Origin of the sequence: Streptococcus criceti HS-6, assembly GCF_000187975.2 — a bacterium.
GTDB classification, from domain to species: Bacteria; Bacillota; Bacilli; order Lactobacillales; family Streptococcaceae; genus Streptococcus; species Streptococcus criceti.
Genome location: NZ_AEUV02000002.1, coordinates 1,268,450 through 1,326,120, shown reverse-complemented (window position 1 = coordinate 1,326,120; position 57,671 = coordinate 1,268,450). Strand labels below are relative to the sequence as shown.

Here is a 57,671-nt window from a genome sequence, read left to right as displayed (position 1 = left end):
CAGCCATAACCTGTCGACAGGCCCCGCAAGGGGAAATCGGCTGATTGGTTTGACCATAAATTACAATACTAGAAAAATCTCGCTGCCCCTCCGAAACCGCCTTAAAGATTGCTGTCCGCTCTGCACAGTTAGTCAGACCAAAACTGGCATTTTCAATATTACAGCCCTGAAAAACTTGACCAGACTTCGTTAGAACAGCCGCACCAACCGGAAAGTGCGAATAAGGGACATAGGAATACAGACTGGCTTTTCTAGCCAATTCGACTAGATTGGAATCAGTTAGCACCACTGGCCTTTTCCCCTTCAACAATAGCAACGCCTGCTGAAGCACCGATTCGACTGGCCCCTGCCTCAACGAAAGCCTTGGCATCTTGGTAGGTGCGAGCACCACCAGATGCCTTGACACCAACTGTATCACCAACAGTTTGGCGCATCAACTTCACATCAGGAACATTTGCACCGCCGGTTGAGAAGCCTGTAGAAGTCTTGACATAATCTGCACCAGCTGAAACAGCCAACTGACAAGCCTTTACCTTCTCTTCATCTGTCAAGAGGCAGGTTTCGATAATGACCTTGAGTAGAGTTTTGCCTGTCGCCTCAACTAAGGCCTGAATATCTTCTTTGACAGCTTCATAATTACCAGCTTTTAACTGACCGATATTGATGACCATATCCACTTCTTCGGCACCGTTTGCAATGGCATCCTTAGCCTCAAAAACCTTAACAGCGGTGGTATTGGCACCCAGAGGAAAACCGATAACCGTACAAACCTTGACATCTGAGTCTTTCAAAGCTTCTGCACAGTAGGCAACCCAGTATGGATTAACACAGACAGAGGCAAAATCATAATCTTTAGCTTCTGCCAACAATTGGTCTATCTGATCCTTAGTCGCATTCGGCTTCAGTAAAGTATGATCAATGTACTTATTAATAGACATAACTCTCTCCTAATTAATGATTTTTAATATTTCACTTATGGACACTTTTTCGTTACTTATTGTAACATTTTTTGCGAATTCTGTAATCTTTTTTTGAGGAATTTTTCGATTTGAGTAGATTTTTGCCAACAAATCTCCAGCTGAAATCGCATCCCCAACTTTTTTGTCGAACATAATTCCGGCATCATAGTCTAATCGATCGGTTTTTACTGCGCGACCAGCTCCTATTTCCATGGCAAAGCGACCAAAGTAGAGGGCCGGAAGGGAGGAGATATAGCCTGAGCTTTCCGCCCTTACTTCATAGATAAAATCAGTCTGAACCGGCCGATAGATATCTTGGACTTCACCGCCTTGAGCAGCTACTAGGTCTTCAAATTTTTTTAGAGCGTGACCTTGTGTCAAGTGGTTCTTGATTTTCTCTAGTTCTACTTCTTGTCCACCTAATTTCAACATAATCTGTGCTAGCTGGCAGATGAAATCGGTAATATCTGACCGTCCTTCTCCCTTCATAATTTGAACAGCTTCAAGAACCTCCAGCCGGTTACCGATAGCTTGACCCAAAGGTTGGCCCATATTAGTAATGACAGCAACAGTCTGGCGTCCAACTTCTTTACCAAGGTTGACCATGGTTCGAGACAGCTCTTCCGCATCATCAAGGGTCTTCATAAAAGCACCGTCACCAACAGTAACATCCAGCATAATAGCATCCGAGCCAGCAGCAATTTTCTTAGACATTACCGAACTGGCGATCAAGGGCATAATATCAACTGTTGCCGTCACATCCCGCAAGGCATAGAGCAATTTATCAGCCTTAACAATCTGCTCTGACTGGCCAATAACCGCAATACCTATGTCTTTCACCTGCTGAATAAAGTCTTCTTCTGCAACCTCGATTTGGTAACCTTTGATGGATTCTAGTTTATCCAAGGTTCCGCCAGTATGCCCCAGCCCTCTTCCACTCATTTTAGCAACGGGTACGCCAAAACTGGCTACCAAAGGAGCCAAAATTAATGTTACCTTATCACCAACGCCACCGGTCGAGTGCTTATCAACCTTAATACCAGAAATGGCCGATAAATCAAGCTGATCGCCCGAAGCAACCATAGCCATGGTCAAATCGCGAGTCTCTCGCATGGTCATCCCCTTGAAAAAGATAGCCATAGCAAAAGCTGACATTTGGTAATCAGGCACCGCCCCCGCTACATAGTTCGCAATTAACCACTGAATTTCCGCTGTAGTTAATTCGCCGCCATCACGTTTTTTCTGAATTAAATCAACCGCTCTCATTCCTTTATACTCCTTAAAACATAGTAACCCTTATCTTTTTTGACCAGTTCAACATTGCCAAAGACTTGCTCCATCTTAGCCTTTGCGCTAGGAGCGCCTTGCTTCTTTTGGATAACTACAGTTAAGCTACCAGTCGGATTGAGATGGTCATAAGCACCTTGCAAAATTTCATGCACCACCTGTTTTCCTGCCCGTATGGGAGGATTGCTGACGATGTGATCAAAACACCCCTTGACCTGCTCATAGATATGCGACTGGTAAATGTCAGCCTGAACACCATTACGTTGAGCATTTCTCCTAGCTAGATCCAAAGCTCGCTGATTAATATCAACCATGCTAACAGCTAAGCCATAGACTTTAGCACAACTAATCCCCAGAGGACCATAGCCACAGCCAACATCAAGGAGACTGTCCCCAGCCGAAAAATTTAGGGCAGACAAAAGGACCTGACTACCATAATCAATCATCTTTTTTGAAAAGACACCAGCATCCGTATAAAAACGAAAAGTTTCACCTAATAGCTGAACTGTCAAATCATGAACATCATGCTCAGCATCAGGCCTTTCAGCATAGTACATCTTAGCCACTTCTTCATTTGCTCCCTTTATTCAGTCACTTCATTTTATCATATTTTGTGCTACAATAAACCTATGTCTCATGAATTTATTAATTTCGAAGAAATCAGTCGGAAAACTTGGCAGGGCCTGCATCAAGCTGAACAAGCACCCTTAAGTCAAGAAGAACTAGATTCTATTAAAAGTCTCAACGATAAGATTGATATTCAGGATGTGACAGATGTTTATCTTCCGCTCATTAGCCTGATTCAAATTTATAAAAACGCTCAGGAAAATCTCAGCTTTGCTAAGGGAATCTTCTTACAGAAGCAAGCTAAAAAGCGCCCCTTTATCATTGGTATCTCTGGTTCGGTAGCTGTTGGTAAGTCCACTACCAGTCGACTTTTGCAGCTTCTTCTAGCCCGAACCTTTAAAAATAGCCGAGTTGAAATGGTAACAACCGATGGCTTTCTCTACCCTAACCATATCCTAATCGATAAGGGAATTTTGGATAAAAAAGGCTTTCCTGAAAGTTATAACATGGAACGTCTGATTAATTTCTTAGATGGCATGAAAAATGGTCAGACCATGTCTATTCCTGTATACTCTCATGAGATTTATGATATTATTCCCCAAGCCGAGGAAACCATTCAGTCACCTGATTTTCTTATCATTGAAGGTATCAATGTTTTTCAAAATCAGCAGAATCACCGACTGTATATGAATGACTACTATGACTTCTCCATCTATATTGATGCAGAAATATCCCATATTGAAAAATGGTATCTTGAACGTTTTCAAAGTTTACTCCAGTTAGCTAAAACAGACAGTAAAAACTATTATTACTCCTTGACAAAGCTGGATTTAAAAGAGGCCTTAGCCATCTCCAAAAAGACCTGGCAGAGGGTCAATTTAGTTAATCTGGAGAATTATATAGAACCGACTCGCAACCGAGCTGAGCTCATCTTGCATAAATCACAGAATCACAAGATTGATAAAATTTACCTGAAAAAGTGATTAGGACTTGTCAAAGCCAGCTATTTCCTATATAATGGAATGGTTAGTAAAAATGGAGGTGAAAACTGTGGCAAATATTAAATCAGCTATCAAACGTGCTGAGCTTAACGTTAAGCAAAACGAAAAGAATTCAGCTCAAAAATCAGCTTTGCGTACTACTATCAAAGCTTTTGAAGCAAACCCATCTGAAGAACTTTTCCGTGCTGCCAGCTCAGCAATCGATAAAGCTCAATCTAAAGGGTTAATTCACAAAAATAAAGCAAGCCGTGATAAAGCTCGTCTTGCAGCTAAACTTGGATAAAATTGACCTCCGTTTGGAGGTTTTTTTGTAGCTCAAAATCACGATTCAGCTCCAGCCTAACCAAACCGATATTAATGCTCCAAGAAAATCAAATATAAATAAGATCACAAAGTGCAGACAGCTCAAAAGTTGTGGAAGGCTTTTTAAAGCTTCGAAAATGGAGAAAAAAGTTGTGGCCAGCGGAAATCAGCGAGGTGTAGTTTTAGTTTTCAAGGAACATAAACCCAAATAACTGCTTCTCTTCTCCTTCCACCTCAAGTCCCATAAAAAAGAGTGGGAATGTGAGCCAAAATTGAAAATTTTGGTTCACATTCCCACCCCCACATAGTTGGCTAATTTTTTTCGCTTGGGCCTTGTGGCAACAGGAAAACCAGCCAGCGGTGGTTCATTGGTGCTAAAGCACCTAATGAACTGTGCAGGCATAAGGCTTCTTAGCCCAGCCAACAGGTCTTACTCCCAACCACTGCGTCAAGAGTTTATTTCAAAACAGAAATACTGAACGAGTTTTTGCCCAGTCCCTTTTTAAGCACTTAATTTAATTTCAAAAATAGTTCCTGTCGGTTCATTATCGCGGACAGAAATAGTTCCTTTCAAGGCATCCACAATCTGCTTAGCCAAAGATAACCCTAAGCCAAAACCACCGGTCTGACGATTGCGAGCTTTATCAATCCGGTAAAAGCGGTCAAAAATCTTTATCTTATCTTCTTCGCTGATACCAGCCCCATTATCTGCTACTGAAATAAGCAATTTGCCAGCTTCACTGGTAACGCTAATATCAATAGCACCATCTTCTCCTGTGTACTTAACAGCATTATCAAAGAGAATGGTCATGACTTGCTTGATTAATGTCTTATCAGATTTCATCGGTAAATCCAGACGGTTACGACAGGTTAAGCTTTTGCCATTTTCTTCAGCAATCATTTGGTAGTTCTCAAAAATACTGTCAAAGAAAGCTGGCTCAATTTCCTCAATCTTAGGATTAAGATGATCATCTCGTCTAGCCAAATTCAACAGATTGGTGGTTAAAATCCGCATATTTCGGACTTCTTCTAAGCTAGAAGCAATGGTTTCATAATTGTCCAAAATCGTTTGGTCTGGCTTACGAAAAAGGCTCTCTAAGCGGTTTTGCAAAACCGTCAAAGGTGTCCGCAATTCATGGCTGGCATCTTCAACAAAATTCTTTTGCCTTTCATAACTTTCCAAAATTGGTTTACGTGACCAATTAGCCAGATAAACGCTAGCAAAAACTGACAATAGCCAGAAGGTCACCATCACCGATATAATGATAATTTGATAACGAGAATTAACACTATCCAGCTGATTGACACTAATGGCAATAGTGACATAAGCAACCTTAGGAAATTGCTTGTCTGATACTGCAATGGTCTTATAGCGGTAGTGTTCCTTCTCACGAAAACTACCATCAATACTAACCTCGTTGACCTCGCCCAGTTCATCCCGATTCATTTTCAGTTTGTTCAGTCCGGAAAAAATTTCTGAGCTATTAAGTACCTTGCCATTTTTATCATACATGACTGTTTCAATCGTAGCATTCAATTCTACATGGGATTTGTTCTGTTCTGGACTGCCTGAAGCATTAGCATCGGCAGGAAGGGTCGTCCCATTTCCCAAAAAATCATCCCCATCAGTAAAGATGGAGAGATCTGAATCATCATTACCGTCAAAGGCTGAGTACAGACTCGCCTTATACATATTCATATAGATATAGGAATTAACACTTTCAGCTGCCTTATCGAGGTTGTCGTCAACTGATGAATAAATCCCAATCCGCATGATTTGCAAAATCAAAATAGTCATCACCAAGAAAATTACGGTGAAGACAGATAGGAAGTGAAGAAAAGTCGAGAATCCTTCAGAAAAGAGACCCTTCTTTAACTTATTGAACATCCTTTAAGATATACCCCACACTACGTAGTGTTTGCAAGTTTTGTTCGAAATCTGTTCCTTTGAGTTTTTTACGAATCTTGGAAACATAAACTTCGACAACCGAGACAGTTGTATCGCTATCAAACCCCCAAATTCGATCAAAAATTTGTGTCTTAGGTAGAATAACATTTTGGTTTTGAAGGAAGTAAACCAAGAGATCAAATTCTTTACCCAGAAGTTCAACAACTTTACCGTCAACGGTTACCGTATTAGTTGATGTATCACAATCTAAGTTTCCATAAGTAAGAAGCTTATCATTGATTTTACCAGAACGCTTCAAAAGTGCTTGAATCCGCATCTTCAATTCTTCCAAATAGAATGGCTTGGTCAAATAGTCATCGGCACCAAGTTCAAAACCATGCCCCTTATCATCCAAAGCTTCTTTAGCAGTTGTAATCAAGACAGGGGTTGGGATACCTTTGTCACGCAGCTCTTTCAAGACAGTAAAACCATCTTTTTCCGGCAACATCAAATCAAGCAGAATCAAATCATAAACACCAGTTTCTGCTTCAAAGAGGCCTTTCTCTCCATCGAAAACTTGGGTAACTTCAGCAAAGTCATCCAAAAAATCGAAAACAGAATTTGAAAGGCTAAGGTCATCTTCTACTAATAAAATTTTAATCATATATCTGTACTCCAATCTTTCCTATATCTTATCATAAATCCAGCACCTTGTCGCCGAAAACTTAATCTGGCAATAAGAATTTTTTACCGAGTAATTCCTATCCAGAATGCGCGAACTAATAACTAATACTCAGAGAAAATCAAAAAATAAAATCGGGCGACGAAGTCTAGGCAGTATTTGATCTTGACAAGATGAGGTCAACAACGTGCGGTTTTGATTTTCAACAAGTTAAAATAAGTCGTTCGACTGACACCAGTCTAGCAAGACTTGCTGAAAAGCGACTGAACCTGTCTAAGCAAAAAGGCCTAGAAAAAACTTCTAGACCTTAGGCTCTTATTTAGCAGCGGCTAGGTCGATAGCTACTTCAACCGCAGCCTTGTCTTTTTTAATCAAGTCAATGCGAGCAGAGATTTCCTTGATCCCCATTGTTATATTTCTAGCGATAGCTTTATCACCAAGTTGAGGTTCAAAGAAGGCCTTATAATCAGCTAGACGTGCGTCTGTCTTAAAGTTATTAGAAGGGTAAATCACAAACTTATCAAAGCTCATGTCACCACCTAAGGTCGTCTTTATCCACTCCCAATTTTCCTTAGCCCAATTCCAAACCTTACCTTGAGTGAAGTCTTGCTGCAAGAAATAAGCATACCAAGTTGCCAAGTCCTGAGGTTTCACAACATCTTTATTTTTCCACTGAGTTAGAATATGAATCAAAGTTGCAGAATCCTTGGTATAGGAAAGCGCATTGGAGAGCTGACGCTTAAAGATACCGTCTGTGCTTGCCACATAGGCAGAAAGATACTGATTAACTAAAGCCGGCGTCTCGGAATGCTTCATTTCATTAACCAAAACGGACGAACGAATTGGAGCCGGAATAGCTTCGATATTAGCTTGATAGTCTTGGAAAATAGCATGCACTTGCGCAATGGCACTCTCATCATCAGCTTTGAGCATGAGATAAATAGCTGATTGGCGAACCATTTCATCTTCATCAGCCTCTCCATCAATTTTTTCAAAACCTAGACGATTAAAATTGTTTTCCGCAACCCGCTTAATCAAGTTCTTGAAGTTAACCTCGGTGCTTGTTCCCTCATCAACAAAGCTATCCAAGCCTGAAATAATTTGTTGACCAGCTGCCGCGACCAGATAGGAGCTTTCCTCTGGCAGCTTATTAAGCAAGGGCACGAGATCAGCGTAAGACACTTCACCACTTTCAGCCAACAGACGGCGTTCCTGCAAGACCTGCAATTTGGCTGTCTTATCCAAGTTAACAAAATCAGCTAGGACTTCATCCAAAAGTCTGCCTTGATAGTTAGTAATATAATGGGCTGTATTGTCTGTATTCAAGCGCAGGGCTCCAGCCCCCTCATTCTGAGCAGCCAGACTTGAGTAATTAGGGATGGTCAAACTAGTCTCAGACAAAGTATCCGGGAGACCAGACCAATTACTATTTAATGGAATCTGCCAAGAGCGATTCTTATCCTCATGTTCTCCAATAAAGAACTGCTTTTGACTGAGAATCAGATTATCATCAAGGACTTGAGCAGTCACAACTGGATAGCCTGGTTGTTCCAACCAAGCATCCATGAAGCTAGCGACGTCCTTTTCAGCACTTGCTGAAAGAGCATTCCACAGATCACGACCGACCGTATTACGATACTGATGCTTTTCGAAATAAACCTTGAGCCCTGCTGCAAAGTCCTCATCTCCTAGCCAGCGGCGGAGCATGTGCATAAGGCGGCTTCCCTTAGCATAAACAATAGCTGGATCAAAGAGAGTATTGATCTCATCAGGATGATTGACCGCTACATGAACAGACTGTACTCCATCGGTAGCGTCCCGTTTTAGAGCTAGAGGGACACCTGTTGTTTGAAAATCTTCAAAGATATTCCAGCTTGGCTCAATGGCATCAACTGAAACGTATTCCATCATATTGGCAAAAGATTCATTAAGCCAAAGGTCATCCCACCATTTCATAGTAACCAGATTACCAAACCACTGATGGGCCAACTCATGGGCAATCACTAAAGCAACCTGCTGACGAGTGCCAACAGTCGAATTTTCATCAACAACCAAATAAACTTCACGATAGGTTACTAAGCCCCAGTTTTCCATAGCCCCTGCCGAAAAATCAGGCAGAGCCAAATGGTAAGAATGGGGAATTGGATAAGCGACACCGTAATAATCTTCATAAAAATCAATGACACGGACAGCAATATCCAAAGCAAAATCTAAGGATGAAGCCTTGTGGGCCTTAGTGGCAAAAACACCAACCTCAGTACCATTCTTAGTCTGAGCCTTCTTAGCCTGCAAATCACCCAGAGCAAAAGCTAAAAGGTAGGAAGACATTCTTGGTGTTGTCGCAAAGGTCCAAATGCCTGTTTCCTGCCGTAATTCAATATTGGTCTCAGGCATATTTGAGATAACCACTTCACCATCTTCCTGGTCAAACTTAATAGCCAAATCAAAGGTAGCCTTAGCTTCTGGTTCATCGATAGACGGGAAGGCTTCTCGAGCAAAATGACTTTCAAACTGTGTGGCAATCACTTCTTTTTTGATACCATCAACTGTATAATAAGACGGATAAATCCCCGTCATATTATCTGTAATTTTTCCTGAGAATTCCAATACTAGGGTCATGTTCCCTGTCTCAGGTAAGTCGAGATGAACGGCTTCTTTTTCAGGATCCAGATTAAAGTTCACCTCCTGATTATCTAGGAGGACCGAAGTAACTATCAAATCCTTCTGATGGAAGGAAACCTGATTATCTAAGGCCTCACCACTGATAGCAACATTCCCAGAGAAGGTCTTTTCCTTTCGGTTAAGATCCAGAAAAATATTGTAATTTTCAGGTACAAATTTTTCAATAAAATGTTCTACTGAATTCATAAAACTCCTCAATTTTTTATAAATTTTACAAGTTTTTATCCTGCTTCTCAGACCAAAAAAAGATTGGTCAAAACCAATCTCAATTATAACATATTCATTATTAAAGTTCGATAATTTTTCCTGTCTTGAGATAGACAACCCATTCACAGAGATTGCGAGCATAATCCCCAATACGTTCCAAGTACATTAAGACTTGGAAATATTCCTTAGCCGCAAAAGCGGCATCTGGATTAGCCTTGATAGCCTCCACTGTCATATTTTGTGTTTCAATAAAAAGATTATCAATATGCTCATCATGAGCTGCTACCGCATAGGCAGCCGCTTCATCAGCCTTGATATAGACATTCATGGCTTCCTCAACCATATCTCGGACAGCACGCCCCATTTTATTAATGGCCTCTTCAACCGATGTAATTCGCTCTTCGCCTTTCATCCGAATAGTAGCCTTAGCAATAGCTGAAGCATGATCTCCCATACGCTCAACATCGCTGGACGCCTTGAGCACAGTAATGACTGAACGTAAATCAGTCGATACAGGCTGTTGCAGGGCAATGATTTCCAAGGATTTTTTTTCTAATTTCGTTTCATAGTTATTGACAATCTCGTCTGACTCAATAACTTCCTTGGCCAACTGCCGATCGTGGCTGATAAAAGCGCGAACTGTCTTACTGATTTGGGAACTGACTTCAGTCCCCATAGCATAAAACTGATTATGCAATTTATCTAATTCGTCTTCAAATTGTGTACGTAACATAAAATCATTTCTTTCTATCTATTTAGTCGTCGAGACTAACCAAATTTACCACTGATATAATCTTCAGTCTCTTCATGGGCAGGATTGAGGAACATTTCCTTGGTTGAATTAAATTCAATTAAGTCACCATCCAAGAAAAAACCTGTCTTATCGGAGATCCGAGACGCTTGCTGCATAGAGCGTGTCACAATGAGCATGGTGTATTGATCTTTCAGACCATAGAGGGTTTCTTCAATCTTCCCCGAAGAAATCGGATCAAGAGCAGATGTCGGCTCGTCCATTAAAATAATTTTGGGACTGGTTGCTAATACACGAGCAATACAAACCCGCTGCTGCTGCCCACCAGACAAGCCCAGGGCTGAATCGTGTAGACGGTCTTTAACCTCATCCCAGATGGAAGCTCCAATCAAGGACGTCTCTACTGCTTCATCCAAAACAGCCTTATCTTTAATTCCTTTGATACGAAGACCATAGGTGACATTTTCATAAATGGTCATAGGAAATGGGTTGGGCTGCTGAAAGACCATACCAATTTCCTTACGTAATTCTACCGTATCAGTCCTTGGTCCGTAGATATTATGACCGTTGTAAGTGATGGCCCCTGTCAAGGTTACTTCAGGATTAAGGTCTCCCATACGGTTGATAGCCCTCAGCAGAGTTGACTTACCTGAACCAGAAGGTCCAATCAAGGTAGTAATCTCATTAGGCATAAAATCCATAGTAATATTATTCAGAGCTTTTTTTTGATTATAGTAGACCGACAGGTCTTTCACCCGCAAAATAGGTTCTGTCATAAGATTCCTTTCTATCCGAAACGGCCAGAAACATAATCGCTGGTCGATTGACACTGCGCATTTTGGAAAATCTTAGCCGTCTTGTCATACTCAATCAAATCCCCTAAATAAAAGAAGGCTGTATAGTCGCTGACACGGGCAGCCTGTTGCATATTATGGGTAACGATAATAATCGAATAGTCCTTCTTGAGCTCGGCCATTGTTTCTTCCAACTGCATGGTCGCAATCGGATCCAAGGCTGAAGCCGGTTCATCCATTAGGAGAATATCTGGCTTAACCGAAATAGCCCGAGCGATACAAAGACGCTGCTGTTGCCCACCAGATAAGGTAAAAGCAGACTTATGAAGATCATCCTTGACCTGATCCCAAAGCGCTGCTTGCTTGAGTGATGTCTCAACAATCTCATCTAAGACTTGTTTATCCTTTATACCAGCGCGCTCGTGAGCAAAGGTGATATTTTTATAGATAGATTTTGCAAAAGGATTAGGACGCTGAAAAACCATGCCAATATGCTTGCGCATAGCATAAACATTGATTTCAGGACGATTGATGTCAATCCCTTCATACCAAATCTCACCCGTTACCCTAGCAATATCAATGGTATCATTCATACGATTGAGACTGCGCAAGAAAGTTGATTTCCCACAGCCCGATGGGCCGATAAAGGCTGTAATTTTATTTTTTTCAAACTGCATATCAATGCCCTTGATGGCTTCATTTTGGCCATAATAAACATGCAAATTCTTGGTCTCAAGTGCCAATTCTTTGCCTTCAAAAGTCATGATATGACGCTCATTCCAATTATATTCTGCCATATATATTCCTTATTTATTTCGCCGATGTCAAGCGAGCATGCAATTTCTTGCCCAGATAGCGAGCAGAGAGATTAAAGATTAAAATGAAAATGAGAAGGATAGCGGCACTACCAGCCGACACCATGGTCGCATCAGGGATGGTCCCTTCGCTGTTAACCTTCCAGATATGGACAGCCAGCGTTTCAGATTGTCTGAAAATCGAGATAGGACTCGTAACGCTTAAAGGATTCCAATTGCCCCAATCAAGAGCAGGAGCTGATTGCCCCGCTGTGTAGATAAGCGCTGCCGCCTCACCAAAGATACGTCCGGACGCTAATACAACACCTGTGACAATACTAGGAATCGCTTCTGGAATAACCACATGAAGCACCGTTTCCCAACGAGAAAGTCCCAATGCCAATCCTGCTTCGCGCTGGGTATGATGGACATTTCGCAAACTATCCTCGACTGTCCGTGTCATCTGCGGCAAGTTAAAGACAGTGAGAGCCAAAGCACCCGAGATAATGGAGAAACCATATTGAAACTGGACAACAAAAATCAAATAACCAAAGAGTCCTACTACAACAGATGGCAGTGATGACAAAATCTCAATACAAGTTCGAATAAAATCTGTCAAACGCCCTTTTTTAGCATACTCAGCCAGATAAATCCCAGCTCCCATAGAAAGAGGGATGGAAATAATTAGCGTGATGATCAGCAAGAAGAGAGAATTATAGAGCTGGATACCGATACCGCCGCCAGCTTCATACGAAGAAGACTTTCCTGTCAGGAAGTGCCAGCTGACATGTGGCAGCCCTCTGAGTAAAATGTAGAGAATCAAAGCAGCCAGTATGGTAACAATGATACCAGCAATCGTATAGAGGATCGCTGTCATAACTTTATCAAATTGTTTAGCGTTCATAGTTTACTTTTTTCTCCCTCGTAATAAACCTCATCAGCATATTAAAGGCCAGACTCATAATCAACAGAACCAAGGCCAAGGACCAGAGAACATTGTTCTGAACTGTTCCCATAACGGTATTTCCGATACCCATGGTTAGAACTGACGTCAAGGTTGAAGCCGGAGTAATCAGCGAAGTTGGCATAACAGCTGAATTTCCGACAACCATCTGAATAGCCAAAGCCTCACCAAAAGCACGGGCCATTCCAAAGACAACAGCTGTAAAAATCCCTGGCTTAGCAGCGTGTAGAATAACGCGCCAAATTGTTTGCCAACGTGTAGCCCCCATAGCCAGACTAGCTTCACGATAATGACGAGGAACCGAACGCAGACTGTCCGTTGTCATAAAGGTAACAGTAGGCAGAATCATGACGAAGAGCACAAAAACTCCCGAAAGGATCCCAAAACCAGTACCACCGAACAGTGTACGCACAGCCGGTACGACCACTTGCAAACCAATAAAGCCATAAACCACTGATGGAATCCCTGTCAGAAGTTCAATAGCAGGCTGAAGCAGGCGCGCTCCCCGCTTGGGAGAAATCTCTGTCATAAAGATAGCTGCTCCAATCGTAAACGGCGTCGCAATCAAGGCTGATAAAATAGTAACGATGAAGGACCCTGTAATCATCGGTAGAGCCCCCATCATATATTGGCCGTGAGCATCTTTGACCGACGGTTTCCAATTTTTTCCAAATAAGAAATCGAATAGGTTGACGCCATTAACAAAAAAAGTTGATAAGCCTTTTTGAGCCACAAAAATCAAAATCATGGCAACAATAAAGGCAATCAGCATCAAACAAAGAAAGGATATGGTCTTGCCAAATTTTTCCAGCCGTGAATTTTTTGATGGCGAGGTTAACTGTGTCGCCAAATCCTGTTTTTTCATGAAAACTCCTCTTATTTAATTGTCACATTACCATCAGCGTCTTTAACGACCTTCATATCATTGATGGAAATATAGCCCATGTCTTTAACGACCCCATTTTGGACCTCATCACTAAGGATATAATCCAAGAATTCCTTGGTTAAGCCTGTAGCTTTTCCCTTGGTATACATATGCTCATAAGACCAGAGAGGCCAAGCATTGGTGGTGACATTTTTTGCAGTTGGGGCATGCCCATTGAGATTAACCGTCGCTACGCTATCATCAACATAGGCAAAAGCCAAATATGAGATGGCTCCAGGGGTCTGTGACACAATCGAGCGAACCATGCCGTTTGAATCCTGCTCTTGGCTTTGCTTACTCTCCTTATCTTTCATGATAACACTGTCAAAAGTTGAGCGGGTTCCTGAACCTGCTGCTCGATTGATAATGGTGATTTCCAAATCCTTACCACCCAATTGTTTCCAATTGGTATATTCACCAGTAAAGATTTTCTGCAGCTGCTCCGGTGTTAGATTTTTCATCCCTACCTCTTTGTTCGCGATAACGGCGATCCCTGCGACAGCAACCTGATGATCAACGAGTTTGCTGGCATCAATACCACTTTTTTCCTCGGCAAAGACATCACTGTTACCAATCTGAACCGCACCGGACTGAACCTGAGACAAACCCGTTCCGGAACCACCGCCTTGAACGTTGATAATCTTACCTTGATTCTTTTCAGAAAAACGGTCAGCTGCTCCTTCTACCAAAGGCTGCAAAGCCGTTGATCCAACAGAAGTAATATTCTCCCCTCTGTCAATCCAGCTGGCACAGGCAGACAGACAAAAGAGAGCTGCCCCCATCATCGCAAGGAGAAACAAACGTTTTTTATTCCATTTTTTCATCTTTAATTCCTGTTAATTTTATTCTAAAATCAAGCGACTGTCATATATAATTGGAAGCATCAAACCTCCACTCCTAATGATAACACATTACTTTTATTTTGGATATACTCACTTTTAATGTAACAAAACTGTTACATCAGGAGGAAAAGCGCAAGCCCTTAGGGAAATAGTTTTTTAAGGTCCCATTAACTAGTTTAGCAAATCCAAGGCCATTGCCACCTGCTAAAACTTGATACCAGCCATTGCTGTGCTCACCATCAATAGCAACTGTATTTCCTGAGACATAAGCCCTGAAGTCTTCTTCACTTAAGGTCAAGCTATAGTTGACTTGATCGCTAGTCAGAGCTAGTCCCAAAGCAAATGAAGGTTCAAAGCGCTTCTTTTTAAAGGTTCCCAAGTGCAAACCATTGCGCGCTAGCTTGAGCTTAGCCAAATCAGGCAGACCCTCGGGCAGACAATAAAGCTGATCGCCAAAGGTTTGAAGCAGGCCTGATAAGTCCACTTGCAAATGCTTCTTGGCAAACTCCTGCCAAAGGCGCTTCTGCTCCTGAGTCAAATTGCTCTTAGGAGATTTGAGTTTTAGGGACTTCTTGAGCGCAGGCCGCCTATCCTGCAGATGGGCGATGAACTGCCCCTCACCCTTAAAACGATGAGGATACATTCGTGCTGCTTCAGGCATATCAATACCTTCAACCATCCCATTAATTTTTTCAATTGGCAGCAAACTTAGATCAGGATAATGCTCTAAAAGCCAAGAGATGACAGCTTCATTTTCTTCAGGAGCCCAAGTACAAGTAGAATAGACAAGACGGCCACCAGGGGCCAGCATAATCATGGCTTCCTTTAGAATCTCTCTTTGCAAACCAGCACATTGAGCCGGATAATCCTGATGCCAATATTGGATAGCATCTGCATCCTTGCGAAACATCCCTTCACCAGAGCAGGGGGCATCAAGAACTATCAGGTCAAAATAAGCTGGAAAAAACTCAGCTAAACGCTGAGGAGACTCGTTTGTCACTACAACATTGCGTGCCCCAAAACGCTCGACATTTTCCACTAAAACCTTGCTGCGTTTTTTTGAAATCTCGTTACTCACGAGGAGGCCGGTATTATCTAGGTAGGAAAGTAAATGAGTTGTCTTACCACCAGGAGCAGCTGCCAAATCTAAGACCTTCATGCCCTTTGTCGGAGCGGCAACTTGCCCCACCATCTGAGTAGCGGGTTCTTGCGAATAGACTAAACCGGTAACATGCTCAATAGACTTTCCTGAGACCTTTCCATAATAGCCCCAAGGTGTATGAGGGATAGCATTAGGAAAAGGCTGCTGGACTTTTTTTAAAGGATTTAACCGAAAAGCGGGCACAGCTTCTTGCTGCAAACTTGTCAAAAAATCATCACCGCTATTTCCTAAAATTGCTTGATATTTTCCAATGAATGCTTTAGGTAATGTCATAAAAGCATTATACCAAAAAAGGCTAGTGGTTTGCACCATTCTAGCCTTTTAAAACAGTTTTTCTGTCCACAGAAAGAGATTTACTTTTACTGGTTAATCCCACCTATTAAAATCTATCCCAAGGGAAGAAATTTTGGAGATCAAAGAAGCCATAGCCTCTGAAACCGTAATTTCTGAAACCATAATCATAATAGTTTCTCTCAGTATGACGTGGGTAACGATAAAAGTATCCATTTAGGGAATAACGATTCTGATGACGAGGACGTTCATAGATCTGATTGCTAGATCGTCTTGACCTTTGAACTAAAACACCATTCGCATTAAAGTAAAGTCGCTGTCCATCGATAACCTGCCAACCGGTTACGGCAGTACCATTTTTGTCAAAATAGAAGGTTTCACCGTCTGAATTTTTAACGAACTGGTTAGAAACCATATTTCCATACTCTTTATCGAAATATCTTACCTTACCATTATCATCGGTAATAAAACTACCCTTAACTTGGAAACCGTAAGAGTCGTAGAATTGGGTGTAGGTCTTGTACTTACCTTTTACTTGAGTCAAGCCAACATCCATAATGCCATTAGTAAAGTGACGCCATTTATTACCAAATTGATAGTAACCATTCTCGTAACGCGTACCATCTCCAGTGAAATAAGATTTTTTACCTTGAGCATTGGTGATAAACTGATTAATGGCCATATTTCCATACTGCTTATCGAAATATCTTACCTTGCCATCTTTATCCGTTACCAATTCTCCTTTGACTTGGAAACCTTGAGCATCATAGTATTGGGTGTAAGTTTTAGATTTCCCCTTGACTTGAGTTAGACCTACAGCCATGACACCATTCTCAAAATGACGCCATTTATCGCCAAATGGATAGTAGCCATTTTCAAGACGCTTACCTTGACTGTTGAAGTAATAGCTTTTACCAGCATTATCCGTATAGATGCCATCTTTCAGAGCCTTACCATCTTTGCCGAAGTAATAAGTTGCACCGTTAATCTTTTGCATACCTGTGACCATGTAGCCTTTTTGATCAAAGTAATACAGGTTATTATTTTCAGTGATAAAGCTAGATTTAGCCTGTACACCATTCTTATAGTAAACATAGCCCTTACCATCATGAGAAATACCTGAAACAGATGGCTTTGAAGGCTGAGATGGTTTTGAGGGTTGAGATGGTTGTGACGGCTGAGATGGTTGTGACGGGTTTGTTGACTTGCTCAACAGGGCTGTTGGCAAGTAGAGCTTGCTGTCTGTCAGATTGAAGTAACCCTTGCTGTCACCGAGCACATATTTAGCCCCACGTCCTAAGATATTAGAGCCGTTGAAATATTTAGCTGACCAGTTAGTAATCTTAACCGAAGCATCGATTGGTTTTCCTGTCGAAATTTGCTTGGTCGTGAAGAGACTTGGATAGAGCTTTTGCAGTTCATCTAAGAATTTACCACCGTACTGCTCTTGATAATCACCGTAAGTTTTAGTATTAACTACATAAGGTGTCTTGTTAATCGTCGCACCAGCCTTAGGTCTACCGTATTGATCAACCCGGGTTGCAGTTACAACTTCTTTACCTGGCAGGTTATACATCTGATCCGGTACCCAGTCAGAGAGAACCTTAATTCCTGCCTTGTGCAAGCCCTTAATGGCATTGGCCAAATCTTCTTTAGAACCGTACTTGTTATTCTTACTCATAGCCAGATCATAACGGTCGCTAAAGGCATAACCATTGAGAACAACAGAATCCAAGAAGGTGCCATCTTCGGATGATACGTACTGCGGTGCCATTTCAAATTGGGTAATGCCCCATGATTTAAAGAGATCCGCATTCTTAGCAATCACCGCATTGGTGTATTGTTCAGGTGTCTTAGCAAAAGCTTGGAAGTTTGAGAAACCTTCATAGATCACTTGGGAATCCAGAGCATCACTTTGAGTATAGATATCAGACGATTTATTACGGCTGGTGCTAGGAGCGATACGGACATCCTGATTGTCAGCAGCACCGACTGGTACCCAAACCTGAATCATCCCTGAAACTTGTGCATTGGCTACACCATGGAGCTCTGAGGCATTGAAGATCAAGCGTCCCTGACTGTCTGTGTACTTGTACTGACTGCTCTTAACATCACTGTCATTCAGATAAGTCGCAATACCTGTTGACGTTGAAAGCAAGAGGGGACGGTAAGCTTGATTAGTGTGGGCAGCTCCCATATTCAGAGTCACACCACGGTAAGCTTGGAAATTAGGCATGTTATTAATCAAAAGAGCCATACCAGATGTACGCGTCTCACTAGTTCCGCGGTCGGTAGCGCTGTTAGCTCCCTTACCATAACGAACCGATGTCAAGACTCCGCCATTCCAATCCTGATTGTAAGCGGCAGTCTGACCACCAGCCACATATTTAATACGTGCCTTGAGCATGGTTTCAATAGCATTATAGAACGGAGTCTTCGCAGCCATGTACTGGCCGTCATCTGTATACATATCACCGTAGTAGACACGGGTCACTGTATCTTTATTTTGCAGCATCCAAGCATAGGCCATCGGAAGGTTGTTGATATAGTACTGCTTATCTGTTGCATACATATCTTTATTATAGATAGCGAAGGCCTTTTCCAAGTCATCTAAGGTGATATTGGTCAGACCATCGGTATTCGCTTTCCCTAAACGCTCCCGGATGATGCTGGCAATCCGTGTCTGAACTTCGGAGTCATGGGCACGAATGAAAACATAGTTAGGAATAGGATCACCGCTGTTGGCTTTGCTGCGATTTTTCAAACCAGCTGTCGCCAAAGCGCTTAAATCGCTACGGTAAGCTGTCGCATAGCCAAAAGCTCTCAACATGGCACTGCGCTGGTTATTGTCAATGGATAAAGAAAAATTATCCTGATCTCTGACATAATCATTATCATTACCAGACCAAGCTTCTAAGATTGACAGGTGGTCAATGGCATTCTTTTCATTTTGACCAACACCGTATTTAGCCTTATAGTAGTCGCGTTGAATCTGCAGAAGGTCGGCATCGACATTATCCACCGCATCAACCCGAACCCCGTCGAAGTTAGCTTCCTTGTCACCCATGACAATCTCACCCCAGTTCATGAGATAATGGAAATGGTTGAGTTGTTCCGCTTGAACGATTGGGTTAGAATTATCAACATCGTTGGCCAAAAGCAATTCGTAACCGCCATAAGAAGATTTATGATAGTTGACACGGCCATCCTGTTGAGACGGATTGCGGTTGAGCAGGCGCCAGTCTGAGTTAGCATATGCCGTTGCATTGTTATTGCTAAAGAGCAGGGCACCCCCTTGGAAGTGGTCCTGATTAGGGTAAGCAGTTGGATTTTCCGAATGGATATTCCACTGAGATTGCGCTTGAACAAATTGACTCATCTTGTTGCGCAGCCAAGTTGTATTACCTTCGGAAGAAATTCTCTTTTCAATAGCAGCCTGAATAGTTTGGGCAGCACTATCAAGATTGCGGGAATTTTGTGTATAAGTGCCAGAAACCAGACCTTCCTTAGCCCAGAAATTAACATAGGCAGCCTTGGTTGCTGTATCTGGCCACCAAGACATCAGGATAGGACGAAAATCATTTTCACCGCTGAGTGTCCACGTTTGACCATCTTTCAAGATAGCCTTAGGACGATACCAAGAGTCAGCTGTCAGGTAGTTATCAACTGTTTCAAAACTGCTGGCTTGGTTGTTATAAGCCTGATTGTTGGTTGCAAAATCATTTGCTGATGGTGTCTGGACTAGCTTAGATAAGTTTAAATTGTCAAGTTGTGGCTTCGTCAGCTCAGGTCTTTCAGCAACCAAACGATTAACGTCTGTCTTAACTGTTTCTGGTTTGGTTTGCACCAGGCGGTTAACTTGCCTAGCAGCCCTCGGTTGAGCCACAGCCGCTTGAGTGGTTTGTAACTGGCTCTCTTCTGCCTCGGCAGGCGCTTGACTGACTTGGCTTGTAACATTGGCTTGATCGGCACCCTTGTTCACTGAAAGATCAGCACTTTCTTCAACTTCAGATTGCGCAACATCAGCTTGAGCTGCCGGAGCAGTCTGGACTACTTGCTGCTCTGCCACAGTTTGAGGTTCCGCAACTGCTGTTTGACTAGTTACAAGAGCCTGATCAGCTGACAGCGCATTGCTAGTTACTACCGAATCTGCATTTACAGTGCTTGCTCCCAACAGCGTCATTGAAATGGCTGCTGTCGCAATGGCGACAGTTACCCAGCGCTTTTTAACCTTTCGCATCTTATAGTGCAATTTTGTTTCTCTCTCCATGAAAAACTCCTTTATAATTATTTATTCGATAATTGAAATAGTATTTCTCATCAAAATATTTCAACATCCTAATTATCATAACATATCATTGAATTTATTACTAGTCAGTTATATTGATTTTACAAAAATATTTCCTAATTTTTTGGATAAATTTAACGATTATGCTATATGGCTGTCAACATTTACCCTGCTGTCATTATGCTTCAAAATCAATGGAACTACTGAAATACTAATTTTGATTGTTACTGGACATTAACCAAAAGCTTCCTTACTTGAGAAACTTATAAAATAAACGTAAGGCCTTAGTGAAATATCTCGCTAACTCACCTACCGCTATAGCATCGATTGCTTCGGCTCCGATCGTAAACCCTAGCTAAATAATTCGCTATCACTGGATTTAACACGCCAAGTCCTGTGGGAACTTCATCAACTTGGCAAAATAGATCAGGACTAGCCCCCCTTCACTCATTAACAGCAAACGCTACGGTGCTTTACCTAATCACCAACTCGGGAAACAGGGCAAGAAAAAAGCCAACAACTTGATTAGTTGCTAGCTTTGCTTTGTCTATTTATGAATGATTTTTTTAACCCTTGCTACCTCAGCTTGCGGAATGAACATAACTGCCTGACGATTCTTATAGTCTAGGGGCTCTCCCGCCATGGTCAAGAGTTCATAACCTAATTTCTTTCCCATAATACTCGCCGCTGCATAATCCCAAGGAGAAATGGACGAACAATAACCAAAAAACTGGCCTTCCAGAACTCGGCTCATACTGATACCAGCACTGCCCAGAACCCTGACACCAAGAAGCTCCTTGGAAAAGTCAGCTAGGCCAAGGTAATTATTAGCATACATACTGCCATTTGCTCCCAGCAGTTGGCGATTCAAGGGACGAACTTGATAAGGGAGCAAAGGACGGCCGTTACAAGTCACTTCGAAATGGCCACCACCACTATAAAGCTTATCACCTGTAACATCATAGATGAGACCAAATTTACCAATTCCTTCCTCATAATAGGCAATCATAATTGCAAAGTCTTGCCTTTGAGCAATGAAATTGACCGTTCCATCAATCGGATCCAAAACCCAGACATGACCGAACCGAATGTCATGATAAAGGTCATTTTCTTCCCCAAGAATATAGTCATCAGGATAAGCTTGCTGAATACGCTCAACCATAAAATCTTGCGTATCCTTATCAATGTTCGTTACTAGATCGTCAAAGCGCGTCTTCTCCTCAATCTGCAAATCTTCTGTCATCCGTTTACGAACATAATCAGTTGCTTGCCGAATTAAATTCTGAGCAAATTTAAATTTAGCGTCCAAGGGAAATCCACCCTTCTTCTTTATTTTTTGCCGCTTGAAGAGCTCGATAGCTAGAGTAGCCGCTAACTTTTTCAAAATCACGGTCAATCTGTTTTTCTTCCATCTTGCTTGGCACCACCTTTTTGAAAGCCCGATAAGCTTCCATAAAGGCTTTAACACCAACTCTGGATTCGTAAGCCTCCTCAACACGATTCAAAAAAGAGAGCACTGATGAAATCTCGTCAGTGCTCCATGAAAAATCGAGCGGGTAAGAATAATTCTTAGTCATGTTTTCCCTCTAATTCTGCTCTAATTGTTGCTTGACGTAACTCTTGCTCCCGATAATGACGAGGCAAAAAGGCCCGAATCTCATCTTCATTAAAGCCGATTTGCATCCGCTTTTTATCCAAAATGATTGGTCGACGGAGCAAGCTTGGATTTTTAGCAATCAAATCAATTAATTCTGAAATGGATAAATCGTCAACATCTATATCAAGTTTTTGAAAAACCTTTGAACGTGTCGAAATAATATCTTCAGTCCCATTTTCTGTCAAAGCCAAAATAGCTCTTAATTCATCTGAAGACAAAGGACTGGTAATAATATTATGTTCTTGAAAAGCTACCTCATGGTTGGTTAGCCAGGCACGGGCTTTACGACAACTAGTGCAGCTAGGCGATAAAAATAGTGTAATCATAAAGTCATTAATAACCCTTTCACCCTGCCATTATACACAAAAAAATCTAAAAATTCCAGATAAAGTTAAGCTAGCCTTTATCACTAGCTAGGGACTTGAAGGGCCAATTTTTAGCCAGTTTTTGGTCTTGCCGGAGCTGGTCTACTAAGTCATCTATTCCGTTGAATTTAACCATCTCACGAATTTTATAGAGCCAAATGATGTCAAGTTCTTCACCATAGATGTCACCAGAGAAATCAAAAATATTGGCTTCCAGACGTAAGCTAGTCCCGCCAAAGGTAACATTCTTACCAATGCTGGTCATGGCCCGGTAACGCTGTCCTTTCAGCAAGACATCAGTGACGTAAACCCCATCGGCAGGAAGAAAAGTCCGATCAAGAGGAGCCAGATTGGCTGTTGGGAAACCGATAGTCCGGCCTCTTGCGTCTCCATGAACAACAAGTCCTCTGGTTGAAAACTCGTGTCCCAAGAGCTGATTTGCCTTGTCAACTTGCCCTTGACTAATCAAATTACGGATGCGTGTAGAGGAAATCTTCTGCCCCTCTTGGCTGACTTCTGCCACCTTGATAAGTTGACCAGAAAAATTTCTCGCCAGATAATCCGCATCAGTTCGGTTATGGCCAAATTTATAATCAAAGCCAACAACAATCGCTTGAGCATTCAGAGCCTTGATATAGGTCTTAATAAACGCATCAGAGGCTATTTGTGAGAAACTTGATGTGAAGCGTGTTAGGTAGAGATAGTCCACCCCGTAGTCCGCAAACTTGGCATAGCGTTTCTCCGGAGAAAGGATATGATTAAGTAAATCAGGTTCAAAGCGAGAAAAGGCTAATTTAGGAGACTCATAAAAAGTCAGGACAGCCATTTTTAACTGTTTTTCCTCAGCCAATGCTTTGGCACGGTCAAAAAGAACCTTATGTCCCTTATGTAGGGCATCAAAATACCCCAGAACAAGGACCGTCTCCTCTTCCTGTCGAATATCGTGATAATCTTTTATTGAAATAATGTCCATTGTTTCTCAAATAAAAACTTTACGTGGTTTATAGATCTGATTACCCTTTTCTAAAATAGCCACCAGATGTCCCTGATAGAAGGCCGCCAAGACCTGTTCTTGCGGCTCTTCAGTTTGCAAGTCAATAAAACGGCCAAATGAGATCTCCTGCTTTTGCTCATCAGATAGGTCTACTCGGGTCAGATCTAAGACACCGTACTCGATCGGCAGGAGAAAATCATAGTCTCCCGCAGCAACCTTATCAGCAAGTTCAGACAAGTTATGGGCTTGCTCAAGCTGCAATCCAGCTGAAGCGGTCCGTCTGAGGGCGGACATATGGCTGGCACAGCCAAGCTTAGCCCCTAAGTCAACCGCCAAAGTTCGAACATAGGTTCCCTTACCACAGGCCACCCGAAAATCAAACCGACAGAGACCATCTTTAAAGCTTAAGGGAGATGTCCGAACAAACGCTCCAATTGTCACCTGCCGCTGAGGACGCTCAACAGTCTCACCTGCCCTAGCATAGTCATAGAGCTTGCGACCATTGACCTTGACAGCAGAATACATAGGCGGAATTTGTGTAATTTCTCCTAAAAAGCTAGACATAGCTTGGTCAACCTGTTCATCCGTCAGTTGCCCTGCCTTAATGGGAGTCTCACGAACAAGCTCCCCACTAGCATCCTCGGTAGTAGTCGAATAGCCTAGAGTAATCTGCCCCTCATAAACCTTACCACTTTCGGTCATGTATTCTAAGACACGGGTTGCCTTGCCAACTGCAATAGGCAGAACTCCTGTTACATCGGGATCAAGAGTGCCCCCATGGCCAATCTTCTTTTCTTGTAAAATCTTTCGGAGCTTAAAAACTGCATCGTGACTGGTCATACCAGCTTCTTTTTTGAGGTTAATAATACCGTTAATCATTCTGCTATTATACCTTTTTTTAGAGCTAAAAGAAAGGAAGTGTGATCAACCCAAAAATTGAAAATTTTAGGCCTCATCACAGCCTGATTTTAAGGTGATGACCTGAAACGGTCTCTCCCCAGACCGTTTTTGACACTTGCTTTGTCAGCTTCATTTCCCGATTACAAAGGTCTTCCAGAGCTTTTTAACCCACTCCCGCACAGCTTAAAAGATCCTCCGGACCTTTTGAAGATTGGAAATAAGATGAACAACGGTCATCCCAGTCGTTTCGGATTTCCGCTTCGGCCTTATGGCAAATGGAAAGCCAGCAGTGGTTCATTAAGGCTGGGAAAAAAGTATTCCAGCCTTCTATTTTTGCAGCCATAACAGTTTGACGTAGTGGTTGATTGGCGGTTCTTATCCTTTGCTATGCACGTAATATGATTGGCGGCCAACCTAATCAACTGTGCGGAGGTTCAATTTATATAAAAAATTGACTTCTGTTCCACTCTCTAATGAACTGTGCAAGAGTCAGATTTCTTGGCGCAGCCAACAAGTCTGACTCCCAACCACTGTGCCAAGAGTCTATTCCAAAACAGCATACTGGACGAGTTTTTACCCAGCTCCTTGGACTTTGTGCTTACTCAATGATATCGCGCTGGTTATCTCCTTCTAAGTTAAAAAAGGGTTGAATATCTTGAACATATTCCAGTACTCCTTGGAATTGTCCAGCTTGATCACGAACAGCAGCGTAGGTGACATAAACGAACTGGCCTCGTTTTTGCGATTTAAACCACATAGTCACCTTATCTTTGTGACCTGATTTCAATAACTCAAAAACACGTTTAACCTTATCTAAAACCTTAGGCGGATGGCAGAGCTCAACATGGCGGCCAATTTGACTAGGATTTCTTTTGAAAATCATATCCTGAGCAGGGATGCTATTGTTGTAATATTGAAAAATATCGTCCTTATTTACAAAAGTCACTTCCAAGGGCAGATGGTCTAAAATTAAATTGGCCTGCTCAAGCGACAGGTAACCGTTGGTAAATTTCTGAGGAGCCTGACGGTCAATTTCCTCTCCTCGCGCTTTAGGAGTGAAGCTGATTTTAAATTGGCCTGCCGGTGTATCAATGACTTGCTCCTGCCCCTCTGCAAAATGGTACTCTGAAGAAGTTTGATCTACTAAATTCTCAGCAGCCCCCTGATCTCCTGCTTGGTCGGAATTCTTTTCAAAGTCCTCTCTCTTGGGCAGCCATTTTTCCTCAGGTCTGACAATAGCATAACCAATCGCATCACTTTCCTCAGCAATTTTCAGCCAGTCGTCTTGAGTAAAAATCTCTAAAAGGATCATCAGCAAGATAGATTCTTCTTTAAAAATCATCTCTTCAAATTCGTGAGCAAATGCCTCAAAAGACTGACTGACAGAAGCGACTGTAACATTTGGAAGCAGATTAACGTGGGACTCTAACTCCTTAAAAAGGTCCCGAATCTCATCATCCACACCCCACATTACCCGAGGTGGAGAGTCGTGTCCGTAAGCCTCCATGATTGGAAAAAAGAGGTCTTCCTTACGCTGGTAGTGCAGCTGAAATTGACCTAATAAGGCCAGCTGATGTTTCAAACCTTTAATCATATCAGCTTGGAAATCTTCATTTTCAGGCTGATCCAGATTTTCTAAAATCCGCCGAATCCTTAGTAAAGCCCCTCTCAAAGCCAAATTTTCCTGTTTGAAAACATAAACAGGATGACCGGGATGATCAGCATCTGCTACCTCCACCTCTTCGACTGCATTCTTAAACAGATTGGCATGAACATCACAGAGATCCATAACATCTTCAAACGTCACACCAGACTTTTCATCAGACATCAGCTCATGCTCCATAAGGGAAATTTCTAAGGCTGAAACACCCTTAAAAGTCTTATCGAAACGCTCTTGAACCGTCTCAGGACTAGCTCCATGATGAAGGTCTAGGAGAATATCTTTTAGTATTCCGATACGATTATTAGTCATCTCAGTCTCCTTTCACCTCATAACCGTTAAATTCCAGCGTTTGCTTAATCCTTTCCAAAGGAACCTTAGCCAGTTTAGAACCAGCTTTTAGGCTGGTGGCTTGACCTAGGGTCTTTAACATTACTGGATTAGCCAGCGGCTTGAACCCCAACTCAATCAAAATGTCTTTTAATTCTGGATGCTCTTTGACGATTTGAGCAACCGGTTGAGATAAATCTATAGTATTGGTCATCAGCATGACTCACTTTCTCTTTTAATAATCTCATTATAACAAAAAGTAAGTTCAAGGTGGCTGAGTAATCCAGACAGAGAACGGTCGAACCGCTTTTGTAGCAAGTCTCTATAAGTGATCTGAAAAAGCCTCGACCTTAAATCGAGACTTTCTCTTACTCTTATTTTGCTTCCCAGTAACGCACTGTAAAATAAGTAGTTGTTGTAATACCTGTTTTACTGTCATAGGTGGTAGAACTTGAACTACTATCACCACGCCAATAATATTGGGTGAAGTCCGTTCCTTCTGTTTGAATGACGTTATCATTAATATCCACATTATGGACATTTAAATCATAGCAAGTACGATAATAATTGGGATTTGGGGCAGTACCGTAGCGATTAGTCTCAGTCAAGCCGAGCGCTGAAACAGTTGAAGATGCTACCAACATAGCTCCAGCTAAAGCTGAAGTGAGAAGAATTTTTTTGATAGGTGATTTCATAAAGGTTGAATCCTTCCTTCTTAAAGTAATAATGGTTGAGTTACCTCAACCAACCTATTTTATAAGACAACGGATTCCTAGTCTAGTACCTTATCCTCAAATGTTACCTATTTAGCCTAGAATGTTCTTCTGCCACACCTATTTAGTAGGCTGCTACTATTATTCCCATGCTTCGATTTATAGTTATACTAGACTTGTTTGAAAACTAAAGCATTGCATAATTGGTAATACCACAAATCAACAACTCAGCTTAACCATTTTAAATGCGCTAGGTAAAGTTTTAGAGTTTTTCGCATGTGTCTTTTCATGAGTTCGGCCATATCAATTTGGGTTACCGAACAAATCTACTAAATTTAATGCTAACATTTGCTTTTCACCTCTTTTTCTGAATTCGTAGGGGCGTTAAAAAAGCCCCAGCAGGCCTTTTAAGTTGGAAATTGAGCTGACATAGTCATCGGTCATCCCAACCTTCATTGAAACTTCATTGCTAAGAAAGCCATTAGGGCAAAAGAAGCGTTGGACACCTTTCGCTATCCCTTTAAAATCAATGGGACCGCTAAACTGCTAATTAAGTATTCATCGCAGACTAATACCTCATACAAAACAGAGCTGGGGTATCCCAACTCTGCCTTATCCTTATTAAAGTTTAAATATAGCGAACTGATGTCAGTTCACCAGAATCTGCATCAAAGGTATAGATACGGTTATCAATTTTTACAGTTGTCCCCTTAGCTTGTGTGCCATCAGGATTAAAGTAGAGATGCTGACCTCGGATATCACGGAAACCTGTTACAGCAGCCCCGTCATAACCAAAGAAATACCAACTGCCATTAACAAGAACGAATTGGTTGACAACACGATCACCAGTGTTTGCATCGTAGAAATACTTACGACCATTGGCATCTGTAACCACGATTCCTTTGGCCTGCTGACCAGTTTCAGCATCAAAGTACATGTGGCGGGATTGGATGGTTTGATGACCTCGAACCGCATAACCATCTGCCCCCATATAGTACCATTGATTTGAACCAGCCTTCGTTTCCAGGAAGCTGTTGGTTACCAAAGCACCTGTATCTGCATCATAGAAGCGTAATCCCTTAGCATCACGAACAAAGCGACCTTTAGCTTGCTGACCGGTCTTAGTGTCGAAATAAAGCTTTTGACCATTGATGGTCTTTTCACCTTTGGCAACATGGCCGTTTTCATCAGCATAGAACCAAGCATTGTTCCCTGTTGAGAAGAAAGTGGAAACAGCTAAATCACCAGTATCGCCACTGTAGAAGAAGGTATTACCGTCCTTATCTGTCACAAAGTCACCCTTGACTTGGGCACCGGTCTTAGCATCAAAGTAAAGCTTTTGCCCTTTAATGGTTTGCGCACCCTTAGCGATAAGACCTTGGTCATCTGAGTAGTACCAATGACCATTCTGGTTGAAGAATTGTCCTTTAACAAGGTTCCCCGTATTCTTATCGAAGTAACGCGTTTGTCCAGCCTTATCCGTTACAAAGTCACCCTTAACTTGGAATCCTTCTTCATCGTAATATTGAACATTACCATGAATCGTCACCAGACCTACAGACATAAAGCCATAATTGTCAAAATGACGGAAGCGTAATTGACCCTTAGAATCAGTCATTGCAAACCATTCATTATTGCGGCTTCCCTTGTACATAACACCAGTTTTGCCATAGTAGACCGAGCGTCCACGATCGTCTTCCATAACGGCGTCTTTCAACATAACACCATTTGGCAAGAAGTAATAGAATTTCGTGTTAATAACATTAGGTCCAGTAACCATGTGACCAGTGTAGTCAAAGTAGTATGTATTTCCTGCTACTGTAACAAAGTCAGATTTAGCCTGACTTCCAGCAGTGGTAAAGTAGGTCATTCCCTTACCATCATTGTAGAAACCAGTTTTAGCTTCCTTATCACCAGTCAGTACAGCTGGTAAAAACTCACCCTTTTCATTGACGGTGAAGTACTTACCAGTACCTTCATCGCTAAGGACATAGTCAGTACCACGACCGAGAACATTAGTACCGTTAAAGTACTGAGCAGACCATTCCTTCAACTTCACAGATGAATCAATTGGTTTACCGGTCGAAATCATCTTAGCCGTGAACATTTCAGGATATTGCTTTTGCAATTCAGCTAAGAATTCACCACCGTATTTTGCTTGGAAATCTTTTCCTGAGCTCTTGGTGTTAGCCAAGTAAAGCTTATTTACCATCGGTTGGTCAATTTTTACACGGCCGTAGTTATCAACACGGCTAGCCGTAACAACTTCCTTACCTGGTAATTGATAGATTTGGTCTGGTACCCAGTCAGCAATGGCTTGAATTCCAGCTGCATGGAGGGCCTTCAGTGCATTAGCTAAGTCTTCCTTAGAACCGTACTTGTTGTTCTTGCTCATGGCAAGGTCATAACGGTCACTAAAAGCATAACCATTTTGGATAATAGAATCCAAGAAAGTTCCATCCGTAGCTGAGACATACTGAGGTGCCATTTCAAATGACGTTACGCCCCAGGCCTTGAAGAGATCCGTATTTTCAGCAATTTTCTTATTAGTATACTGAGCATCTTTTTGAACAAAATCTTGGAAGTTTGAGAAGCCTTCGTAGATCAATTGTGAATCAAGAGCCTGACTAGCTGTGTAAGACTTGTCACCCTTAGCATTAGCTTTAGTTGAAGCAGCTACACGAATATCTTGGTCAGACTTAGCTCCAACGGGTACCCAGACTGAAAGGTAACCATTGACTTCAACTTGTTTGTAACCCTTGATTTCGCTACCTTTGAAAGTAATGAAACCGTCCTTGTCAGCAACCTTGGTCAAGTTTGTATCTGAATCATTGAGATATTTTTGCAGTCCCTTATCGGTTGTCAAAAGCAATGGACGATACGCTTGGCCGGCATGGATTTTACCAACATTAACCTTGATTTCTTCATTAGCATCCAACTCCAATTCAGGGTTGTTAGCAATCAAGCTGAACATACCTGATGTTTTAGCCAGTTGACCGCCGGTCATATCATCGGCAGACATGACATCTTGGCCAAAACGAACAGATACTAATACTTCGCTGTTACCCAGCACACTTCCGCTATCAGGATTTTTAGCCTTCATAGCGGCTGAAGGTGTATAAGCCTTATGTTCCATGGTTTGGCCGCCAGCAGCGTAACGAATACGAGCACGCAGGAGAGTGTTGATGGCATCATAGTATGGAGACTTGGTTTCCATATATTGACCATCATCCGTGAAGAGGTCACCATAGTAGACCCGAGTCACTGATTCCATATTGGACAGCATGACAGCATAGGCTGCAGGAATATTATAGTGCGTATAGTGTTTTTCAACACTGTTCATGTCCTTGTTGTAAATGTCAAAAGCCTGTTTCAATTGATCCAAAGTGAAAGTGAAACCATCTGTCGTTGGATCAATTTTTTCTTTAATAATTTGAGCAATGACAGTCTGAACTTCTGAGTCATGCGCCCGAACAAAGACATAAGATGGTTGAGTATCACCATACTTATCATCTTTAGTCCGGTCAGTCAGGCCGTATTCTGACTTAATCAAGGTTGACAGGCCTGGAGTCCGCTCGCTAAGTGGGCGCGTCAACGTATAAAGAAGCGAAAGACGCAACCCATTATCCATAGCTAAAGCGGCACCGTTGGTATCTTGGTTATAATAATTATCATTGTATGACCAAGCTTCCAAAATTGAGATATGAGCTAGGGCTTGTGCTTCTGATTTATCGACACCGTAAACAGCATTAAAGTAGTTAGTATAGAGCTGCAAAGTATCAGCGTCAACATTATCCACCGCATCGACACGGATACCATCAAAGTTAGCATCCTTATCACCCATGACGATAGAACCCCAGTTCATAAGATAGTGAATTTGGTTAAGCATTTCTGCCTGAACGACTGGGTTAGAGTTGTCCACGTCATTGGCCAGAAGGAATTCATAGCCTCCGTATTCGTCAGCCTTAGAGTAATGGGTCTTACCATCTTGACGAGTTGGTGTGCGGTTAAGCAAGCGATATTTTGAATCTGCCCACTCGGTTAATTTATTATTGGTATAGAGCAAAGCACCGCCTTGTAAGTGGTCATTCTTATCAAATTGCTCACTATCACTATTCCAACGAGATTGAGTGGCTACAAAGGCAGCCATAGCATCACGTAACCAAGCGGTCCCTTGTTCCTTGCTGATGCGTTGCTCGATCTTCATTTGAATCATTTCAGCGGCTGTATTTAAAGCCGTCTGAGAGGTTTTAGTTGTAAATTCTTCTTTGCCTCCCAAAGCCTTGCTCATGTAGTTGAGATAGGCTACTTGAGTATCCTTATCTGGCCACCAGCTTGTCAGAACTGGACGTAGGTCAGTTTCTTTGGAATCAACCCAAGTCTTACCATTTTCAAGAATCTTAGTCGGACGATACCAGCTTTCTGCTGTTAAATAACCATCCACCAATTCAAAACTTTTTGCTGATGAGTCAAAAGCTTTATTGTTGATCGAAAAGTCCGAAACAAGCGGTGTTAGCCCTTGACTAAACGAATAGGTTGACGTTGATGACAGCGCACCTGTTTCAGCATCAAAGTAGAGAAGTTGACCCTTAACAGTGATGGCAAAGTTCTTTTTATAGGAACCATCAGCCATGACATAGTAATACTTCCCATCAACTTTTTTGATGTTGTCAAGAGAAAGCGCTGCTGCCTCTTCTTGGTCTGACAAATCAGCGCCTTTTTCAGCCGTACGATTCTCAGCAGCAGGTGCTGCTTCTGACACAGCCGTGTTCGTATTTGCTTCTTCTGACGTAGCTGTGTTCGTATTATTTGAAGCTGCTGCCTGTGGGGCTGCTGGAGCTTCTGGTTGATTATTAGCTGAGACGCCATCAACATTTTGGACTTGATCAGTTTCTGAGTTCGTATCTACTGAACTTACTGCCGCTTGTTCAGAAGTTGCCTTGGCATCGGTTGCCTGCGCAGCGTCAGAATCTACTACTTCTTTATTCTGACTAGCAGAGGTGTTTTGTTCAGCACTAGCTGAAGCACCATTTCCTATGTCATCGGCAGAAACAGTCTGACTAGCAGCACCAGCGCCAATGACACTAGCAAGGCCAGCAGAAGCAACAGCAATGGTCACCCACTGTTTCTTAACCTTATGCAACTTGTAACGTAATTTTCTTTCCATGAAAATCATTCTCCCTTTAAATTTTAATAGTGAAATATTATTGACCTAAAAATTATTTCACTCACCAAACTATCTTAACACTTTTTCAAAAAAATTACTAGTTATTTACATTATCTGCTATTTGAGAAAACGCTTTTTTGCAGATCGCTGAACTCAAGGTCTTAAAAGGGACTTACGTGTCTTCTTTTCTTGTTACAATATCATGACAAAGCTCTTTTTTCTCTAAAAAACAGCCTCCTAACGAGTGAACATTAGAAAATCATGTTCAAAAGTCAGAGACTGTTTTTTTATAAAGGAGATAGGATTACCATCTTGAAGCAATCCCTTGGTTATTGAACCAGTACCATTGGTTATCACCGATATTATACCAACGGTTGGTAATCATGTCACCGGAACCTGCTGCAAAATAACGAAGATTACCGTCCTTATCCCAGATAGCCTTACCCTTAGCTTGGATACCATTATCATCAAAATAGAGCGTTTGGCTTCCAATCTTTTGAAGGCCAGTGACAACACGACCAGCATCATCGACATAAACCCAGTTGTTATCAGCTGTTGAGTACCAACCCTTACCAGCTAAATGTCCTTGATCACGGTCGTAAAAGCGAAGAACTCCTGCTTCATCCTTAGCCGTGCCACCCTTGACTTGGACACCATTAGGCTGGAAGAAGACTTTTTGTCCAGCAATCGTTTGGCTGCCTGTCAAAAGCTTGCCATCCTTGCGATAGCCCCATTGGTTATCACCCAGTGCTTCCCAAGCTCCTTGATTGTTTGGTTCTGGACTTGGCGTATTCCCCGTAATCAAATCACCTTCATTGGCATCAAAGCTATAAGTTTTACCATTGATAGTCAGAGTTTGACCCTTGACTTGGTAGCCATAGGCGTCAAAGTAGAGGGTACGATTATCAAGAGAAACGAGACCGACAGCGATGGAGCCATCACCGTTAAAGTAACGCCATTTATCTTGACCGTTTACCTTGAACTCGACAAATCCCTTATTTGTCCAAGTTCGACCGTTATCATCATAATAGTAAGCCTTCTTGCCATCATACCAAACACCTTCTTTGAGCTGCTTACCATTAGGCATGAAGAGGTAGGTAGTATTGCCAATCTTGGTTTGTCCAGTAGCCATCTTACCATTGGCATCGAAATAATACCAGCTGCCAGCAATTTCCTTAAATTGATTCTTGACTTCTTGACCATTATTATCAATATAATGAATACCACCATTCTTAGAAATGAAACCATTAGCTGGAGCTTGTGGCTGACCGTAGGTATTATTGAGATTGGTTGGTAAGAAGAATTGACCGGCACCTAAATTGAGGTACTTATTATTATCGCTGAGAACATATTTAGCCCCACGTCCTAAGATATTAGAGCCGTTGAAATATTTAGCTGACCAGTTAGTAATTTTGACCGATGGGTCAATTGGTTTGCCAGTTGAAATCTGCTTAGTCGTGAAGAGACTTGGATAAAGCTTCTGCAATTCATCCAAGAATTTACCGCCATACTGCTCTTGATAATCACCATAAGTCTTGGTATTAACTACATAAGGTGTCCTGTTAATCGTCGCACCAGCCTTAGGTCTACCGTATTGGTCAACCCGTGTTGCAGTCACGACTTCTTTACCTGGCAGGTTATACATCTGATCCGGTACCCAGTCCGACAAGACCTTAATACCAGCATTATGGAGACCCTTGATAGCATTGGCCAAATCTTCTTTGGAGCCGTACTTGTTATTCTTACTCATAGCCAGATCATAACGGTCGCTAAAGGCATAACCATTGAGAACAACAGAATCCAAGAAAGTGCCATCTTCGGATGACACGTACTGCGGTGCCATTTCAAATTGGGTAATGCCCCATGATTTAAAGAGATCCGCATTCTTAGCAATCACCGCATTGGTGTATTGTTCAGGTGTCTTAGCAAAAGCTTGGAAGTTTGAGAAACCTTCATAGATCACTTGGGAATCCAGAGCATCACTTTGAGTATAGATATTGGAAGAATTATTGCGATTGGTGTTAGGAGCTACACGAACATCTTGATTGTCAGCGGCACCCACGGGTACCCAAACCTGAATCATTCCTGAGACTTGAACATTAGCAACGCTGCGCAGTTCAGAAGCGCTGAAATTCAAACGACCCTGCCCATCAGTATATTTGTACTGATTGCTGCTAACATCACTATCATTAAGATAGGTTGCAATTCCATCCTTAGTTGATAAAAGAAGAGGGCGGTAGGCCTGATTCTTATGAGCAGCACCCATATCAAGCGTCAAACCATTATAGGATTGGAAATTAGGCTTATTATTAATCAGGACAGCCATGCCAGAAGTGCGAGTTTCTGCTGTCCCAGCATCAATAGCAGTATCGGCTCCCTTACCATAACGCACAGAGGTTAAGATACCGCTGCCCCAGCCTTGTACATACCCAGCTGTTTGACCGCCAGCCACATATTTAATGCGTGCCTTGAGCAACGTTTCAATGGCATCATGGAATGGCGTCTTAGTTTCCATGTACTGACCATCGTCGGTGTACATATCACCATAATAGACACGAGTTACTGTATCCTTATTTTGTAACATCCAAGCATAAGCCATTGGCAAATTATTTGGATAGTACTGCTTATCAACAGCCTTCATATCTTGATTGTAAATATCAAAGGCCTTATTTAAATCATCTAAAGTAATATTGGTCAGGCCATCGGCGTTCGTTTTTCCCAGACGTTCCCGAATAATTTTCGCAATTCGCGTTTGGACTTCGGAGTCATGGGCACGAATAAAGACATAGTTTGGAACTGGATTACCATTTTTAGCATACCGGCGATCCTTCAGACCAACTTTAGGTAACAGGCTGATGTAATCATTCCCCCGTTGACTGGCCGGATAAGCAAAGGCTGCCAGCATATAGCTACGTTGTGAATTATCAATAGACAGCGAGAAGTTGTTCTGATCCTTAACATAGTCATTATCATTACCCGACCAAGCCTCTAAAATAGATAAGTGATCAATGGCATTCTTTTCATTTTGATCAACGCCATATTTAGCCTTGTAGTAATCCCGCTGAATTTGTAGCAAATCAGCATTAACATTATCGACTGCATCGACCCGAACGCCGTCGAAATTAGCATTCTTATCTCCCATGACAATCTCACCCCAGTTCATGAGGTAGTGGAAATGATTAAGCTGTTCCGCTTGAACAATTGGGTTGGAATTATCAACATCGTTGGCCAAAAGCAGTTCATAACCAGCATAGTTGGTTGTGAAATATTTTTGCTTACCCGTTTGGAAGGTAGGATTACGGTTGAGCAAACGCCAATCAGAATTAGCATGAGCCGTTGCTTCGTTATTGCTAAAGAGCAAGGCTCCCCCCTGCAGGTGATCCTGATTAGGATAGACAGTTGGATTTTCAGAGGCAAGACTCCATTGATTTTGCGATTTAACAAATTGCGACATCTTGTCACGCAGCCAAGCTGTGCTGCCTTCCGAAGCAATTTTCTTCTCAATAGCTGCCTGAATAGTTTGGACGGCTGTCTCAAGATTGGCTGAGTTTGGTGAATAGGAGCCTGAAATCAAACCTTCCTTAACCCAGTAATTAGCATAGGCAGCCTTAGTAGCTGCATCAGGCCACCAAGTCATCAGGATGGGGCGCATGTCTGATTCAGCGCTAGCCTGCCAACTTTCCCCATTCTTCAAAATTTTACGAGGACGGTACCAAGAATCCGCCGTCACATAGTTGTCAACCGTTTCAAAACTTGAAACATCATTGGTGAAAGCCTGATTATTAGCCGCATAAGTATCTGGTGCCACCTGATTATCATTTTGATTAATCTGTGGTGTTTCGGCCTGAGCCTGACCAGTCTGAGCATCAAAATAGTAAGTCTTGCCATCAATCACGGTTGAATAATTTTTCAAACGCTGACCGTTAGCATCTACATAGTAGGTTTTGCCATCCACATTTTCCAAATGACCTGGCTGGTCACTAGTTTGAGGAACAGCTTGGCCATCTGTTGCAGCATTTTCAGCAGTCTGAGGCTCGATTCCTCCCGCCGGTTGATTAGCACCAGCATTATCGCCTGCTGGGCTTGTTTGAGCATTCGCAAAATTAAGACCAGTGAGAATTCCACTTGGAGTATCGAACTTATAGTCAGTAGGCTCTTTAGGAATCAAGTGGGCAACTTGAGTATTCCCTCCGTTACCGTCAGTCGCGTCAGCAGCAACAACCTGCCCACCTGCTAGAAAGCCGACTGCAAAAGTGGTCACACCGATAGCTACCCATTGCTTTTTAACCTTATGCAATTTGTAGCGTAGATTTTTTTCCATGAATATCATTCTCCTGTAAAAATAAAAGTTATTTGATAATTTTAGTTTTGATGTCCAAACTATTTTAATTATCAATTTATTTTAACATGAAATTAAATTATTCTGGCCCTTTATTAAAAAATGTCATCTTTTTGTAAGCATCTGGTAATTATAACGGTTTCTTTAATTTTAAATGTAAAAACGACTGAAAATTTTACTTTTCAGCCGCTTCACTACTATTCAGAGTAAATCAATAATTAATTTGATATTGAGTAGGGTCAGCACCAGAGCAACGCCATAGGCTAGGATTGTATTCCAGCGAGCATTTCGATGCTGTCCCATTAGTTTCTTACTGGAGGTGAAATAAATAAGCGGAAAAATGGAAAAGGGCAAGGCTAGTGACAGAAAAACCTGTGAATAGACAATCAGCTGAGCCAACACCTTCTCCTTGCCTCCCCAAATCAGGGTAGCCAGAATAACTGGTAAAAGAGCCAGTAAACGGGTAACCAAACGAATAAACCACTGAGGCAATCGCAGATGGATAAATCCCTCCATAACAATCTGGCCAGTCAAGGTTCCTGTGATTGTCGAATTTTGCCCACTAGCCAAGAGGGCAACTGCAAAGAGAGTCGATAAGAAACCGCTGGCAACACTTCCCGCAATGGACGGATCTGCTAGAGCATTATACATCTGAGCAAAAGCTGAGATTTGACTAGCATGTCCATAAAAAAGGGCAGCACCAAGAATCAAAAGCAAGGAATTAACGATAAAGGCAAGGCTTAACTGAATATTAGAATCCCAAGTCATAAAACGTACTGCCTGCCTAACCGAGTCAGGATTTTCATAATCCACCCGTCTGGTTTGTGAAATTGACGAATGAAGATAAAGATTATGGGGCATGACAGTTGCCCCAATAATCCCCAGCGCCAGCGTCAATTTACTATTGTCTCCAGTTTGGTGAAGATCAAAGATAGAGGCAGACGGAAGAAATCCCTTGAGAATCCCAGAGATACTTGGCTGGGAAATGAGTGTTAAATAAAGGAAAATTAACAAAATGGTTATTATTAAGGTTGAAACAACCGCTTCAATCTTACGAAAGCCCAACTTCATCAGACTCAATAAAATGAAAACATCCAGAATCGTTATAAAAACCGAAATCATTAAAGGCCAGCCAAAAAGTAAATGGAGAGCAATCCCAGAACCAATCACTTCTGCTAAATCAGTCGCCATCAAAGCCAATTCAATAACTACAAATAAGATATAACGCAGCCACTTAGGAAGGTGATTAGCTGTAGCCTGAGCCAAATCCTGACGCGTAACGATTCCCAACTTTCCCGCCATCTGTTGCAACTGCATTGCCATGAGAGACGAAATCAGTACGACCGATAGGAGCAAATATTTATAACTGGCACCTCCGACCACGCTGGTAATCCAATTCCCAGGATCCATATACCCCACTGCCACTAAAGCGCCTGGTCCGATAAAAGCCTTCAACGTTCGCCAAAAAGAAGCACTTTCAGGCACGGCAACACTTTGATTAACCTCACTCAACGAACGTGTATTTTCTTGATTTTTCTCTTGACCTTTCAAAAGAAATCCTCTTTTCTATTCTTATAATTGAGTTCATTATAACAAAAAACAAAAAATTAAGCACGCTTAAAAAGTAAATAAATGCCACCAAATTATCACTCTCCAACTGCGACCTCATGATATAAGATAGAGCTGCCGGTAAGCATACCCTATCTTTACAACTGAGTGCTAGTCTTGATCATGAACTGAACTATCCCTATAGTAAGTACCCTTAATACCTCCCTTAACAATCGTCTTGCGCGCTAAGTTTTAATCCCTTTTAATATGACTACTGGTACAGAAGTCTCGGAGACACGCTTATTGATTCGCCTTCCCAAGTCGTCTCAGATAGCACAGGTAGTAGCTTACTCACACCTGCTCCAAATACCAATACTACTTTCTTGTAAATGGCCATTCCTCCTGCTAGACAGCACTTTTTCTTACCAATCACTACTTCCTATAAATCAATATCAAACTAAGTGACACGTCACAGACAGCTTAAACTATCAGTGGATAATTTAAGATTGAAGATAAGGTAAACAACAACTTATTGAAGTACGAACAAATCAATGTCAAATAACGCACCCTCTTGATTTAAAAAGAATATTAGCTAATTGACTACAAGCCCCTCTTCTTCTATATGCAATTACACAGTCGCTTTTAGCAGATAGCTCGCTTCTTTTAAGCATACAAAAACTCCCTTCATAGCTTCTAGTGAAATTTCTGTTTTTCACTGTCCACTATGGGGAGTGTATCAAAGTACTTAAGCTTTTGTTAGATTGTCTTTGTGAAAACTCTGAACTTTTGATTATCTTTCTGATGCTTAATCGTATGATTTTTAGTATCAAAGACAAAAATAATCTTCTACCTCCTAGTTATGTTTTAACAGTTTCATATAATCACTCTTAGTAGAAAACAAATAGCTAATACTAACAACTAAGTTATTATCGTCAATAGTATAGAGCGCAATGGAGTCCTTTTTTAATGGAATTCCTCTCGTGGTCATGTTTTCTGTGATAACTCTACCAAACTTCTCATCGGCGTTAAACCCTGCTTCTGGAAACAATTTGAGGATTTCCATCCCTTTCACCAATTGGGACACGTAGCGCTGAGACGTATCTTTCGACTGCGACTTTTCCAAAACATGAGCTTTAACCTTCCTTAGCTCGGTCGCAACCTGCGAAGCATACCTAATCTTATAAACCTTAGATGTCAAGATAGTCCCTCAATTCCTCTTCGGTATAATATTGGCCAGCTGCCATTTCAGTTAGACTAGCTTTGACTTCCGCCTGCAATTCTCTAAGTAAACGCTCTTTTTCCAACTCTTCAGGCGAAGGAAGATCCACTTCTCCTGTGACAGCCACATTTGTCAAAAAGGTCCTAAGAGCACCCGTGAGACTATAGTTATGTGCTTTAAAAACATCTCTAGCGGATTGGACGATAGCCGCATCTGTCTTAAAGGCAATATTGATTGGCTTAGACATAAGATACCTCCTAGTAGTTCGTGAACTTTTTTCGTGTCTTTATTATATCATAATCTTTAGTGACAACAAATAAAAACTTGGCACATCTATCTCTCAGAACACATCGCTCACATATTCTAAATCCCAATCGTCTGTCTTCAAACGCATTTTCAGCTGGAAATGGTTGGCTGAGGACATAAGCTATATGGGTTTGGAGCTAATCATCGTAACTCTCGTAAGTCTGCTTTTGTGTTGGGTGCTGTCAAGAGACTAATAAACTTGAACCTTCTTGCCACAATAAATTTAACAGCAGCATTTGTCAGTTCATCAGATTGTTTCAGAATTGGTCTTAAAGGAAAATATTAGTAGACTTAGATGTAAATACTCCTTCATAGTTCGTGATTGTTTTCCGTATTTCTTTGATTTTCAATATCTGAAATCATGTCTAATCTAATTTGATGGCGTCCGCCTTCGTATTCTGCTGCTAACCATTCATCTACAATCATTTTGGCTACTTCTATTCCGACTACACGAGATCCAAAGGCTAGGACATTCGTATCATTGTGTTGACGAGATAGTTTAGCTGAGTAAGGCTCACTGCAAATCACACAACGGATTCCCTTAACTTTATTAGCTGAAATACCAATGCCAACACCGGTACCACATATAAGGATGCCCTTGTCGATTTCATTAGCAATAACTGCTTCAGCTACGGCTTTCCCAGATTTAGGATAATGGAATCGTTCTGTACTATCTGTCCCGTAGTTAATGACTTCATAACCATACTTATCTTCAATATAAGTTTTGATGGCGCGTTTATACTCCACAGCGACATGATCGTTTCCAATACCAATCTTCATAACTTTTGTAACTCCTCTACTAACTCTGTATAAGATCTTTCTTTGCCAAATAAGGCACTGGTACCTAAAATAAAACCATCAGCTCCAATTGTACTTAATTCCTTGATAATATCTGGGCTGCAAGCACCATCAATCATAATCTTATAATGGTAGTCTGATTTTAAATCAACCAGCTTTTTTATTTTTTTCTTAGTAAAATCGATAAATTTTTGACCCGCAAATCCTGGATTGACAGTCATGACCAGTACATAATCAACTAATTCTAACATTTCACTGACTGTTTCAATACTTGTATCAGGATTAAGTGCCAAACCAGCTAATTTTCCACAATCTTTAATATGACTGAGCGTTTTGATAACATAGCGCTCACTTTCTGGATGAATATAAATTAAATCAACGCCTGCATTGATAAACCAATCCACCTTATTTCCGGGGTTTTCAATCATTAAATGACAGTCAATTAGCTTATCCGTGTATCTTCTAATAGTTCGTATATCATTAATTCCCATGGTCATATTTGGGACAAACTCACCATCCATAATGTCACAGTGGTAAATATCTACACCAGCTTGGTTCAAGTCACCAACTTCTTTTTGTAAATGACTAAAATCAGCACACATCATACTGGGACACAATAACTTCATCATAACATCCTCCTTTAACTAAAAAACAGCCCTAAAATCAGTATTAGGACTGCTATTCATCACAAATTAGTAATATTAATCCGCCGCTATAATAGGAGTAACCTTTCCAAGACTATCGTCCCAGCTATCTGATACGATTGTGACATTGTTTAAATCAAAAGCTTTGACATTGGATAAATTATGAAATTTAGTACTGTCACACAAGAGATAGACTTCATCGGCATGTTCCCGTACCATTTTCTTTTTCGTAGCTTCCACAAGGGTTGGAGTCGTCACTCCAAACTTTTCATCAACACCATTAACACCTAAAAAAGCTTTACCAAAATAGATACTCTTCAAATTTTCCTCAGTCAAAGCACCACTGACAGAAGAATTTATAGGATTGAATTGACCACCCAATACGATAACCTCTGCGGCAATACTGTCGGCAACTGCGAATATGTCAGTATTTGTCGTATAGATTGTGATTTTTTTATGCAGAATTTTTCTAAATAATCCTGAGCAGGTTGAACCAGAGTCAAGGTAGATAACATCACCATCATGAATCTGTTTGGCTGCCAGATTAGCAATTTTATCTTTTTTATCACTGTAAAGTGTATTGCGCATGGTAATTGGAATTTCTCCAACCGTTGACATCAATTTAATAGCACCGCCTGACAAGTATTCAATTCTATTGTTCTTTTCAAGCTCTTTTAAATCACGTCGCAATGTTGAGGAGGAAACTTTTGGAAACACGGATTGAATTTCATCAAATTTTACTAATTCAGTATCTTTTAACAGACCTAATATTTTTTGTTGTCTTTCGTATGGAATCATCTTACATTTACCTTCATTTTGGTAATAATGATACCATATTCAGAAAATTATTTCATGCAAGCAATTAGGCTAACTGATCATCTCTGTTTGTGAAAATAAAACCTAGAACCGCTCCAACAAGAGCAGATATTCCCAGACCAATAATACCATTAATAACATTGGTATTATTTTCAATAAAGGCAGGGAAGGTCGTCACACTGCCGAATACAAAAGCATTGGTAACAACTTTTGTCAACCCTAAGTAGGCCCCACCTGCTGCACCTGCAATGATTTGAGCCAAGAACAATTTTTTGTTTTTGACAAGCATACCAAATAAAGTCGGTTCTATAATTGCTGATAATGCAATGGTAATAACGCCTGTTATAGCAAAATTCTTAAGATTTTTATTTTTAGCCTTAAGCCAAACACCAAAAGCTGTTCCAATAACAGCAAAGTTACAGGCAAAAGTCAGAGGACAAATGTAATCATAGCCATTTTGAGAAATATTATTAATCATAATAGGGTTTACAGCCCAATGAATACCAAAGCTGACCAAGACACTCCAGCCACCGCCAACAAGGATACCTGTCAGTACACCACTGCGTTCAATTAGCCAATTAACAACGTTAGCAATTCCTTCACCGCTGTAAACGCCAATCGGACCAATAACAATGACGGTTAAGGGCACCATAATGGCCAGAGAAACCAAAGGAATCAGAACAAGCTTGAGTGTTTCTGGAATATGCTTGTCTAACCACTTATAAAGGTAAGAGTAAGCCCAAATTGCAAGTATGATAGGAACAACCGTTGAGTTGTAATTCATCAAGACAACTGGGATTCCCAAAAAGCTTGTCGTAGCACCATTACCTGTCTTTCCAAGCAAGGATAAAAAATCCGGATGTAATAAAGCAGCTCCAATTAAGGCTGAAATGTAGGGACTGGCTCCAAAACGACGTGCAGAAGAAAAGGCGAGCAAGACAGGCAGAAAATAGAAGACTGCCATAGAAGCAGCAAATAAAATGCTGTAGGTACCGCTTTTATCACTAATCCAGCCCAACTGGACACTTAAAATAAGCAAACCACGTAAAATTCCCGATCCAGCTAAGGCCGGCAGTAAGGGTGCAAAAATTCCTGATATAGCAGAAAAAATCTGACTGATAATACTGCCGCCTTGACCTGATGATTCGTCCAAAGCATTCCCTGTACTGCCTTTTACAAGTATTTCAAATTCATCATAAACATGCGGTACTTCTGTACCAATCAATATCTGATACTGTCCAGCTTTATTGACAACATCCACAACACCATCTACAGCTTTAACAGCAGCATCATCTGCCTTGGATGGGTCTTTCAAGTTTAGACGTAACCGCGTAGCACAGTGGGTCATATTAGAGATATTTTCTGGTCCGCCAATATTCTCTAGAATCCCTTTGGCAGTTGCTTTGTAATCCGCCATAGTAATCACCTCCCTAGTCTTTGCTTCCCTTTAAGAACGTTAACATTAATTTATTAGCTGCAATAGCATCATTTTTATCGATAATATTTTGGATATAATCCATTCCGACCTCATCAATTAGCTGATCCATGTAGGTGATCATGGCAACATTTCTTTCTGCCTCTTCTACTGCAGGTTCAATAACTGGGAAAGTGTCAAAATAGACGACTCCCTGATAATCGTGTTTTTTAAGGTAGTACAGAAGTTCTAACGTTTTAAAAGGCGATGCTGTTCCAATCATCAAGCCATCATCAGCAACACCATAGCCGTCATTCGCATGAATACCATACAGCTGCCCCCTGCTGCCAAAAATATCTGCAGCAAAAGCAGGATTTTCATGCTTCATAAGCATGTGGCAGTAATCCAAGGTAACACCGATATTTTTACGATTCACATCATTCAGCAGCATCCCAGTAATTCCCATACTGTCAACAAAGGCATAGGCTCTCTCTTCATAGGGTTTATATTCGATGCTAATTTTCAAATCTGGAGCATAATCACAAATCTCTTGATAGGCTTTAACTAGCTGGTCCCAAACTTTGCGATAATTGATTTGAAAGCTATAGTCAAATCCATCAAACCCCAGCCAAATGGTGATAACTTCTCCGCCTATTGCTCGGCAATAATCGGCTGCTTCCTTACATAGCTGGCGCGCTTTAGCCGCAATATTAGGATTAGCATTTCCTAATTCACCATTGATGAAATCCCCTCGGAACCTAAGCGCTAATCCATTTAAAACAAGGTTATGCTTGTCTAAAAGGTTTTTCATTTCTTCAGGAGAAGTCCCCTTGGTATGCTCTGGATAATTCAGATCAACATAGCCTAGACCTGCAGTTTCAAAGTCTGTAAAAGTTTTCTCTAAATCATAACCATCAATTCTCAAATACGAATTGATTCTTGTTGCTAATTTCATGTTTTCCTCCTACTTTTTAATTTGTCTATATTCTAGCACTTAAAGGAAACGATTTCAACAAAAAATATCATATTTTTTTATTTTTTTTCATATTTTATCATATTTTTCCATTATTCTATCTATTAGCACAAAAACAGCTGCTACTTATATTAAAAAAGTCGCCATGCCTAAGCATAACGACTTTTAAGATTTCAGCTGCTTAAACAGCCTAGTTTCATAGATTATATATTAGTGGCTGCACCATCATTGCCGAAGTAAATCCATTGATCATTGATACGAACAAAGCGGTTTTTAGCCATATTACCTGAATCAACATCAAAATAATAACTGCGGCCATCAATAGCTACCAAAGCTCCCTTGACTTGTTTACCGGTTGTAGGATCAAAGTAGAGATCTTGATTGTCGATGAAACGACGACCTTTGGCTAGATTACCCTGAGCATCCGCATAATACCAAGCATTGTTGCCAGTTGTAAAGAAGCCGCCAACCTTCTTATCCCCTGAGTTAGGGTCGTAATAAGAGGTGTTGCCTTGGCCATCGGTGACAAAGTCACCCTTAACTTGAATACCGGAATTAACATCAAAGTAGAGCTGCTGACCATTAACAGTCACTGCACCCTTGGCTTGTTGACCGGTTATGTCATCGAAGTGGTACCAATGACCGTCCATTTCCTTGAAGCCTTTAGCAACATAACCATTTTCATCGGCGTAGAACCAAGCATTGTTGCCAGTTGTAAAGAAGCCACCGACAACCTTGTCGCCAGAATCTCCACGGTAATATGCCGTGTGGCCAGCACCATCGTCAGCGAAACCGCCCTTAACTTGGATACCAGAGTCCTTATCAAAGTAGAGCTGCTGACCATTAACTGCTACTGCACCCTTGGCTTGCTTACCGGTTGTTTGATCGAAGTAATACCACCGATCTTGGTTTTCAGCTACTTGCTTGAAGCCTTTGTAGACATAACCATTGTCAGCATAGTACCAATCATTGCCATTGGTTGTAAAGAAACCACTCGACTTCAGGACACCTGAGTTGGCATCATAGTAGGAAATCCGACCTTGGGCATCGGTAATAAATTGTCCCTTAACCTGAACACCCGTTTCTGGATTGAAGTAAAGGATCTGGTTATCAACAGGGTATTGACCCTTGACAGCATTACCGTTACCATCCATGTAGTACCAGTTATCACCATCATTGACAAATTTATTCTTAGCCATAGCACCATTATCTTCATCGAAGTAATGGGTACCCTTATCATCAGTCACGAATTGACTCTTGGCTTGGAAGCCATTTTCGTCAAAGTAGTAAGTTTGACCGTACATATCCCTGTAGCCCGTAGCCATAACATTGTTAGCGTCAAAGTAACGGAAGACAGTCTTATTAGGGTTAGTAGGAGATACGAATGGATACCAGTTATCACCTTTATAGAGGATACCAGTCCGGCCATAATAGTAACTGTTACCCTTGTCGTCTTGATGGATAGCATCCCGCAATTGGATACCATTTGGCAAGAAATAATACTCATTACCATCAGCAGTCTTGTAAGTGCCGGTTACCATGTGACCATCTTTATCGAAGTAGTAATAATGACCACCTTCATAAACAAAGCTATCAACAGCCTTGTTACCTGCTGTTGAATAATAAGTCATGCCTGTGCCATCGTAGTAGAAACCAGTCTTAGCATTTTGGTCACCTGTCAGGCCTGCTGGTAGGAAATTACCAGCCGTATCAACTTTGAAGTAAGTGCCAGTGGCATCGTCACTAAGGACATAGCCAGCCCCTTTACCGAGGACATTGGTACCATTGAAGTATTTAGCTTCCCATTGTTTAATCTTAGTTGATGGGTCAATTGGCTTACCAGTTGAAATCATATTGACTTCAAACATGTGAGGGTATTTAGCCTTAAGTTCATCTAAGAAAGCACCGCCGTACTGTGCCTGATAATCCTTACCGCTGCTCTTGGTATTCGCAGCATAGAGAGTATTATTCACAAAGGCATCGAAGGTTGGTTTACCATAGCTATCAGTCCGCTTAGCCGTTACCACTTCTTCTCCAGGCAATTGGTAGACTTGATCTGGAACCCAGTCAGCGATAGCTTGGATACCATTAGCATGCAAGCTCTTAAGAGCATTAGCCAAGTCTTCCCTAGAACCATATTTATTATTCTTACTCATGGCAAGGTCGTAACGGTCACTGAAAGCATAACCATTTTCGATGATAGAATCAAGGAAACTGCCATCTGTGGCTGATACATACTGAGGTGCCATCTCGAATGATGTGATACCGAGTTTCTTGAAGAAGTCTGCATTTTCAGCAATCTTCTTATTCGTATAATCAGCATCTGAAGCCGCAAAATCTTGGAAGTTTGAGAAGCCTTCGTAGATAACTTGTGAATCAAGAGCTGCGGAACTTTCAAAGGTCAAACGATTCGGTCCTTTGTCAGCTGTACTTGCTGCAACACGAATATCTTGTCCATCTTTGGCACCAACTGGTACCCAAACAGCTAAGTAACCGCTCATATCAACTGTTGAATAACCTTTAATATCATCAGCAGTGAAGATTAAATTACCATCAGCGTCAGTATATTTAACTAGATTAGTATCTGAATCTTTGAGATAAGATTTAACGCCATCCTTGGTTCCCAAAAGCAATGGGCGGTAGGCTTGGTTGGCATGGGCTTTGCCCATATTTACCTTGAAGCTGTCTCCGCCAAGGTTGAGATTAGGATCATTGCTGACCAAAGTCACCATACCCGAGGTGCGGCTGAGATCCGTTCCTTGAGTATCATCGGCAGACATGATATCTTGACCGAAACGAACGGAAGCCAAAACTTTATTGCTGCCATTCACTGTGTGAACCTGCTCATTTTGTCCACCAGATACATAGGCAATCCGCCCTTGCAGCATAGTGGTGATGGCATCATAGTAAGGTGATTTCTTAGCCATGTATTGGCCATCATCTGTATAGAGATCACCATAGTAGACCCGAGGCACAGATTCCATATTGCTTAAAAGCAGGGCATAAGCTGCTGGCATATTATAGTGGGTGTAGGTCTTGTTGACCTTGTTCATGTCTTCATTATAAATCTTGAAAGCATCTTTCAACTGATCCAAAGTAAAGGTATAGCCATCAGTGTTTGTATCAATTTTTTCCTTGATAATCTTAGCAATGACAGTTTGCACTTCTGAGTCATGTGCCCGAACGAAGGAGTAAGTTGGAATAGAATCACCATAAGCACGGTCATCACCGCGTTCCTTGTTAACAGAATCAGATATGATACTTTCAAGGCCAACCCGTTGACCTGGCTGCTTAGTCAAAACGGCTAAGGAGGTCAAACGAGATTGGTTATCAATAGACAAAGCAGCTCCGTTTGTATTGGTATTGTACCAATTATCATTGCCAGACCAGGCTTCTAGGATAGAAAGATGCGCCAGAGCGTTGGCTTCTTTTTGATTAACCTTATAGTATTCTTCGAAATAATTGGTGTAAACTTGGAGCAAGTCGGCATTAACATTATCAACGGCATCGACCCGAACCCCATCGAAGTTGGCATCCTTATCATTGAGTACAATCGAGCCCCAGTTCATTAAGTAATGCAGTTGGTTGAGCATTTCAGCTTGAACTACTGGATTAGAGTTATCGACATCGTTAGACAGAAGGAACTCATAACCACCCATACCGGCTTCATCAAAGTACTTCTGTTCACCCGTTTGCATAGTTGGAGTGCGATTGAGCAATCGATAGTCAGAGTTAGCCCAAGGAGTCAAATCACTATTGGTGTAAAGCAAAGCCCCGCCTTGCAAGTGATCGCTCTTGTTGAAGTTTTCAGTGCTCATATTCCACTTGGATTGCGTTGCTACAAAAGCCTTGATAGCAGTGCGAAGCCACTCCGTGTTATTGTCACTGGTGATTTTTTGTTCAATGCGCGTTTGCACCAGCTGAGCTGCCTTATTCAAAGCTGTCTGAGAAGTCTCATTGGTAAACTCTTCATTGCCAGCACCCAAATACTTAGTCATATAGTTAAGATAGGCAACTTGAGTATCTTTATCAGGCCACCAGCTCATCAAAACTGGACGCAAGTCATTTTCATTTGACGCTTCCCATGTTTGACCGTTGCGGAGAATAGAAGCGGGACGGTACCATGAGTTTGCAGTCAAATAGCCATCAACCAACTCAAAGCTCTTAGCAGTTGAATCATAAGCCTTGTTGTGACTGGTGAAATCATCAACGATATTTGTCAAACCTTGAGAGAAAGAATACGTTGAGGTTGACGAAAGAGCACCCGTATCACCATCGAAATAAAGCATTTGTCCATTGACAGTAATGGCAAAATTCTTCTTATAAGAGCCATCCGCTTGAACATAGTAGTACTTACCATCAACTTGCTTGACCTTGTCAAGAGACATGGCTGCTGTCTTTTCTTGTTCAGAAGGCCCTGCCTGCTGTTGGTCAGCCGCTGTCGCAACATTGGCTGCATCTTGACGTACCACTGCTGTACCATCTGTCGCAGGCGTTTGAGTTTGGGCTTGAGCTTGGTCTGCTGCTTGACCTTGATCAGTTGCCTGTTCAGCAGTTGCTTGATTTTGTGCAGCAGCTTGGTTTTGTTCTGATGCTACTGCTTGAGCGGATGAAGCTGAATCAGCAGCTGTATTAGCATCGTTGACTTTAGCCTGATTTTGCTGTCCAGATTCCTCTACCGCTGCTGTTTGTGCTGCCGTATCTGTTCCTGTATTTTCCTCAGCTGATACTGTACCAGCACCCACAAGTGTTACCAAACCAGCTGTGGCGACTGCAATAGTCACCCAATGTTTCTTAACCTTGTGAAGCTTATAATGTAGCTTTTGTTCCATAAAAAACACCTCTATAGTTATTAGATTAAAATGTGTTATTAGACCTGAGAAAGAGGTCATACAACAACGTTTTTTATGATAGCACTTTCATATTTAAGAATGAAGAAACTTAGATGTCAATTTTTTTGATAATTATATCAAATTAGTGACATTACAAATAATTTGCTTTCATAAGGTTTTCAAGGCTATTATCTTTAACTTTCATAACACGAACAAAGGCTTTCTGAAAGTCTTTGTTCGTGTTATGTATAACTGTTTCTCACCTGCAGAGTGAAATTGACTAAAGCTGCTAGTCAAAGAATCCTATCCTAAAATTGGGGATAGGAGCTCTTAACCAAATGGCAATGAGCCAAAAGATTCTCAGTTTGGCGATGCTTTGTCATCACTCATATTTCTGATACAAAACCTCAAAAAACGAACAGAATTAAAATTCCCGCCATTAGAAATTCAACTCTGTTCGTTTTTGTTAAATTTTTACCATCAGACTTTTTATCCGAGGCTGGGACAAACGAGGCCGTGAGTAACACTTTCATGATTTTTTGTAAAAGCGCAGCTTCTCAGACCTGCCAGTTCCAGCCGCAGCGATTAAACGATTAATAGAGGTTTTTCTCAACTTCTTCCTTGATATATTGCCATTCCTGCTGGGCTCTTGCTACCTTACGTTGATAATCAGCCCGCCCCTTGTTGGCGTACTGGACAAGATAGTTTTGCTTAACCAGAGGAATTTGAGGGATAGGAATTTCCAAAAGTTGAGCAGTAGAAATATTCAGAACACCCTTGCCATGGTCTGCTGTGTCCAAAAGGGCCTGTCCTATCTCTGATTCTAAAAAGAGCTTGAGATAAAAACCACTGAGGCTCTCATCAGGACGCAAAACTGTAATGTTAGAGGAGGCCACCACCGGAAAGGACTGCTCTTCGAAGACTGCAACCTTTTTAACGGTCCCTTTAGAAGCGACTAAAACATCACCAGTCTCTAACAGGTACTTCTGTAACTTCTCTGTTTTCTCGTCAAAAGTTTTGAGGTTTTGATAATCAATTCCAAACTCTGTCATATCCGACAAATTAATATAGCTAACACGTCCAGGGGCAGCCTTACTAGAAACAGCTTTCCCTTTAAAAGCCCTCGCTACTTGCTCCAGTGGCAACTTTTCCACTTGATTAGCCAGATAGTCCTCTACCAGCCTCATGGAACTCCTCCTTCTCCCTACGTTTTCATGGAAACTATGTGAAAGCGTATCATTCTTCTGCTATATCATACCCTAAATTATCAAGAAAAGCAAAAAAAGGCTGAAAAACAGGTTGTTTAGACACTTAAGCCATAACAATCCGAGTTTTTCAGCATCTTCAAATAACTCATAAACAGCAATCACAAAGCCTGAACAGCAGCAAGAGCTGCCTGATAATCCGGCTCTGAATTAATATTATCCAGATATTCTGTATAAGTCACTTGGTTGTTTTCATCAAGCACTAAGACAGCACGCGCCAGTAAGTGCCACTCCCCCATCAAGACCCCATAGGCCTTACCAAAATGATTATCATAATAATCCGAGAGCAAAATAGCATCTTCCAAGCCTTGGGCTCCGCACCATTTCTCTTGAGCAAAAGGCAAGTCAGCTGAGATGGTAATGACTACTGTATCAGCCATGTCCGAAAGCTCCTTATTAAAAGTTCTGGTTTGGGTTGAACAGAGACCCGTGTCAATAGAAGGCACAATACTCAGAACCTTTTTCTTCCCAGCAAAATCTGACAAAGATTTCTCACTCAAATCCGTTCCTATCAAAGTAAAATCAGGGGCGGTATCGCCTACCTGTAGCTGGTCATCTATAGCCACTGTGACTGGCTTTCCTAAAAATGTTGGCATCGTTATCTCACTTTCTAGCCGTTTCCAATACCCTTTGAAAATCAAAGCCATGCGTCGTTGCAAACTGAACACGCCTACCTTTTTGCGAAAATAAGATGAGTTTCCCTTGCATCTTTAAATTAATGACTCTGTGTCAAACTTCCTAAGATCTTTGAAACGCTTAGCAACTTTGTATCTTAATCTCAGCTTGCCATACCAAAATACTGGCTGCACTTTTCACCTTGCCTACCTTTGATTTCCTTTGAGTACAACGACGCCTCAATCATATCGCATTTAGCTGGAAATTACGACAATTTTGTTTATTGATCCATGGCTCCTGTCTCTACTAAATATCAAGTGACACATATAAATCCGTATTCCCAATCTTATAACTTCCTATCTGGCAAGGCCAATCAGCAAAGTAGTCACACCCCTTTAGCCGATAAGTTCATTTAGAAACTTAATTGCCAATGATTAGGTAAACTTCTAGAAAATTATTAGCCTATTTGCAAAGCAATTAATCTTCTCTAACAAAAACACTTTCCCCCTTGAATTCTACCTAAAATAGATTAATATGAAGATATCCGATAAACAAGTTGGTACCAATCAGTTTGGAAGATATAAAATTTTTTGACGGAGGTTATAAGGTTATTATGATAAAAACATTAGCATTTGAACAATTTGAAGCAGTAGATAATGAAACTCTAGCTATAGTTAAAGGCGGATTGTCAGATTGTGCACAAGGAACACTGGCTACTGCTGCTCTCGGCGCTGCAACGGGTGGTGGCCCATGGGGAGCTGTCGGTGGCGGTTTAGTAGGCGTCGCAGCCTTTTGCCTTTGGTAATCTTGACTGAGCAATAATGAAATGGAAGAGGTAAACTTATGAATAACCTTATTTTAGAACAATTTGATGTAGTAGACGAAAAGACCTTATCTGAAATTAACGGTGGTGATGGTGTCGCTCAATGTATCATAGGCACTGCTGGAGGTGCTATTTGGGGGAATGCAGCCTTTGGCCTAATCGGAGCCGGTGTCGGTACTTTCATCGGTAATACTGTTTTCTGCACTCCTGAAGCCTACTAATTTCACCGCCTGAATTACCAATATAAAAAATATCGGTTCTAACATTTCAGTAGTGGAGAGTGGGATAATAATCGGAAAATCGTGATAAAATTGCAATTTCGATTTTTCTCGCTCTCCCATTTTAAGGCTCAAGCCTCTGACACTTTTAGGTAGCAGGCTTTGGCAGTCTATCCCCAGATTCACTGGAACATTTGAATCCCACCTCCGTACAATTTACTCAAGATACAAAGCCGCTAAGCAATCAAAGGAATTTAGGAAATCGACGCAGGTGATACAACACCGAGGAGATTTTATACTGTCAGCTGCCATACATATTGGTAAGGTGCTAAAGCACCAACAACTATGTCTCTAATTCCATAGCGTTGTGTTCAATGATTAGCTACCACTTGCGTAGTAGTTAAACAGTCCAGTGGACTATTTAAGGGTGTCTGAGAATGGGACTATGCCCCAAGATAAGAACGTCCAATCAGCAAAGAGAGGGATCCATCGGTTCTAAAGCACCTAATGAATTGTGCAGGATAAGACTTCTTAGCCAGACTAACAAGTCTTACCACCGACTACTGCAGCAAACTATTATATCTCAAACAATTTATAGAAGTAAGAATTTTATACGTAATCTTCAAAGATTACAATGTTTTGTGGGTGAGAGCGAAGCCATCATGGCTGTTTGTCCCAGTCCTATTTAGTACAATAGGTTAGAGGTAACTATTTCTAAACATTATAGTTCCTCTAAGCTATCAAGGTATGAAATTTAGAGTTTTGCCAGTACTGAGCCGAACATACTTACTTTAATAATAGGGAGGTTGAGAGGATTCATCAATTTCAAAAAATTGTATTAGAGTCCTCTCTTCTTTTTTATAGTTTTTCAAGACAGACTAAATTCCGTTTCAAATCAACTTAAAAATTAGAAATTATTTAATCAAAGGAGATTGTATTTATATGAAAAAGACATACTTTAAAAGAATCGTGCTGTTATCAGCTCTTGTCCTGAGTGTTTCTGCAACAGCAGCTTATTCAGATGAAACAAAGCCAAATGATATCGCTAATCCGACTGCCACTCAGCAAAGCGGTCTTAATACTGAACAAGCTCTTTCTTCTTCTACCTCAGTGGATAAAAACGCAGATCATACAGATAGTGCTGCTGTCTCAGAACACGGGGGTTCAGAACAAACTCAACAAACACCACAAGCATCTGATGCATCAGAGTCGACTGCGGAGGTTAAACCAAATACCACTCCAGCAGGAGATGACACGACTGTTAAGACCTCTACCGAAGCCAATAATCGTGCGGCCGCTGTACAGACACAGGAACCCACAAGTAACACCAATTCTCAAACACCTTCTGTTACTACAGCTGCTGGAGAAAATGAGCAGGAGATTACGTCAATTACTCCTGAGGAGTACGAAGCTAATGTTGCCAATATAAACAAGGTCTCAATGGCTGATGTCTACCAAATGTTTACACAGGATGGAAAAGAACATACTCTTTACCTTGGGCGCCCGACTTGTCCATACTGCCGTCGTTTCTCACCAGAAGTTAAAAAATTCAATGATTTGATTGGTGGACAGCTAGACTACTTTAATACAGCCTCTCCTGAATATGATGACGCTGCACGTAATTTTATGCGTAACACTGTTGGGGTTCCAGGGGTTCCTACCGTTCTTTATATCAAAAATGGTAAACTTATTTCAGGTGTAGCAGACAGTACGTTAACTGCTCAAGAAGTTTATAAGCATTTGTATGTAGATCCCCAACAACAAAATATGGATCCAGCCACTCCTTCTGTAGATCCAGCATTGACCAATGGTAATCGAAATAGCCAACTACAAGAACCAACCGATCCTAATCCAGCTTTAGTCGCTGCACAGACAGCTCCTTCTTTACAATCTGGACAGCATAATGTTTCTCCTACTGCAGCTCAAAGTACAGCCAATAAGCTTCCGCAAACAGGGCAAGCTAAGAGCTATCTTTCCCTCTATGGCTACTTCACGCTGTTACTAGCAGCAATAACTGGGATTGTTATGAGAAAGAGGACCCATTAATTAACTAATTTGTTAGTGTTTTGTTTACAAAAAATCAGCTTTCGGTGTCCTGCGAAAAGCTGATTTTTCTATTATGAGAGTAAATTCCAGACCAAACTATACCTCGGTTGAAAAAGCTCAAAAGCAAGGCTAACCTATTTCCCTTGAAATTCTTGAAAAAGTTCTAATATCTTAGCAGCAACAGCTTGGCTATCTGCTTCTACTTGATCATCTGCATAAGTCTTCAAGTAAGGATAACGACCGACCTGAACGGCATAAAGAGCATCTTTAAACATACCAATATCATTTTTATCATTCCCGAAAGCTATGTAGGGCTCGTCAAACACTTCCCTAATAGTTGAAGACTTACTGATATGGTTAGGATTGAGATAAAGGCACTTCTCACTTTCATGATAAATCAATTCAAACAAGTCCGTCTCCTTAGCTTGATAAGTAATATCAGCCAAGAGATCTTCATGATTTCCCAGATAAATCACCATTTTAATGGGATTTTTCAAATCATCAGCTGAAACTTTTTGAGCAAGGTTTAAAGGGTCAACCATCTTAATAAAGGGGATGTATTCTTCATTATCTGTTGCATAATTAAAGCAATTATCAACAAAGAAAGGCAGATTAAAGTAACGGCAATATTTTATAGCTTCCTGATAGCCTACAGGATCCAAGTTGTGCTCGAGAATCAGCTCTCCTCTTTCATAAACGAGACCGCCATTAAGACCGAAAACGCGTTCTTGAGCTAGTTTTTCACCCAACATATCAAGAGAATCACGATAGGAACGAGCCGAAGCAAAATTTACCTTATGGCCATAGCTAGCCGCCTGAGCCAAGACCTCCTTAATGGACTCATCAATACTATAACCATCAAAAGACAGAGTTCCATCTAAGTCGAAAACAAAATTCATATTAAACTCCTAGTTGAGTTCCACCTCAAAAAGCAAAACTCACAATAATCAAAGCACCTACATTATATCAAAAAACTAGGTTGAAACCTAGATTTTATTGGATATTTATGGCGCTACTGCCGCCTCTTCCCGAATTTTCAAGTAGAGGAAGAGACAAACCGATGCGTAAATCAGCAAGGTCAGCAAACTCCCCTCGATACCAAACTGGCCACCCGTCAAATAGGCAGGACCAGTGAGCTTGAACTTAAAAATAGCCGATGAAACCAGACTGAGTCCCGAAACTTGAACCCCAAAAACAGATCCTTGGAAACAATTCCAAGCCGCATGAAGGCCAAAGGCACCCCAAAGATCACCTTTCCCAATCACATAAAGGCACATCATGAGGCCAAAAAGGCTGGCATTAAGCAAAGATATAAGAGTAATGTGAGGGCTCAATAAATGAAGCACAGCAAACAAAAGTGACACGATAGAAACTGCCGTAACCTTCCGATGATGACTAGCAAGAACTGGAAGTAACCAACCCCTTGTCATCAATTCTTCACCAGCACTTTGAATCTGCCAAACAAGCATGAAAATAATTAGGAAGACAAAGTTTGGAAAAGTCAGATTAATCTTATCAAGTTGAGCTATCCCCAAAAAGCCAAGTAAGAGAATGATAACCGTAAACATGACTCCGCCCCAGAGCCAGCCCTTCAGCAATTCTGATCCTACCCGATTTTTAAACAACCCCATAGAGGAAATAGGACGTTTCTCTACCCATTTTACCCAGCTAAAAAAGACAATGAATACCCCTATATCATAGGTTAAAAATGTTAACGTTCTTATATCTGCCCAGTGAGCTGGTAAGCCAAACAAAGATAGAATTTTAACGATCCCTTCCATAATCCCAATTCCTAAAAACTGACCAGCAGCAAATAAAAGGACTGCGAGAGGAACCGCTGCCGCAATATACTTAGTCACTCGGCCTTTTGCCGTTTCAGTAAAAAGATTAGGTTTCATTCTATATTTTCCCTTTCATAAGGATATGATCCATGAAGCATTCAAAAAATAGGAACCTCGACGGGTTCTAGGCAGGTAAGTTTTTTCACAGGGGTGCAGACAGGAGCAATCCATAGGGAGCTGCTTGATCTATTAAACACTCCAAAGATAAATAAGGAAAATTCCTTGAGGAGGGAGGGTATAATAAACAACAACAGGCTTACTTCAAATGTTTATGGCACTACTACTCCCTTACGAATTTTTAAATAGAGGTAGAGGCAAACTAGGGATAGCACGAATACCGTCAAAATACTTCCCTCTACACCAAAAGCACCACCACTCAAATACGATGCCCCTTTTAACTTCAACTGGATAATAGATGATGGCAAGACAGCTGTGCCAGAAACTGGGATACCAAAAACAGAACCTTGAAAACAATTCCACGCCGCATGAAGCCCAAACACGCCCCAGATATTGCCTTTCCAAACGACATAGAGGCACATCATGAGACCAAATAATATGACCACTAAGAGAGAAAGAATGGTCACATGAGCATTTGGCAGATGCAATAAGCCAAACAGAAGCGAAGCTACCATAACGGCCGTAAATTTCCGATGATGGCTAGCTACTGCAGGCATTAACCAGCCCCTAGTCAAGAGTTCCTCAGCTCCACTTTGAATTTGCCAAGCAAATACATATAATAATAGGAATCCTAGGCTTTTAGCTGAGATATTAATTTTTTCCAAATCAACCATTCCAAAAAGGCTCAATAAAACCACCATGATGCTAAAAAGTCCTGCACCAACCAACCAGCCCTTGGCTAGTTCTCTACCTGCATCCTTTTTAAACAATCCCATAGAAGAAATGGGACGTTTCTCTACCCATTTAACCCAACCAAAGACAGTTAGATAAATGCCCAAAAAGGCAAAAAGCTCAATTAGGGTAGAAACATCTGTTGAAAATGGTAAGCTGGTTTGTATTTCTCCAGACGGACTAGGGGCCGGAAAGCCATGCCCAAGATAATAAATTAAAGTAATAGGCACTAGGCTAAGACCACCTATCAAAGTACCTAAAAACAAGAGCATCAGAGCTATAAGAATCAATAATATAATGGACTTCGTTATCTTACCTTTTGCCGTTTCAGTAAAAAGATTAGGTTTCATGGTATGGCCTCTTTTTCATAAGATACTAAGCTGTTAAGCGACTCAAAGGAATTTAAGGAGCCTGAAGTTTCTTCCTGGCTAATTGTTGCTTTTTAATTTAGACAACAAGCTTCAGCAGCCTCTCTTCAAGCTGCTGAACTCCACAGGGCCGTAAGTGTTTCGATATTAAGATACAAAGGGCGTCTGTGGACACAGCTAAATAAGGGGGATTCGACCCAGAGTCTTTGCGACTCTGGGAGAAACTGTCTTTTTAGCCAAGTCCACAGCCCGTATTCAATTGTACCAGCCTTAACTATTTGTACTATTTTAATATAACAGATTTTCCATTCATTTGCAAGATAAAAAGGGAGTAGGATCAACCAAAATATTGAAAATTTTGGTTCATGTCCCACCCCCGCACAGCCCAAGAGCTCTGGAGGACCTCTTGAGGTTGGAAATCAGATGAACGATGATTATCACATCCATTTAGTATTTTCTGCTTTGGCCTGGTGGCAAAAGGAAAAACAGCCAGCAGTGATTCATTAAGGCTGGGAAAAATAGTCCAGCCTTCTATTTTTGCAGTAATAACAAGTTGATTGGAGGTCCTTATCTTGGGATGCAGT

42 protein-coding genes and 4 pseudogenes (1 of these 46 cut by a window edge) are annotated in these 57,671 nt (G+C 41.3%); 5 read left to right on the top strand and 41 right to left on the bottom strand.

The genetic code is table 11. The annotated features are described in order from the left end of the window. The 4 genes in view from STRCR_RS06185 to STRCR_RS06170 are tightly spaced (at most 9 nt apart) and all read right to left on the bottom strand, a layout consistent with a single transcriptional unit that may run on beyond the window. A protein-coding gene (locus STRCR_RS06185) for a cytidine deaminase (RefSeq protein ID WP_004226326.1) crosses the window boundary here: on the bottom strand, positions 1–289 show its 5' portion. It extends 107 nt beyond the left edge of the window; only the first 289 of its 396 coding nucleotides appear in the window; it begins with the start codon at positions 287–289; the stop codon falls past the left edge of the window. Further along, positions 276–938: a deoxyribose-phosphate aldolase gene (gene deoC / locus STRCR_RS06180; RefSeq protein ID WP_004227783.1), complete on the bottom strand. Its 663-nt coding sequence runs from the start codon at positions 936–938 to the stop codon at positions 276–278. Before deoC ends, STRCR_RS06185 begins: the two co-directional genes overlap by 14 nt. A gap of 9 nt (positions 939–947) precedes the next feature. Further along, positions 948–2,225: a pyrimidine-nucleoside phosphorylase gene (locus STRCR_RS06175; protein WP_004229873.1), complete on the bottom strand. Its 1,278-nt coding sequence runs from the start codon at positions 2,223–2,225 to the stop codon at positions 948–950. Continuing rightward, positions 2,222–2,812 carry a class I SAM-dependent methyltransferase gene (locus STRCR_RS06170; RefSeq protein ID WP_004225885.1) on the bottom strand — a complete coding sequence of 197 codons (591 nt, stop codon included), beginning with the start codon at positions 2,810–2,812 and terminating at the stop codon, positions 2,222–2,224. Before STRCR_RS06170 ends, STRCR_RS06175 begins: the two co-directional genes overlap by 4 nt. Before the next feature lie 63 nt (positions 2,813–2,875). Here STRCR_RS06170 and coaA point away from each other — a divergent pair, with 63 nt between their 5' ends. Beyond that, entirely contained in the window at positions 2,876–3,796 is a 921-nt protein-coding gene (gene coaA, locus STRCR_RS06165) for a type I pantothenate kinase (protein ID WP_004226999.1), read from the top strand. A 52-nt stretch (positions 3,797–3,848) separates the two neighbouring features. Next, positions 3,849–4,097: a 30S ribosomal protein S20 gene (rpsT, locus tag STRCR_RS06160; protein ID WP_172459627.1), complete on the top strand. Its 249-nt coding sequence runs from the start codon at positions 3,849–3,851 to the stop codon at positions 4,095–4,097. A gap of 522 nt (positions 4,098–4,619) precedes the next feature. Here the strand turns inward: rpsT and STRCR_RS06155 are convergent. From STRCR_RS06155 to tpx, 34 genes and pseudogenes are all read right to left on the bottom strand, one after another. Then, positions 4,620–6,005, bottom strand: coding sequence for a sensor histidine kinase (locus STRCR_RS06155; protein WP_004229495.1), 1,386 nt, complete (start codon positions 6,003–6,005; stop codon positions 4,620–4,622). Continuing rightward, positions 5,995–6,669: a response regulator transcription factor gene (locus STRCR_RS06150; RefSeq protein WP_004228046.1), complete on the bottom strand. Its 675-nt coding sequence runs from the start codon at positions 6,667–6,669 to the stop codon at positions 5,995–5,997. The genes STRCR_RS06155 and STRCR_RS06150 overlap by 11 nt, the downstream gene beginning before the upstream one ends. 333 nt (positions 6,670–7,002) lie before the next feature. Next, positions 7,003–9,555 (bottom strand): M1 family metallopeptidase, encoded by a 2,553-nt coding sequence (locus STRCR_RS06145; RefSeq protein WP_003048848.1) that lies wholly within the window; start codon positions 9,553–9,555, stop codon positions 7,003–7,005. 100 nt (positions 9,556–9,655) lie between these two features. Next, positions 9,656–10,309 carry a phosphate signaling complex protein PhoU gene (phoU, locus tag STRCR_RS06140; RefSeq protein WP_004227639.1) on the bottom strand — a complete coding sequence of 218 codons (654 nt, stop codon included), beginning with the start codon at positions 10,307–10,309 and terminating at the stop codon, positions 9,656–9,658. 35 nt (positions 10,310–10,344) lie between these two features. Beyond that, the gene (gene pstB, locus STRCR_RS06135) at positions 10,345–11,103 is read right to left on the bottom strand and encodes a phosphate ABC transporter ATP-binding protein PstB (RefSeq protein ID WP_004228832.1); all 759 of its coding nucleotides are present in this window, start codon (positions 11,101–11,103) and stop codon (positions 10,345–10,347) included. Between the two features lie 11 nt (positions 11,104–11,114). After that, on the bottom strand, positions 11,115–11,918 hold the full coding sequence (gene pstB, locus STRCR_RS06130) for a phosphate ABC transporter ATP-binding protein PstB (RefSeq protein WP_004229865.1): 804 nt from the start codon (positions 11,916–11,918) through the stop codon (positions 11,115–11,117). 13 nt (positions 11,919–11,931) lie between these two features. Further along, positions 11,932–12,819, bottom strand: a complete 888-nt coding sequence (pstA, locus tag STRCR_RS06125; protein ID WP_004225910.1) for a phosphate ABC transporter permease PstA — start codon at positions 12,817–12,819, stop codon at positions 11,932–11,934. Continuing rightward, positions 12,809–13,744, bottom strand: a complete 936-nt coding sequence (gene pstC, locus STRCR_RS06120) for a phosphate ABC transporter permease subunit PstC (protein ID WP_004225991.1) — start codon at positions 13,742–13,744, stop codon at positions 12,809–12,811. Before pstC ends, pstA begins: the two co-directional genes overlap by 11 nt. Before the next feature lie 11 nt (positions 13,745–13,755). Continuing rightward, positions 13,756–14,628: a phosphate ABC transporter substrate-binding protein PstS family protein gene (locus tag STRCR_RS06115; protein WP_004225175.1), complete on the bottom strand. Its 873-nt coding sequence runs from the start codon at positions 14,626–14,628 to the stop codon at positions 13,756–13,758. A gap of 136 nt (positions 14,629–14,764) precedes the next feature. Further along, positions 14,765–16,081, bottom strand: a complete 1,317-nt coding sequence (locus tag STRCR_RS06110; RefSeq protein ID WP_040804909.1) for an RsmF rRNA methyltransferase first C-terminal domain-containing protein — start codon at positions 16,079–16,081, stop codon at positions 14,765–14,767. A 106-nt stretch (positions 16,082–16,187) separates the two neighbouring features. Beyond that, a pseudogene (locus STRCR_RS12550) lies at positions 16,188–16,601 on the bottom strand (hypothetical protein); the annotation flags it as partial. Positions 16,602–16,661: 60 nt separating this feature from the next. Continuing rightward, a pseudogene (locus STRCR_RS06105) lies at positions 16,662–20,369 on the bottom strand (glycoside hydrolase family 70 protein); the annotation flags it as partial. Between the two features lie 565 nt (positions 20,370–20,934). Continuing rightward, positions 20,935–21,696, bottom strand: a complete 762-nt coding sequence (locus STRCR_RS06100) for an inositol monophosphatase family protein (protein ID WP_004226698.1) — start codon at positions 21,694–21,696, stop codon at positions 20,935–20,937. Next, positions 21,686–21,964 (bottom strand): UPF0223 family protein, encoded by a 279-nt coding sequence (locus tag STRCR_RS06095; RefSeq protein ID WP_004225646.1) that lies wholly within the window; start codon positions 21,962–21,964, stop codon positions 21,686–21,688. The genes STRCR_RS06100 and STRCR_RS06095 overlap by 11 nt, the downstream gene beginning before the upstream one ends. Next, positions 21,957–22,370: a Spx/MgsR family RNA polymerase-binding regulatory protein gene (locus STRCR_RS06090; RefSeq protein WP_004228916.1), complete on the bottom strand. Its 414-nt coding sequence runs from the start codon at positions 22,368–22,370 to the stop codon at positions 21,957–21,959. The genes STRCR_RS06095 and STRCR_RS06090 overlap by 8 nt, the downstream gene beginning before the upstream one ends. A gap of 70 nt (positions 22,371–22,440) precedes the next feature. Then, positions 22,441–23,382 carry a bifunctional riboflavin kinase/FAD synthetase gene (locus STRCR_RS06085; protein WP_004227776.1) on the bottom strand — a complete coding sequence of 314 codons (942 nt, stop codon included), beginning with the start codon at positions 23,380–23,382 and terminating at the stop codon, positions 22,441–22,443. A 6-nt stretch (positions 23,383–23,388) separates the two neighbouring features. After that, complete coding sequence (truB, locus tag STRCR_RS06080) at positions 23,389–24,282, bottom strand: tRNA pseudouridine(55) synthase TruB (RefSeq protein WP_004225861.1); 894 nt, start codon at positions 24,280–24,282, stop codon at positions 23,389–23,391. Between the two features lie 619 nt (positions 24,283–24,901). Further along, positions 24,902–25,408: pseudogene (locus STRCR_RS12545) on the bottom strand (PAS domain-containing protein); the annotation flags it as partial. Positions 25,409–25,485: 77 nt separating this feature from the next. Further along, positions 25,486–26,275, bottom strand: a pseudogene (locus STRCR_RS12540) (DUF438 domain-containing protein); the annotation flags it as partial. 1 nt (position 26,276) lies between these two features. Continuing rightward, positions 26,277–26,507: a DUF1858 domain-containing protein gene (locus tag STRCR_RS06070; RefSeq protein WP_040804905.1), complete on the bottom strand. Its 231-nt coding sequence runs from the start codon at positions 26,505–26,507 to the stop codon at positions 26,277–26,279. Between the two features lie 160 nt (positions 26,508–26,667). Continuing rightward, a complete protein-coding gene (locus STRCR_RS06065) occupies positions 26,668–26,988 on the bottom strand; it encodes a hypothetical protein (RefSeq protein WP_004228782.1) in 321 nt (106 codons plus the stop codon). A gap of 646 nt (positions 26,989–27,634) precedes the next feature. Then, positions 27,635–32,173, bottom strand: coding sequence for a glycoside hydrolase family 70 protein (locus STRCR_RS06060; protein ID WP_004226750.1), 4,539 nt, complete (start codon positions 32,171–32,173; stop codon positions 27,635–27,637). A 304-nt stretch (positions 32,174–32,477) separates the two neighbouring features. Next, positions 32,478–36,494: a glycoside hydrolase family 70 protein gene (locus STRCR_RS06055; RefSeq protein ID WP_004226213.1), complete on the bottom strand. Its 4,017-nt coding sequence runs from the start codon at positions 36,492–36,494 to the stop codon at positions 32,478–32,480. 219 nt (positions 36,495–36,713) lie between these two features. Next, a complete protein-coding gene (locus STRCR_RS06050) occupies positions 36,714–38,063 on the bottom strand; it encodes an Nramp family divalent metal transporter (RefSeq protein ID WP_004229041.1) in 1,350 nt (449 codons plus the stop codon). A gap of 850 nt (positions 38,064–38,913) precedes the next feature. Then, positions 38,914–39,258 carry a type II toxin-antitoxin system RelE/ParE family toxin gene (locus tag STRCR_RS12535; protein ID WP_040804513.1) on the bottom strand — a complete coding sequence of 115 codons (345 nt, stop codon included), beginning with the start codon at positions 39,256–39,258 and terminating at the stop codon, positions 38,914–38,916. Beyond that, positions 39,248–39,526 (bottom strand): type II toxin-antitoxin system RelB/ParD family antitoxin, encoded by a 279-nt coding sequence (relB, locus tag STRCR_RS06040; RefSeq protein ID WP_004226602.1) that lies wholly within the window; start codon positions 39,524–39,526, stop codon positions 39,248–39,250. Before relB ends, STRCR_RS12535 begins: the two co-directional genes overlap by 11 nt. Before the next feature lie 368 nt (positions 39,527–39,894). Further along, positions 39,895–40,365, bottom strand: coding sequence for a ribose 5-phosphate isomerase B (gene rpiB, locus STRCR_RS06035; protein ID WP_004228017.1), 471 nt, complete (start codon positions 40,363–40,365; stop codon positions 39,895–39,897). After that, entirely contained in the window at positions 40,362–41,012 is a 651-nt protein-coding gene (rpe, locus tag STRCR_RS06030; protein WP_004229031.1) for a ribulose-phosphate 3-epimerase, read from the bottom strand. The genes rpiB and rpe overlap by 4 nt, the downstream gene beginning before the upstream one ends. 72 nt (positions 41,013–41,084) lie before the next feature. Continuing rightward, complete coding sequence (locus tag STRCR_RS06025) at positions 41,085–41,825, bottom strand: DeoR/GlpR family DNA-binding transcription regulator (protein WP_003048859.1); 741 nt, start codon at positions 41,823–41,825, stop codon at positions 41,085–41,087. Positions 41,826–41,889: 64 nt separating this feature from the next. Further along, entirely contained in the window at positions 41,890–43,260 is a 1,371-nt protein-coding gene (locus STRCR_RS06020; RefSeq protein ID WP_004227305.1) for a PTS transporter subunit EIIC, read from the bottom strand. Between the two features lie 13 nt (positions 43,261–43,273). Continuing rightward, a complete protein-coding gene (locus tag STRCR_RS06015; RefSeq protein WP_004228557.1) occupies positions 43,274–44,212 on the bottom strand; it encodes a sugar phosphate isomerase/epimerase family protein in 939 nt (312 codons plus the stop codon). A 221-nt stretch (positions 44,213–44,433) separates the two neighbouring features. Beyond that, positions 44,434–49,062, bottom strand: a complete 4,629-nt coding sequence (locus tag STRCR_RS06010) for a glycoside hydrolase family 70 protein (protein ID WP_004229688.1) — start codon at positions 49,060–49,062, stop codon at positions 44,434–44,436. Between the two features lie 593 nt (positions 49,063–49,655). Continuing rightward, positions 49,656–50,249 (bottom strand): restriction endonuclease subunit S, encoded by a 594-nt coding sequence (locus tag STRCR_RS06005; protein ID WP_004228470.1) that lies wholly within the window; start codon positions 50,247–50,249, stop codon positions 49,656–49,658. Between the two features lie 179 nt (positions 50,250–50,428). Further along, complete coding sequence (gene tpx, locus STRCR_RS06000) at positions 50,429–50,923, bottom strand: thiol peroxidase (RefSeq protein WP_004229601.1); 495 nt, start codon at positions 50,921–50,923, stop codon at positions 50,429–50,431. A 632-nt stretch (positions 50,924–51,555) separates the two neighbouring features. Here tpx and STRCR_RS05995 point away from each other — a divergent pair. The 3 genes from STRCR_RS05995 to STRCR_RS11365 all read left to right on the top strand — a co-directional run bounded on the left by STRCR_RS05995 (position 51,556) and on the right by STRCR_RS11365 (position 54,029). Further along, entirely contained in the window at positions 51,556–51,747 is a 192-nt protein-coding gene (locus STRCR_RS05995; protein WP_004226917.1) for a Blp family class II bacteriocin, read from the top strand. Positions 51,748–51,785: 38 nt separating this feature from the next. Beyond that, a complete protein-coding gene (locus STRCR_RS05990; protein ID WP_004228052.1) occupies positions 51,786–51,986 on the top strand; it encodes a Blp family class II bacteriocin in 201 nt (66 codons plus the stop codon). A 939-nt stretch (positions 51,987–52,925) separates the two neighbouring features. Further along, positions 52,926–54,029 carry a DUF6568 family protein gene (locus tag STRCR_RS11365; RefSeq protein ID WP_004226977.1) on the top strand — a complete coding sequence of 368 codons (1,104 nt, stop codon included), beginning with the start codon at positions 52,926–52,928 and terminating at the stop codon, positions 54,027–54,029. 134 nt (positions 54,030–54,163) lie between these two features. On the opposite strand, the gene STRCR_RS05980 is transcribed toward STRCR_RS11365, so the two are convergent. The 3 genes from STRCR_RS05980 to STRCR_RS05970 form a co-directional block, all read right to left on the bottom strand. Then, a complete protein-coding gene (locus STRCR_RS05980) occupies positions 54,164–54,928 on the bottom strand; it encodes an HAD-IIB family hydrolase (protein WP_004228318.1) in 765 nt (254 codons plus the stop codon). A 105-nt stretch (positions 54,929–55,033) separates the two neighbouring features. Further along, positions 55,034–55,927 (bottom strand): CPBP family intramembrane glutamic endopeptidase, encoded by an 894-nt coding sequence (locus STRCR_RS05975; protein ID WP_004229698.1) that lies wholly within the window; start codon positions 55,925–55,927, stop codon positions 55,034–55,036. Between the two features lie 212 nt (positions 55,928–56,139). Further along, positions 56,140–57,069, bottom strand: coding sequence for a CPBP family intramembrane glutamic endopeptidase (locus STRCR_RS05970; protein WP_004226294.1), 930 nt, complete (start codon positions 57,067–57,069; stop codon positions 56,140–56,142). Positions 57,070–57,671 lie beyond the last annotated feature (602 nt).

Coding starts and splice junctions, on each gene's coding strand:
- deoC (WP_004227783.1), bottom strand. CDS start 938: ATGTCTATTAATAAGTACATTGATCATACTTTACTGAAGCCGAATGCG.
- STRCR_RS06175 (WP_004229873.1), bottom strand. CDS start 2,225: ATGAGAGCGGTTGATTTAATTCAGAAAAAACGTGATGGCGGCGAATTA.
- coaA (WP_004226999.1), top strand. CDS start 2,876: ATGTCTCATGAATTTATTAATTTCGAAGAAATCAGTCGGAAAACTTGG.
- rpsT (WP_172459627.1), top strand. CDS start 3,849: ATGGAGGTGAAAACTGTGGCAAATATTAAATCAGCTATCAAACGTGCT.
- STRCR_RS06155 (WP_004229495.1), bottom strand. CDS start 6,005: ATGTTCAATAAGTTAAAGAAGGGTCTCTTTTCTGAAGGATTCTCGACT.
- STRCR_RS06150 (WP_004228046.1), bottom strand. CDS start 6,669: ATGATTAAAATTTTATTAGTAGAAGATGACCTTAGCCTTTCAAATTCT.
- STRCR_RS06145 (WP_003048848.1), bottom strand. CDS start 9,555: ATGAATTCAGTAGAACATTTTATTGAAAAATTTGTACCTGAAAATTAC.
- phoU (WP_004227639.1), bottom strand. CDS start 10,309: ATGTTACGTACACAATTTGAAGACGAATTAGATAAATTGCATAATCAG.
- pstB (WP_004228832.1), bottom strand. CDS start 11,103: ATGACAGAACCTATTTTGCGGGTGAAAGACCTGTCGGTCTACTATAAT.
- pstB (WP_004229865.1), bottom strand. CDS start 11,918: ATGGCAGAATATAATTGGAATGAGCGTCATATCATGACTTTTGAAGGC.
- pstA (WP_004225910.1), bottom strand. CDS start 12,819: ATGAACGCTAAACAATTTGATAAAGTTATGACAGCGATCCTCTATACG.
- pstC (WP_004225991.1), bottom strand. CDS start 13,744: ATGAAAAAACAGGATTTGGCGACACAGTTAACCTCGCCATCAAAAAAT.
- STRCR_RS06115 (WP_004225175.1), bottom strand. CDS start 14,628: ATGAAAAAATGGAATAAAAAACGTTTGTTTCTCCTTGCGATGATGGGG.
- STRCR_RS06110 (WP_040804909.1), bottom strand. CDS start 16,081: ATGACATTACCTAAAGCATTCATTGGAAAATATCAAGCAATTTTAGGA.
- STRCR_RS06095 (WP_004225646.1), bottom strand. CDS start 21,964: ATGACTAAGAATTATTCTTACCCGCTCGATTTTTCATGGAGCACTGAC.
- STRCR_RS06090 (WP_004228916.1), bottom strand. CDS start 22,370: ATGATTACACTATTTTTATCGCCTAGCTGCACTAGTTGTCGTAAAGCC.
- STRCR_RS06085 (WP_004227776.1), bottom strand. CDS start 23,382: ATGGACATTATTTCAATAAAAGATTATCACGATATTCGACAGGAAGAG.
- truB (WP_004225861.1), bottom strand. CDS start 24,282: ATGATTAACGGTATTATTAACCTCAAAAAAGAAGCTGGTATGACCAGT.
- STRCR_RS06070 (WP_040804905.1), bottom strand. CDS start 26,507: ATGACCAATACTATAGATTTATCTCAACCGGTTGCTCAAATCGTCAAA.
- STRCR_RS06065 (WP_004228782.1), bottom strand. CDS start 26,988: ATGAAATCACCTATCAAAAAAATTCTTCTCACTTCAGCTTTAGCTGGA.
- STRCR_RS06060 (WP_004226750.1), bottom strand. CDS start 32,173: ATGGAAAGAAAATTACGTTACAAGTTGCATAAGGTTAAGAAACAGTGG.
- STRCR_RS06055 (WP_004226213.1), bottom strand. CDS start 36,494: ATGGAAAAAAATCTACGCTACAAATTGCATAAGGTTAAAAAGCAATGG.
- relB (WP_004226602.1), bottom strand. CDS start 39,526: ATGTCTAAGCCAATCAATATTGCCTTTAAGACAGATGCGGCTATCGTC.
- rpiB (WP_004228017.1), bottom strand. CDS start 40,365: ATGAAGATTGGTATTGGAAACGATCATGTCGCTGTGGAGTATAAACGC.
- rpe (WP_004229031.1), bottom strand. CDS start 41,012: ATGATGAAGTTATTGTGTCCCAGTATGATGTGTGCTGATTTTAGTCAT.
- STRCR_RS06025 (WP_003048859.1), bottom strand. CDS start 41,825: ATGATTCCATACGAAAGACAACAAAAAATATTAGGTCTGTTAAAAGAT.
- STRCR_RS06020 (WP_004227305.1), bottom strand. CDS start 43,260: ATGGCGGATTACAAAGCAACTGCCAAAGGGATTCTAGAGAATATTGGC.
- STRCR_RS06015 (WP_004228557.1), bottom strand. CDS start 44,212: ATGAAATTAGCAACAAGAATCAATTCGTATTTGAGAATTGATGGTTAT.
- STRCR_RS06010 (WP_004229688.1), bottom strand. CDS start 49,062: ATGGAACAAAAGCTACATTATAAGCTTCACAAGGTTAAGAAACATTGG.
- STRCR_RS06005 (WP_004228470.1), bottom strand. CDS start 50,249: ATGAGGCTGGTAGAGGACTATCTGGCTAATCAAGTGGAAAAGTTGCCA.
- tpx (WP_004229601.1), bottom strand. CDS start 50,923: ATGCCAACATTTTTAGGAAAGCCAGTCACAGTGGCTATAGATGACCAG.
- STRCR_RS05995 (WP_004226917.1), top strand. CDS start 51,556: ATGATAAAAACATTAGCATTTGAACAATTTGAAGCAGTAGATAATGAA.
- STRCR_RS05990 (WP_004228052.1), top strand. CDS start 51,786: ATGAATAACCTTATTTTAGAACAATTTGATGTAGTAGACGAAAAGACC.
- STRCR_RS11365 (WP_004226977.1), top strand. CDS start 52,926: ATGAAAAAGACATACTTTAAAAGAATCGTGCTGTTATCAGCTCTTGTC.
- STRCR_RS05980 (WP_004228318.1), bottom strand. CDS start 54,928: ATGAATTTTGTTTTCGACTTAGATGGAACTCTGTCTTTTGATGGTTAT.
- STRCR_RS05975 (WP_004229698.1), bottom strand. CDS start 55,927: ATGAAACCTAATCTTTTTACTGAAACGGCAAAAGGCCGAGTGACTAAG.
- STRCR_RS05970 (WP_004226294.1), bottom strand. CDS start 57,069: ATGAAACCTAATCTTTTTACTGAAACGGCAAAAGGTAAGATAACGAAG.